Genomic DNA, 57,671 nt, shown 5'->3' with positions numbered 1-57,671 from the left:
ACGCGGCAGGAACGTGCGCGACAGCCGTAGATAATTCTTGATTCGCGTGGGATCGAACATGATTGCCCGCGTGAGAGCGGTTCGTGCCGTCTTGCGATCTCCGGCGCGTAGCGCGTTGATCCCGATGTAGCCGAGCAGGCTGCGCGGCGCGCGGGCGCGACCTGCGATCTGCATCGCCGCGGAGACGCCGTAGCGCTCGCGTACGAGCCGCTTGAATTCCTCGACTGCGGCTGGATCGACTCCGGGAGTTTTGATTCGTTTCGGAAATTCCGCGAACCGCCACGCTCCCAGCGCTTTTTGAACGTAGCGAAACGGTCCGTGTTCGCGAAGTCTGAGAAACAGGTAGAGATCCTCGAACGACGGCTTTCGCATCGATTCGGGATATCCGCCCGCCGCTTCGAACGCCCAGCGCGGAATTACCGCGCCGCTCGGCATGATTGGCCAGAGCTTGGTGAGGAGATCCTGCAATGTCGGATCGCCGCCCTTGCCCGCGAGTGAGCTGCCGAGCGGCCGGCCCAAGCTGTCGATCAACTCGAGATCGCACCACGCCATCGCGCACTCGCGATGCGCGTCCAGCTCGGGCACCATCACGGCCAGCAGCTCGGGCTTCCACAGATCGTCGGAGTCAAGGAACGCGAGCAGGTCCCCCGTCGCGACCCTGACTCCCGCGTTGCGGGCGACGGCGGGGCCCGCGTTGGCGCGCGCGAGGATAGTTATTCTGTCCGAGTACCGACTGAGTATTTCGCGGCTCGCGTCGGTCGAGCCGTCGTCGACTGCGATTAACTCGAAGTCGCGATACGTCTGCGCGAGGATGCTCTCGACCGCGGCCGCGAGCGTCGCCTGCGAGTTGTAAACCGGGATGATTACCGAAACGCGCGGCACTTATATTACTTTGCGATGGAGCGCTCCGAGGAAATCTCAGAGCGTCGGATCGCGTACTAGGATCCCCTTGTCGTAGAGCTCGCGAATTTTTTCATCCGGCATCTTGAGCAGCTCGCGCAGCAGGCGCTCGTTGTCCTGGCCGAGCCGCGAGGCCTTCACGTCGGTGCGATCCGGCCACTTCGAGAACTTTACCGGAAAGCCCGGGATCGCGACCTTGCCGAGGATCGGATCATCGACCCATCGGACCGTCTTGCGCTCATTGTGATGAGGATGCTTGATCGCCTCGTTTACCGACAGCACGGGAGCGCACGGCACGCGTTCGCGATCGAGCGCCGCCAGAGCATCGTCGCGCGTCGGGAACTTCTTCAACCAATTCTCGATAACGTCGCGCAGCTCTTCTTTGTTATCGCGGCGGCCGCGAGCACTCCTGAAGCGCGGATCGGTCGCCAGCTCCGGCATTTCCATCGCGCGCACTAGCTGTTGCCACTGATGGGGCGGCACGGTCAGAAAAATGTATTGCCCGTCGCGATAGTGAAACGCGCCGGTCGGTCCGCCGTCCGGATGCAGCGAGCCGCTGCGCGTTGGCTTAAATTTGTCGCCGCGCAACGATACGACGGGCACGGTCTTTTCGTGCATGTGGAAGTAAGTATCGAGCAACGACGCGTCGAGGTATTGCCCCTCGCCCGTGCGCTCGCGATGGAGCAGCGCGAATCCGATCGCCATCGCGGATGCCACACCCGTCGAGACGTCGCCGATCGCCATCGTCGTCATCGCCGGCGCGCCTTTCTCGTCGCCGATACCATCGGTGACGCCCGCGTATGACTGCCCGATGAAGTCGTACCCCGGCTTGTATGAGAGCGGCCCCGTCTGCCCGGCCATCGAGATCGAGCACATGATGATTTTCGGATTGACCTTTTTAATCTCGTCGTAAGAGAAGCCCAGCCGATCGATTACGTGCGGCGCGAAGTTCTCGACCACGACGTCGATGCTCGGCAGCATCGCCATGATGATTTCCTTGGCGCCCGGCTTTTTCAGATCGATCGCGAAGCTCGCCTTCGAATGATTGTGCTGAAGGTAGTAAGTGCTGTAGCTCGACTCCTTCATCTCGGGCGCCTGCGACTTGAGCCCGTCGCCGCGCACGCGATCCCCGCCCGGCGCCATCTCAACCTTGATCACTTCCGCACCCATCTCGGCCAGCAGCCGCGTGCAGGTCGGCCCTGCGACGAACTGAGAAAAGTCGAGTACCCGGTAACCTTCGAGCATCCGTGGATTCGGCATAGACCTCACCTTCCCGGTCGATAGATCTAATCCTATCGCAGCGAATCATCAAAGGCGTGCGCGGCAGCCGATGTCAAAAAAGAAAGGGCGCCGATCGTTATGATCAGCGCCCGCTATCTGGTCGTGATGGTTCTATATGATCTGACCGGCGCGAGCGTCGGTGTACTTGCCGTTATCGACCACCAACTCGCCGTTGACGATCACCTTGTCGATGCCGCGCGCGTGGCGGATGTAGCGATTGCCCCCGCCGGGGAAGTCGTGCACGAAGACCTCTTCGCCGCGCGCGATCGTTGTGGGATCGAACAGCGTGAGATCGGCCGCCGCGCCGACCGCGATCCGGCCGCGATTGCGGATTCCCCACGCATCTGCCGGTTCCGCGGTGATGCGATGGATTGCGCGCTCGAGCTTGAGCTTGCCGAACTCGCGCACGAAACGCGCGAGCAGATCGCTGGTGTCGCCCGCGCCGCAGAACTGCGCGACGTGCGCGCCTGCGTCCGAAGCGCCGATATGAATCGACGGATGGTCGAGGATCTGCGCGACGATGTTGGCGTCGGCGTGGATGAAATCGTTGAGCTGGAACTCGGTCTGCAGATCGTCGGCGACGGCGATGTCGAGCATCACGTCGGAGATCGGCTGGCCGCGCTCCTTCGCGATTTCGCTCAGGCGGCGGCCCTTCAGCTCCTCGTTGGCCTTCGAATAGACCTCGCCCACGACCGAGGCGTGGAGCATCGGCGCGATACCGCGCTCAGCCTGCGTGACCAGCTTCTGACGCGATGCGGGATCGGCGAACGCCGCGACACGCTCGGCCACCGGAAGCTGCATGATCGCATTCCACGACGGCAGGCCGTAAAGCAGAAATGAGGTTTCTGACAACCGGATATTGATATTGAAACTGCGCGTCATCGACTGGCCGAAGACCTTCGCGCCGCGGGCACGCTCCTCGTCGAGCTTTTCGAGGTAGCGCTTGTACTGCTCGGGCGCGGCCGGACTGTAAACGATCGGCGCCACGGTGCAGAACACGCCGCTGGCGAGACTCAGCTCGGCGAGCTCCTCGATATTCTTGATGTGCTGCACGGGGTCGATGAAGTACGGCACGGTCTGCAAAGTGCCGCGTCCGCTCTTGGCCATCGCCTTGCAAAGCGCGATTTTCTCACGCATGTCGGCGAGGCGGCTGGGCACGGGCCGATTGTTCTCGTCGATATCGACATACGAAGTCGACATTCCGATCGCGCCATCGCTCATCGCGCCTTCGAGCAGGTCGCACATCTGCTTGATCTCGTCATCGGTCGCGATGCGCTCCTGGCTCTCGGCGCCCATGACGTAGTAGCGCAGCGCGGAATGTCCGACGAGCGCGCCGACGTTGATTCCAAGGCCGGGCTTGATGAAATCAAGATACTGCCCAAAGCTCTCCCACTTGAACGGCACGCCCGCGTCGAAGGTCGGCTCCTTGATGTCCTCGATCTTGCCGAACATCTTGATGAGCTTGCGGCTCGCGCCCGCGCGGACCGGAGCGAGGCTCAGCGAGCAGTTGCCGACCACGACACTAGTCACGCCATGCTCGAGGCTCGGCGTCGCCAGGCGGTCCCAGCACAATTGCGGATCGAAGTGAGTATGCACGTCGATGAAGCCAGGGCTCAGCACATGGCCGCCAGCATCGATTTCTTTCTCGGCCGAGCCGTCGAACTTTCCGACCGCGGCAATTTTGCCGTTGTCGACGGCGACATCGCCCTTGAAGGCCGCCGCGCCGGTTCCATCAACGATAGTTGCATTCCGAATTGCAAACTTTGCCTGACTCATGATCGATTCCCCTGGTAATTGACTAATGCCGCGATACTCACTTGCTGAAGCGCTTCTTCAGCCAGTCGACGATAAGAGTGTTCACTTCGTTTGGAAATTCCTGCTGCACCCAATGGCCTGCGCGCTCGATATTGCGCATTTCGAGGTCGGAGCACAGCGCCGGCATTCCAGCTGCCATCTGCGGGCGCAGCGCAACGTCCCACGCGGCGGTAATCATGAGACAGGGCAGTTCCAGCTTCTTCGTCCCTACCTCGGGATGCTCGCGAGAGTTGCGATCTATATTTCGATACCAGTTGATACCGCCGCGAAATCCGGTTTTCTCGTACACCTTTACGTAATGATCGAGTTCCTCAGCAGTGACTATCAGCGGGGTCTCGGGCTGTAGATCCTCGATGCGGCGAAACGGATTCATGTCGAGCTCGCCGCTCGCATTCATGCGCCTGGTGGCTTCGGCGATATCGGCAGGCGCGCGCATCAGGCGATCGAAGATCAGCCGCGCCTTCGGATCCATCACGCTTTCGGCGCGTCCGGGCTCCTGGAACCAGAGAATATAGAATCGTTCCTCTTTATTGTTGACGAGCGCGCGCATGAACGACGTCTGCGGCATCGCCATGTAGGGAGTGCATACTCCTATCACGCCGGCGGTGCGCTCGGGATACAGCACCGGCATCGCCCATGCGACGAAGCCGCCCCAATCGTGGCCGACGAAAATGGCGCGATCGATCTTGAGCGAATCGAGCAGGCCGACGAGATCGCCGGTAAGCTCCGTGAGGCCATAGTCAGTAACGGCGGCAGGCGCGCTCGAATCGCCGTAGCCGCGCTGATCCGGAGCGATCGCGCGAAAGCCCGCGGCCGCGACCGCAGGCAACTGATGCCGCCACGAATAAGCGAGCTCGGGAAAGCCGTGGCAAAAGATCACAGCGGGACCCTCGCCCTGCTCGTGGACGACCAAATTGATCGCGCCCTGGTTGGCGCGCGGCGCGAGCGCGACTGAGCGGCCCTGCGGCCACGTCGAACTAGCCATTCGATCCTCCTAATGCTTCTGCTTCGCGGCCTGCTCGGCAAAATGCTTCTGCACGGTCTCGGACGCGGCCTTCAGCGCCTTGCCCATCAGCTCTGCGCCGTGCGCGCGCGTCCAGGTCAGGGATGCATCGCGCGCGACATTCGAGCCGTTGAAGCGCGGCAGCACGTGACGCGCGAACATCTCGTAGGATTTCTTGGTCGCTTCGAAGTTCGCCCAGTTATGCGCGAGCATCAGGATACAGCCGAAGCCACCTGACTGCTTTTCCAGCTTTTCGATCATTTCAGCCGCATCGTCGGGAGTGCCGATCACGGCGCGGCCCGATTCGACCATCGCTTCGGCGGGATCCTTCGCGCCGAGATCGTCGCCGGTCGCAGTCGGATTGATCGCGGAGAAATAGTCAATCCACTTGGTGAGGCCGAATTTGACGTCGCGCATCGCCTGCTCGCGTGTCTCCGCGATATGCATCGGCGCGACGAGACGGAGCACCGAGCGATCCATCTCGCGGCCATGCTCACGCGCGACTTCGGTTGCGATCTGCCAGTTGGTGCCGAGCACGTCGTAGCCCGCCTGCTGCGAGGCCGCGACGCACAGCATCCCGACGTTGTAACGTCCCGCGAGCTTGCCGCCCGACGGAGTGAACGTGCTGGCGACTGCAAACTCGGGGCGCGGCCGCGTGTATGGGAGCAACTGACATCGCGCTTCCTTGAGCGTGTACCATTCCGTCTGCTCGGTCACGATTTCGCCCGCGACCAGGCGCAGGATCACGTCGAGCGACTCCGCCATGCGATCGCGCTGCTTCGATACGGGGATTCCAAGCATCTCGGCGTCCGAGGGCAGCAGCCCGGGGCCAACGCCGAACATCGCGCGCCCGCGCGTCATGTGATCGAGTTGCACGATGCGATTCGCCACTGTCAGTGGATGATGATACGGCAGCGAGATAACTCCGGTGCCGAGGCGAATCCGCTGTGTGCGCTCAGCAGCGGCCGCGATCATCAGCTCAGGCGACGCGATAATTTCGTAACCGGCCGAATGATGCTCGCCGATCCAGGCCTCGTCGAAGCCGACGCGATCGAGATGCTCGATCAGCTCGATATCGCGACGCAGTGCGAGCGTCGGGTCTTCGTCCACCGGATGAAACGGGGCGAGAAAGATTCCTGCGTGCAGGCGGTTGGGCCGGATTACATCATTCATGAAGCGTTGGTTCCTTTTTGTGATGGACCGTGGATTTCAGCGGATGGATACGGCGGCACGTCCTCGGGATCGATCGGCGGCCGCGGCGGACGCTGCATGATCTCGTTGACGGCGGCGAGAAATTCACTGTCGGTCATGAGCGACGCGGCTGGGCGGTTGAGATTAATCACGTTGAAGAGCGCTTCGGCAATGACCGGAACGCTGCCGCCTTCGCGCATGATTCGTTCCCACGCCTGGCCCATGCCCTCGTTGGTGCTTCCCTGACCTAGAGCCTGCTTGTCGCGCGCGACCGAAAGATCCCACGGCTGTTTCACGAACTCGGCCTGTCGCTTGAAGAAGGTGCTTGGAAATGCCGGGTCGCGCGGATCCATCTCGCTCACGAGCTTGCCTAAAATCTGCGCGCACACCGACGCGCTCGTCATGCCCTGCGCGTAGACGGGATTGAACGCGCACACGGCATCGGCGACGCAGATGAATCCGGCGGGGCCGCTCCAGTTCTCGTAGTGACGCCACGAGTTCTGCATTCCGCGGCGATGGAAGATCGGCGAAATCGGTTTTGAGATCGCGAGCGCCTCGGCGACGATCGGCGAGCGCAGCTTGCCGCAAAGCGACGCGAACGATTCATGATCGGCAGGCAGCGGACGATCGCCCCACGACGCGAGCGTCAGCAGGAAACGATCGCCCTCGATCGGCAGCACCAGGGCGAAGTAGTAATCCTCATCGCGCTTCGGCTTCATCGAGGGATTAAGAAAGATGCCTTTCCACCACCATCCCGCGGGACGCTGATCGGCCGGCGGCGCCTGGTACCAGCAGGTGCTGTACCCCGCCTGACCATCGACGACTTCGAGCTCCGGCTCGGCGTAGCCGTGGCGCGCCAGCCATTCCGGCGCGCGCGAGCTGCGCCCGCTGCAATCGACGATCAGGTCGGCATCGATTCGGCCGAACGACTCATCCTTGAGTGACCGGATGTCAACGCCGGTGACGCGCGGCGTATCGCCATGCTCGAGCACGAGGCCGGTGACCTGGGTCTCCTCGACCATCTTGATTCGAGGGTTGGCCTTGATGCGATCGCGAATCACCGACTCGATGAGGAGGCGGCTCGCGAACAGCATCGGATGACCGGTGTCGCGGCGCTTCGCCCATCCTTCGGGGTTGAGCGTCGCCAGCTCGAGGCCGGCGTCGAGGTCATGGCCGCCGCGCTTGTGCAGGTCGTCTTCGAGACCCGGAAACAGCACGCTCAGTTCGCGGCGCCCGCGATCGAGCAGGCCGTGAGGATGGCGGCTCTGCGGCACGCCCTTGCGATGGGCGGCGCCTTCGGGCAACTCGTCGCGTTCGATCAAGGTTACGCGCTCGAAGTGATCGGACAGCACGCGGGCGGCGCACATCCCGCCGATACCGCTGCCAATCACGACGGCATGGTTTGCTTTCATCTTCTATTACTTCTCCGCAAATTGGTGAAATCGAGACTCTGCATATAGTGAAGCGCCAACGCGAAGCCGACGCCACTCAAGCTTCGTGGATTCAGCCAAGCGATGTTGCGTTTGCGCCTTTCAGATTCCGTACACCGCCGCGACGTTCTGACCGGCAAGCTTGGCCGCGGCCGAGGGCGGCATCGCCGCCATCAATTCGGTGAGCTCCTTCATGTAATGACCGCCGTGGTCCTGGTGCGGGAAATCGCTCGCCCAGAAAAATCGATCTTCGCCGATGAACCTGCTGAGGCCGGCGATCGCGCGCTCGTCGGGATCGGCCGAGAGCCAGCACTGGCTGCGTATATAATGACTCGGCTCATGCTTCAGCGGAGCGCGATTGATCGGCACCTCGTAGAGCGCATCCATGCGATCGACCCAGTAGCCGATCCAGCCGGCGCCCGATTCGAGCACTACCGTCTTCAGCTTTGGAAATCTGTCGAAGACGCCGAACGAGAAGAGCGTCGTGAAGGCGACCTGCGCCGAATGACACGCAGTTACTTGGCGATACCAGATTGACGCGCCGAGGCCCTCGAAGCGCCGCGACGCTAGCGAGGCCGGTTCGAAGGTCGGATGGATGCCGTAGGCAACGTCGAGTTCCTGGAACCTGGCAAACAGCGGATCGTAATCGGGATGCCCGTGCGCCTTGCGCAGATGGTTGAACGGCGCAACGAAGGCGCCGCGGCATCCGTCTTTCACCGCGCGCTCCAGCTCCGCGACCGCGGCCGGAACGTCGAGCAGCGACAGATGCGCGACAGGAACAAGGCGGCCGTCCGAGTCGCGGCAGAAGTCCGCGATCCAGCGGTTATAGGCGCGGCAGTATGCGGCGGAGAGCTCGGGGTCTTCGACCTCGGCTTCCCACAGAAGACCGATGGTCGGATAAAGAATCGCTTTGTCGATACCTTCGCGATCGAGCAGCGCAACGCGCTCCTTCATGTCCATCGCGCCGAACGGAGCGGTGTTGCGATAGGTGCGCTCGCGCGACGGTTTCAACTCGTCTGCGTTGCGCCCCATCGCACCCAGGGTGTGAAGAACACCGTGCCGCATCAGCGCGGCGGGCTTGCCGTCGTACTCGAGAAACTCGAGCCCCGCCTCGTCGCGTCGGATACAAATCGCACGCGCGCGGAATTTCTCTTCCAGATAATTCTGCCAAAGATCCTCGGGTTCGAGAATATGGCCATCGGCGTCGATGATCAATTTTCCGTTGGGCATTGAAAGAGTCCTTAGAGCTTGTAACAGCGCAACACGTTCTCACCGACGACGCCGCGGCGCGCCTCCGGCGACATCGGCGCGACCATGCGTTCGAGCGCTTCGAGGTATTTGCCGCCGTGGTCGGGATGCGGGAAGTCGCTCGCCCAGAAGAAGCGATCGCGCCCGACGTAATCGATCACGTAGGCGGTCGCCTGCTCGTCGGGATCGCCGGAGACCCAGACCTGCTCGCGCACGTACTCGCTGGGCTTGCGCCTCAGCGGCACCGTGCCGCCCATCCAGGTCTCGTAGCCCTCATCCATCCGATCCATCCAAAAGCCGAGCCACGACGATCCCGATTCGAGGACGACGACGCGCAGCTTGGGGAATTTGTCGAACACGCCGAACTGGAAAAACGTCGAGAGCGGCTGCTGCAGGATCTGCGAGGCAATCACGCCCAGCAGCGGCATCCGCTCCATATGATGAAAGCGCGCGCGATTGAGGCCCTTGGGCTCAAAGGTCGGATGAATCGCGAGCGGGATATCGCATTCCTGGGCCGCGGCAAAAACCGGATCGTGATCGGGATGGCCGTGCGGCTTGCGCGTGATCGTAAACGGCGCGACGAACGCCCCTTTGCATCCATCCTTGGCGGCGCGGCGGAGCTCGGCAGCGGCAGCCTCGGGATCGCCGAGCGAGAGATGCGCAATCGGCACGATGCGATCGGCATACGGCCGGCAGAAGTCGGCGATCCAGCGGTTGTACGCGCGGCAATACGCCTGCGACAGTTCGACATCGTCAACCTCGGACTCCCACAGGATGCCGAGCGTCGGATAGAGCACCGCCTTGGCGAGCTTCTCCTGATCGAGCAGCTTCACGCGCTCGGCCGCGTCCATCGAGCCGAACGGCGCGCAATTGACGTAGGTGCGCTCCGCCGTGGGCCGCAGTTCATCCTGCGCGCGGCCCATCCCGCCGAGCGCACTGAGAAAACCCGGCTGCGCCTGCTCCGACAACCTGCCGTCATATTGGAGGCATTCGAGGCCGGCGTCGTTCTTTACGATCTTGATCGCGCGCGGCTGGTACTTGGGCTCGAGGTACTTCTCCCACAGATCGGGCGGCTCGAGGATGTGACCATCGGCATCGACAACGATTTCTGCGGCTGACATCTTGGCTCTCCCGTTCAATGTTGGCGGAACGCGCGTCGGGTAAACGATCGTTTACTTGTGCGGAAGTTTAGTAAATGACCGTTTACTTGTCAACTGGAACGCGCCATTATCTGGACTATTGATCAGGAAATCAGAAAAGCGATCGGTGCGGCGTAGCGCGAACGGCGCGCCCCGCGATGCGCTCGAATCGACGCGCGAGCGTATCCTCGTTTCTGCTGCGCGGCTCTTCGCCGAGCACGGCTTCGAAGGCGCATCGATGCCGGCGATCGCGAAAGCCGCGGGCATCACCGCGGGCGCGATCTACAAGCACTTCGAGAGCAAGGGCGAGTTGCTGCTCGAAGTGGTCAAGCGCTCGTTCGAGTCGTCGCCCCTTTTTGTTCAGCACTCGGACACGCCCAACGATGCGACCGCGCTGCCGCGGCTCGCGTCGCTGTACACTGAGCCCGGCCTCAAGTTGGTGCGCCAGCTTTCGATCGAGGTTCACTCCGCGGCTGCACGCGATGCGCAGGTGCGGCACGTGCTCTCGCATTCCAACGAACTCGCGATGCAGGCAATCGGCGAGAGGATCGCGGAGGCGCAACGCGAGGGCAAACTCGATCCGAAACTCAACGCGGATTTCGCTTCGCGCCTCTTCTGCATCATCATAATGGGGCTGACGCACATGGACACGCTGCTGCCGCATCTGGTCGGTGACGAAGCGTGGCGCGACTTCGTGCGCGATCGCGTCGCGGCGTTGATCGGGATGCGCCCCGCCAGCTAGGCCGCCGGATGCTGCATGAAGGTCAGCTCGATCGCCGCGGCCGGCTGCGTCTCGCGACTCTCGCCTGACTTGAAGAACGCGCCCGCCAGCACGAGAGGCGCCTCGCTGCGGAACCATGCCGCGCATCGATACGACTCGCCGCGGAAGCACGGCTTGCGATACACGATTCGCGCGCGTGCCGAATATAGCCGCTTCAGATCGTGACCGGCGGCGCTCAGCGAATCGCAGATGAACTCTTCCATCGCGCGCATATACGCCATCCCGTTCACGTGGCGATTCGGATCGGTCTGGCCGTAGTGCCACACATGATCGTGAGGATCTTCGAAATCAGCTTTGCGCCGGGCATCGAGCAGATCCTCGATGCGCGGTACATCAATCAATTGCGACGGCTGCCCACCGAGTCCCAGCTCCGCGGGCAACTCGGTAACGCGGCGCTTTGCGGAATCGGAATCGTAGCGGGTGAACACGTTGAGCATCCGCGCCCGCGCGAGCGGCGTGCCCTTGGCGTCGAGCACCTCGTGACGGCCCTCGCGCACGATATTGCGCACCGCGCCTGATTCATCGAGCGAGCGCCCGAGGTACGACTCGCCGCGCACCACGATTTTCTGTTGCGGATCGCAAGCGGCGTCGGTCGTCTCGAGCTCGACATAAACCAACGGCGTAAAGATTCCCGCCATGTCCGTGAAATCGTGCATCCCGGCGAGAATCTTGTGCCACGGCATGAAGTGCGAGCGGCCGGTGTAATCCGAAACCGACGACAATCGAATCGAGCGGTTCTCGGTGAGCGAGGGAAACGAGACAGGTTCGCGCAGCCGCGTGCGCACGATACGATCGGCGCGATTGGGGTTTCGTCTGGCCATGGCGACAATTAATACTCAGCTTCGATTCGACTCAACCTCGTGAGGGCATAGCGATGAGCACCAGGGAGGATACGATCGCAATCATCGGCGCGGGCGAAATGGGCGCGGCCGTAGGCAGCAGGATGCGACAGGCCGGCGCGCGCGTCATCACAACGCTCGGTGGACGCGGCGCCGCCAGCGCCGCGCGGGTCGCCAAGTCACAACTCGAAGTCATCGAGGACGACGATCGCATCGCGCGCGAGGCGGGCTTCATCCTGTCGATCGTGCCGCCCGGCGTCGCGTATTCGGTGGCCGAGCGCTTCCGCGCACCGATTGAACGCACGAATGAGAAACCGATCTTCGTCGACTGCAACGCAGTATCGCCTGCGACGGTTCGCCGAATCGCCGAAGCGCTCGCCGCCAGCCGATGCTCCTTCATCGACGCCGGAATAATCGGCGGCCCGCCGCGCGGCAGCTACAATCCGCGCTTCTACGCGTCAGGACCTCAGGCGGAGGCGATGACGACGCTGCGCAACTTCGGCCTCGATATCGAAGTCCTCGACGAAAAGATCGGCACCGCATCGGGCTTGAAAATGTCATATGCCGGATTGACGAAGGGTTTTATCGCAATCGGCGCCGCGATGCTCGCAACCGCCTCGCGCAACGGCCTCGGCCCCGCGCTCAAAGCCGAGCTCGAACGCTCGCAACCCCAAACCCTCGAGATGCTCCGAAGCCGCGTTCCCGCAATGTTCCCAAAAGCCTACCGCTGGGTCGCCGAGATGGAAGAGATCGCAACCTTCCTCGGCGCCGTGGATCGAGGTGCACCGATCTTCGAAGGCGCCGCGCGGCTCTACGAAAAAATCGCCACCGATTTCGAAGCTGACAAAGAGTCGAGCCCCGCACTTGAAACGATCAAGTCCTTCTTCAACAGCTAAGTCGCGGATTTCACATCTCCGTTCCGGCGCAATTGCCGCGCTGTGTCATCTCGACAGTTGTGAAGAAATCGGTGACATCAAGAGCGCAAGATGCGGAGTCGAGGAACCTCGACTCCGCAGCGATTCCGATGACACCAATTTCTCGCAATCTTTGACGCGTTGCGCCCCAGTGTGGAATTGTTCACCAAGCGGAAGCGCGTCGAGCCGCGATCAAAAGGAGTCATCGATGTACACCGAACTCAGCTACGACCTTCACGAGCACGTGGGCGTGATCACGATTCGGCGGCCTGAGGCGCGCAACGCTCTTACCTTCACGACCTACAAGGAACTCGAGGATGCGGTCCGCACCTCGACGGCGCGATGTCTCATTATCACGGGAGCCGATCCGGCCTTCTGCTCAGGCGACGATGTGAAGCAGATCATGGCCAACGCATCAAATCGCCCGGCGCTGACCAACATGGCGCCGCGCCTGACTCCCGCGGCGGATGCGCTCCTGCATAGCGATATTCCGATCATCGCGGCTGTCAACGGCCCCGCGATCGGATGGGGCATGGAGCTGTCGCTGATGGCTGATATCCGTGTCGCGTCGGAGAAGGCGCGCTTCGGTGAGCTGTTCATCAAGCGCGGCCTGTGCTGCGACGTGCCGGGAATCGGCCGCCTCGCGCAGCTCGTGGGCCGCGAGACCGCGGCGGAGCTGCTCTTCACGGGCGATATCATCGACGCGGCGCGGGCGCATCAGATTCGCCTCGTGTCGCGCGTCGTGCCGCACGATCAGCTGCTCCCCACCGCGATGGAACTGGCACGCAAGATCGCCTCGAACCCGCCGCTTGCCGTGCGGCAGCTCAAGAACGGCCTGCGCCGCGCGCTCGATCCCGATTGGAAGGAGCTCGGCGCGTGGGTCAGCACCACGCTGTCGGAGCTCTTCAAGACCGAGGACCACAAGGAAGGCGTGAAGTCGTTCCTCGAAAAACGCGAGCCGCATTTCGTCGGCCGCTGATCAGTAGATCCACGGGATCAAGTGATACCGCGTATGCGCGCAGTACTCCGCGTAGCCGGCGAGGTTCGTGCGCAAGTAGCTTTCTTCGTCGATCAGCCGCCAGACGATGACGGCAAAGATCGGCGCGCAGAAAAGAAGCCCGAACGTTGATCCCAGCGCGAGCGGCATCCCCAGCAGCATCAGAAGCGCGCCGGCGTACATCGGATGGCGCACGAGCCGATACGGCCCGGTCGAGATGACCGCCTGGTCCTTTCCAACCTCGATAATCGCCGAGGTGAAGCTGTTCTCGCGAAACACCAGGAACACGATGTAGAGACCTGCAACTACGAGTATGTCGCCGGCCACAATCGCCGTCGGAGGAACGCGCGACCATCCGAAGCGATGATCCAATCCCGGCACGACCAGCAGCGCGATGAAGCAAAGGCTCGCGAGCACCTGGATGATTTTCTGCGTCGTTTCCTGCTCGGCGACAGGACCCGCCTTGATGCGCCGCTCGATCAGGGCCGGATCGTGCTCGAGGAAATACAAAGTAATCATGGTGACCGGGACGAAGAACGCGGCGAGGAAGATCCAGCCTTGCCAGTAGCGGAGCGACCACGCCGACACGAATAGCGCAACCGCCATCACCACCAGCAGCTGTACGAGTCCGATGAATGCCCTTCTCTTAAGCAAGGCGGTGGAATCCACGATCCCGAACCTCGAACACATAATACAGAATGTTCACAGAATTGTGAAACTAGCGGGATCCCCCCAATGGCGCGGTTGACGCCACGGTCAATCGAACTATTGTGAGCTTGGTGCGCTAACGCTGACGTTGCACGGAGCGGTATTATGACCACTGCGACGACAATCGACGAGGCCAATAGCTGGCGGCTCAGGACTCCCGGTCACGCGGGATGGAAGCGCACCGCGCGCCCCGATGATCCAAATCGCTACCTGATGATCTCGTGCGACTGTCACGCCAACGAGCCGGCCAATCTCTGGGTCGAGCGCATCGAGGCGAAGTACAAGAGCCGCCTGCCGCGAATCGAAGTCGATGAGCACGGCGTGAAATGGGCGGTGAGCGACGGGCTCCGCCGTGTACGCCTGCAGGAGAGTATCTTCGAAGGCGAAGACCTCGTTCGCAACAAGGCCGGTGCCGATATCAACGAACGCCTCGCAGATCGCCGCCGCGACGGCGTCGATGCCGAGATCATCTTCCCCAACAAAGGCCTCTTCATGTGGGCTACAACCGACGCCGGTTTCGCACAGGCGCAATGCCGCGTCTGGAACGACTGGGCCTGGGAAACTTACGGCGCATATAACGATCGAATGTCGCCGATGGCGTCGCTCGCGACCGCCGATATCGACGGCTCGATCAAAGAGATCGAGCGCGTCGCCAAGCTCGGCTTTCGCGGACTGACTATGCCGTGCAAGCCGGTCTTCAACTCACAGGACGCGCGCGACCCCAACTACAACATGCGCGTTTACGATCCGATATGGGCGCTGATCGAGGAAACCGCAATGCCGATCACATTCCACGTCGGCACCGGCAAGGATCCGCGCGGCGCGAGCAAGGAAGGCGGCGCAGTCACCAACTATGTCGCGCATGCGCTGGTGCAGGCGATCGAGCCGCTCGCGGCGCTCTGCTCATCGGGAGTATTTGAGCGTTTCCCGAAACTCAAGTTCGCGGCGATCGAATCGGGAATCGGATGGGTGCCGTGGGCGCTCGACGCGATGGACGAGGCATACCTGAAGCATCACATGTGGGCATATCCGAAGCTCAAAGCGCTGCCGAGTGAGTATTTTCGCGCGCACGGCGCGGTCGCGTTTCAGGAGGATCGCACGGGCCTCGCGCTGGCGCTGCAATTCGATCTCGTCGATAACTTCCTGTGGTCGAATGACTACCCGCATCACGAAGGGAGCTGGCCTCATTCGGCGGAAGCGATCGAGCGCCAGATGGGCGCATTCAGCGACGAACAGCGCGCGAAAATCCTCGGCCTCAACGCGATAAAGATGTTCAACTTCGACGTGGACCGTCTGCTGAAGTACCGCAGCGAAGCACACAACTGAGTAATCATCGATGCGACTGGCTAACACTGAATTGATCGTCGCCGCGGCTAATTCCGACGGAGAGTTCCGGCTCGCAGCGCGGCTTTGGAATGGCAGCGTGCGATTTAATCTGGGTAACAATTCTCTGCTGATGAGAATTGACGAGGGACATATTGAGAGTATCGATCAGCTGGAGGGCTCAAAGATCGCCTCGGCCGACGTCACCATCTCCGCGCCCGATTCAGACTGGGCCGAGATGCTGAAGCGGGTGCCGAAACCATTCTTCCAGGATCTGATGGCGGCCGTGTCGCGCGAAAGTTTCAAAATCGACGGCGACCTCGTCGGCTTCTACCCGTACTATCGCGCGACCTGCCGGCTGATCGAGATCATGCGCAACATCAACGCGGCCTGACGGAGATTTCGATGGCGCGATACGACTCAGCAAGCGGACGCTACGTTTACCTCGCGATCGATGGCATCGAATATCGCGTTTACTTCGAGGAGGCGGGCGCGGGAATTCCGATCGTGCTCCAGCACACCGCGGGCGCCGACGGCCGCCAGTGGCGGCATTTCCTCGAGGATCGCGACTTTCAACATGACTTCCGCATGATCGCGTATGATCTGCCCTATCACGGCAAATCGGTGCCGCCAGAGGGAATCGAATGGTGGCGCAATGAGTATCGGCTGACGAAAGGTTTCCTGCTGAAGTTCGTGGTCGCGCTCGCGCACGAGCTCGAACTCGATCATCCGGTTTACATGGGCAGCTCGATCGGCGGCCACCTCGCGACCGACCTTGCGATGCATTGCCCGAATGAGTTTCGCGCGATTATCGGCCTCGAAGCCGCAATAGCCACTCCCGGCGGCTACGACGATCAATGGGCGCATCCGCGCGTCAGCAATGAGTACAAGGCGAGTGTAATGTACGGGCTGATGTCGCCGACCTCGCCGGAGAAATACCGCCGCGAGACCGCGTGGGTATATAGCCAGGGCGCGCCGCCCGTTTTCAAGGGTGACCTCTACTATTACTCAGTCGATCACAACCTCACTGAGACTGCGGAGATGATCGATACCTCGCGCACGCCGCTGCATTTGCTGACCGGCGAATACGACTGGGCAAGCACTCCGGCAATGTCGGAAGAACTCGCCGCGCGAATCAAAGGCGTGAAATATCGAACGATGAAAGGCCTCGGCCATTTCCCAATGAGCGAAGACCCAGCCAACTTCAAAAACTACATCCGCCCAGTGCTCGACGAGATCCGCAAGTCGTCACGGCGCTGAAGAGCATGGGGGCATTCGTGCTTCCGGCGCTCGTCCCAAGCCGAGTCGCGCTCATTGCGCGGTTTGTATAATTTTTGCTGAATGGCATCGCGAATCTTGTGGGCCTTAATCGGCGCGATCGTTACGATCCTCGCGCTGTGCATCGGCACTTATTTGTTCATCAGCGGCGGCGGGGTGCCAATGCAAACGACGGCGACGCCATTGCCGCTCGAGAAAACGATCGCCCGAATGGCATTGCGCGCGAGTTTCAGTCGCGATGCTGACAAGAAGAATCCGCTGCCGCTGAATGACGACAACCTGCTCAGCGGCGCAAAGGCCTACAACGAAAACTGTGCAGGATGCCACGGCTCGCCCGGCCATCCCTCGACGGCATTTGCAAAGGCGATGTTTCCCCCGCCACCCCAGCTGTTTGAAGCGAAGCAAATGGTGACCGATGATCCGGAGGGAGTTATCTTCTGGAAAATCACCAATGGTATCCGCCTGTCAGGAATGCCTGGCTTCGTCGATATGCTCACCGATGACCAGCGATGGCAATTGTCGATGCTGCTCTCTCACGCCGACAAGCTGTCGTCATCAGTGAGTTCGGCGCTTGCTCCGACCCGATAAAGTTCCCGGCTGATCGAGATGCTGAGCCGCTACGATCTTCTGCGCGCTGCCGCATCCGCCGCGGCGAGGACGCGATGCGCCTGCGTCAGATGCGGCTTGTCGAGCATCTTGCCGTCGAGCGAAACGGTGCCCACTCCCGCGGCGAATACTTCGATGACGCGCTTTGCATATGCGACATCTTCGGCCGACGGCGTGAACGCCTCGTTGATGATCTCGACCTGGTCGGGATGAATCGCGATTTTGCCAGTGAATCCAGCGCGCCGAGCCGCGCGCGCGTTGCGTCCCAATCCGTCGCGGTCGCGAAAATCCGTGTACACCGTGTCGATCGGCTCAACGCCTGCGGCCGTCGCCGCGAGCAGACACAGCGAGCGCGCGAGCTGGTAGGTGAAATCGAGATTGCCGGCGTCATCGAGATTCGATGAAGCTCCCACCGCGGCGGGCAGATCCTCGGCGCCCCAGGTCATGCCATAGAGTCGCGGCGTTGCGCCCGTGAAAGTGCCGAGCGTGAACATCGCGGTGGGAGTCTCGGTCGCAACCGCGAAGATTTTGATGCTGCCCACTTCGACGCCTTCGCGAGTTTCGAGCGCCGTCAAATAATGATCGAGCAGGATCGCGTCGGCGCCGGAGTTGGTTTTCGGCACGACGATCCCGTCGGGAGCGCCCACGACGATCGCGGCAAGATCGGGCAGCGCGTCGGGGGTTGACATCGGATTGATACGCACCCATCGCTGCTGCGAGGCCGCTTTCGCGCGCGACGATTTCAGATACTCGGCGACCATGCCGCGCGCGAGCGGCAGCCGCTCCTTCGCGACCGCATCTTCGAGATCAAGGATCAGCGCATCCGCCGAACCGCCCGCGACCTTGGCCAGTTTTTTTTCGCTGTCTCCCGGCACGAAAAGCATCGAGCGCAGGTTCATCACTTCGGCCTCTTGCGCATCAGCGCCGAGCGTTTGCATCGCGCGACTTCCTCGCCGCGCTGGTTGATACACCTATGCTCGAACAGCACGATCCCCGCATCACCCCGCGATTTGCTCTCACGCTTTTCGAGCACGATGCTCTCCGAGCGCAGCGTGTCGCCGTAAAACACCGGCTTCGGAAATACCACGTCGGTCATCCCGAGATTGGCCACCGTCGTGCCCAGCGTGGTGTCTCCCACCGATACGCCGATCATCAGGCCCAGCGTGAAAATGCTGTTGACGAGCGGGCGCCCGAACTCGGTCGTCTTGGCAAACTCGGCATCGAGATGCAGCGGCTGTGGATTATGCGTCAGCGCAGTGAACAGCACGTTATCCATCTCGGTTATCGTTCGCGTGATCGCATGCGCGAAGCGTTGTCCAATTTCGAACTCTTCGAAATAAAGCCCGGCCACGGCAAGACCTCCTTGCGAATACACCGCAGGCTTAGCGCCGATTCGATGCGCGCGGCAAGCCCGCAAACCGCTGCGCGCGTCTAACACCCTTTGCTCGTTTTGATCTAAGGTCGGCTTACCCCTTCGAGCGGATCAGGAGAAGATCTATGCACACTGGCTATGGACTGCTCTTTCAGAATCCCGGCAATCAATTTCGCGATCACGATGCGTGGCGTCACGAAGTGCGGCTCGCCGAAATGGCCGAGCCGATGGGCTTCGAATCGATCTGGTGCGTCGAGCATCACTTCGACGACTACACGATGTGTCCCGATGTGCTGCAGTTCCTCACCTACATGGCGGGCAAGACCAGGACCGCGCGGCTCGGCTCCGCGGTCGTGGTGTTGCCGTGGCACGATCCGATTCGCGTCGCCGAGCAGGTCTCGGTGCTCGACAATCTTTCCGAAGGCCGCATGATCCTGGGCCTCGGTCGCGGTCTCGCGCGAATCGAGTACGACGGCTTTCGCGTCGATCAAAATGAAGCGCGCGGCCTCTTCGTCGAATACGCCGAGCTGCTCATCGACGCGCTCGAAAAGGGCTACATGGAAGGCGGCCGCTTCACCAAGCAGCCACGCCGCGAGATCCGCCCCTACCCGTTCAAGTCGTTCAAGGGCCGCACGTATGCTGCCGCAGTCTCGCCCGAGTCGATGCCGATCATGGCGAAGCTCGGCATCGGCCTGATGGTCATCCCGCAAAAGCCCTGGGATGCCGTCAAGGAAGACTTCCGCGTCTATCACGCCGCCTGGAAAGAGCATCACGGCTCGACGCCCGCGCCGAAGCCGATCAGCGGTGGCTTTGTCTTCGTCGATGAGAACAAGGATCGCGCCGAGGAGCAGGCGCATAAATGGCTATCTGCTAACTACGTGTCGGTCATCAAACACTATGAGATGACTTCGGAGAAATTCGGCACGCATCGCGGCTACGAGTCGTATGCGGCTATCAACAAGTTCATCGGCAAGCACGGAATCGAGGGCGCCGCCGCCGGCTTCGTCAACCTGATGCCGTGGGGCACGCCCGACATGGTGCTCGAAAAGCTCGCGATGATCCGCGACACGATCGATGCGAACGCGTTTCTCCTGAACTTCAGCTACGGCGGCATGCCCTACGATGAAGCCGAGCGCAACACGAAATGCTTCGTGAAGCACGTGCTGCCCGAAGTTAAGAAGTGGCAGACCGAGCCGCTGTGCGAGTGTGCCGAGTTGCCGCTGCCTGCGGCGGCGCGCTGATCGGCAGGCGGCGCATGAAGCGAAATTATTGGGAGATCGTCCAGGCGATGCCCGCCGCGGAGCTGACCAGGCTCATGCGGCGCTTCGAGGATTTGGGGCTCTACGGCGTCTGGGTTCCGCAGCTTCACGCGCCGCCGTTCCCGACCATGGCGGCGATCGCGATGGCGACGACGCGGATGCAAATCGGCTCGGGAATCGCCTTCGCCTTCACCCGCAGTCCGCTCGAGACCGCGCTCAACGCGTTAGATATCGATCGCCTGAGTGGCGGGCGCACCGTGCTCGGCCTCGGCACCAGCGTGCGCACATTCAACGAGCGCGCTCACGGCGCGACCTACGGCAAGCCGGTCGCGCACCTGCGCGAGGTCGTCGAGGCGGTGCGCGCGATCATCGAGCGCGGCGCGACTGGCCAACTCGGCGAGCTGAGCGGTGAGTATCACAAGCTCGATCTGCGCGGCCTGACCACTCGCAAACCGGTGCGCGCCTCGATTCCGATTTGGGTTCCCGCGCTTTTCAAGAACACGATCGTGATGGGCGCGAAGACGGCCGACGGCGTGATGGGACATCCGATCTGGTCGCTCAAGGCGATCACCGAGAGCTCGAAAATTGTCGATGAGACGCTGGCGGCAGCGGGACGGCCGCGCGCACAGTTTCACGTGAACATCTGGAACTACGCGGCGGTCTCCAACGATCGCAAGCAGGCGATCGACGACATGCGCGGCACCGTCGCGAACTATTCGAGTATTCCGCAGTACGAGAAATTCTACGAGGCGCATGGCTTCGGCGACGCGGCGCGCGCCGTGATCGCGGCGGCCTCGCGCGGCGATACCGCCGCGATGCTCAAGGCGGTCCCCGACGAGATGGTCACGACGTTCGCGATCGCGGGCACGCCGGATGAGGCGGGCGAGCGCGTCGAAAAAATCTGGCCGCATGCCGATTCGATGACGATCTCGCCGCCACAGTATTTCGTCCCGCCCGATCGCCTGAACGGCTATCGCGACGCGATCATCAACACGTTCTACAAGGCTTGAGTTTGGGGCGACTGCGATGCTGAGGTCAGTGAAGTTCGGTTACATGCTCGATTTCCGCAACCCGCCCGAGCTCTCGAAGATCGGCGACGCGGAATTCTACGCCGCGATGATGGCGCAGGTCGACTACGCCGATCAGAACGGCCTCGATTCAGTCTGGCTGACCGAGCATCACTTCACCGACGACGGTTATCTTGCCGCCGTGACGCCCGCGCTCGCTGCGATCGCGGCTCGCACAAAGCGCGTGACGATCGGCACCTACGTGCTGCTCGTGCCGTTCTACCATCCGCTGCGCCTCGCCGAAGACTCCGCTTTGATCGATGTGATCTCGAACGGCCGCTTGCGGCTGGGACTCGGCCTTGCGTATCGCGACGAGGAGTTCAACGGCTTTCAGATCTCGCGCAAGGAGCGCCTCGGCCGCACACTCGAGACGATCGAAATCCTAAAGCGCGCGTGGACCGGCGAGCGCTTCAGCTTCGCGGGCAAGTATTTCAAGTTCGACGATGTGCGAATCCTGCCGAAGCCCGTAAGCCTGCCGCATCCGGAACTGCTGTGGGGCGGGATGGCTCCTGAAGCCATCAGGCGCGGAGCGAAGCTCGGACTCTCGTTCGCGTGCAACCTTGGCAAGCGCGAGGTCGCGATGTATCGCGACGCGCTGGTCGCCAACGGCCGCAATCCCGACGACTTCAACGTCGTCAGCAATCGCATCGTCTATATCGCCGACAGCGCGGAGCAGGCCTGGAAGGACATCGAGCCTGCCGCGATGTACCAGTCGCGCCTCTACGCCAAGTGGCTCTCCGCCGTCGGCACCGCCGCCCCGAATCCTCCCGACGCCACGATCCTGCGCCGCAACAGCGTGATCGGCACGCCGGCGGAAGTCGCGGACCGCCTCGCCGAGGCGATCGAATCAACGCCGATGACCGAGCTCTGCGTTGCGATGCAGTTGCCAGGACTCGAGCCGCGCAAAGCAATGCGCTCGCTCGAGCGCTTCGCCACCGAAGTCCTGCCCAAGCTGCGCAAGTAACTGCTCATCCAGTTCCCGCCGCAATTACACCAGCGCGATGCGTATGCAATCGCCGATAGTCTATTGTATATCGATAGCATACAATAAGGCGGCCAAGGGGCGACCGAATTGAAAGATAAAGATGGTAGAACCACGACCAGGGCAGTGACCAGCGACCCTTGATCTGGCGCAGCGAACGCCACTCGCGCGCTGCGGGGCCGGGGTGGCGAAATGGCATACGCAGAGGACTTAAAATTCTCAGGGGGGCAACCTCCGTGCTGGTTCGCGTCCCGCCCCCGGCACCGCGATCTTCTGACGGACAGCCTAGACCTTGAACGCGAGTAGTTGACCTTTTGAGGATCCAACTAGCGTGTAACCGGCATCGAAAAACAGACGTAGCAGGCGGGTAGCTGAGGACCGGCCCGTTGTTGATACCTTTGGCCGGTTTTGATGCTTATCGGAGCGCTTGCCTACATACATACGTTCATGTATGTATTTGCCCCACGACTGATCGCGCAGCTCCGCAACGACCTCTGATGGGCTGGCACACCCGCTTGTGGAATCGGACTCAAGCACATGGAGCCCAACGATGCAGGTGAACGAACTGTGAGCAGCGCGGGAGGACGCACGGCAGGCTGTCCTCGGCGCACGCAGGCGGATCGCAGCGCCGCGACCCGTGCCGCGCTGGCTGACGCGGCGATCGACTTGCTGATAGAGCACGGGTGGGCGGCGGTCTCAGCTGTGGAGGTGTGCAAGCGGGTTAAGGTCACACGGGGTGCCTTTCACCACCATTACCCGAACCTGCCGAGTCTTCTTGCAGATGCCCTCCGGCGCCTCTACGCCGAGATGCGCAGAAAGGACGGTCCCCCGGTTTCAGACCTGACCACGATGATCGATGCCACTTGGTCTGCTATCGGCAACGCCCGCTTCAAGGCAGTCCTCGAAGCTTGGCTGGCCATGGCCAATGACCCGAGCCTGCGCGCCGAGATCGGACCCGTAGTCGGTGAGTTCTCCGCGCTGGTAAGGCCGGATTCGATCCTCACCGCCGACGAGCACCGCGCATTCTACCTGATGGCACGAGAGACGATGTTCGGCTTGGCGCTCGGACGGGCGACCAATCGCGGCAGGCCGGTCGCGCACGAAAAGGCCGTGCTGGCCCGCCTCCGTGCCGACGCATTGCTTATTCAGCGGGCGATCAAACTGAGGCAACATTGAAGCCGGACTCTCCCATCGCTCTGTGCTGGAAGGAGGGAAGATGAGCCTTCCCGAAGGCGCTCCCCGATTGAAACCCGAAGTGCGCGGCTGGCTCCGACACCTTTGGCGCAAGGCGATGACGCCCGACGATTGGTCGCGCACTGGCAAACCGAGCCCATGGTGGGACGACAGAAGCCTGGCGCCAATGTTGTCGTTCGCGCGCTTCGATCTGTCGGAGTCGTCGTACGGCCTGCTGCTCCTGGCGCGCAAGACGCCGGCTTGGCGCGAGGTTTACACCAAGATTCTCGACGAATTGATCCGCCGGCACACCACTTTCTGGGCTGCCGTCGATTGGCTCACCAAGATCGGCCCCGATCCGGACCGCACGAGCTATCCGAAAGCATATCGGGCACTCATCCCGAAGGACCTCTGGGGCAAGTACGACGTGCCCGGCTGGACCGCCAACGGCATCGAGCCGTGGGGACTGCAGCCGGATCCGATCGGCTCAACGGGCAATCTGTTCTTCCGCGGCTTCTTCACGCTGATGCTGGCGATCCATCGCGCAGTGTCCGGCGAATCTACGTGGGACAAACCTTTCGAGGTCACTGGTCTCGACGACCGGACCTTTGCCTGGACTCATCGCGGGATCGCCGAGTACCTGAGCAATCAGTGGGCGGGAGTTCCCCACGGCCCGCATTGCGAAAACACCAAGAGCTGGCCGTTCTGCCTGTCGGCGGCTGGACTCGGCTTGCAACTGACCGATCTGACGGTCGGGACTAAAACGCATTGGGTCTACGATCGCTGGGTCGAAGAGGCGTTCAAGAAGAAGTACATGGGCTTCGACCAGCGCGGCCGACTCAAGTGGGTGGCGTTTTACTACGATCCTCTCCTCGACCGTATCCACGGCAATAGCCGGGTGTCAGGTCTCTTTCCTTCAATTTATGTAGTTCCGCAGAACCGGGAACTCGGAGAGCAGCTCTACCGCGCTGCCGTCGCGTCGATCGGATGGGACAAGCGATGGATGCCCGTTTTGTACAGGGGACCTGACCCGCGCGGGCTCACGATTGGCTTCCTGATGGCGCGCGAGTTTGGCGATCACACTACCGCGCGCCGGCTCGGCCGCAAGCTCGAAAGCATGGAGAACGGGCGTTTGTTCGACTCCGACGATGGCGCTGAAGCGGACGAGTACGGCTACTTCTTCAAGTACGGCGAACGCTATCCCCGCGGCCAGGAGAGCGCGCTCTATATGCTGAAGCATCTGCTTGACGGCGAGGGCGAATGGGGACGCGCGTTCAGCGAGGTGGACAGCGAGAAGTTCTCCGCGCCGACCGTAGCGAATGCTGAGTACCCGAAGTTGGGATTCTCCGTCGCCTGGAATGACACCGCTCGCGGGTTGCTTCAACTCGAGAGTTTTGCGGCGACGTCGAGCGCGCGCGGCGACGCAACCCGCTTTTGCGTTCGCAACCTTCCGGACGCTCGCAGCGTCCAGGTTCGCCGCGACGATGAAATCTACAAATCCTGGCGCGCGACCGATTCCAGCTCGATCGAGATCGAGACAGAGGTCGGCGACCATCGCTACGAGATCCTGACGGGCTATCGCGGAGCGCAGCCGGCCAAGGCCCCGAAAGCCGGATCGAGCGAGGCGAGTCCTGCCTCGAATGGCGGCGCGGTCGTCAGACCCCGAACCACCGTGACGGACATCGTGACCGCCGTCTCGACCGTCTCCGGCACGTGTCCCTGCTGTGCAGCCGCCGGATGAGTGTTCGAGGAGGGACCAAAGTGAATCGCAACGCCATATGGTGCGATCTCGCCGACCGCCTGATTGCGGCACTGAAACCGATAGGCGCCCCGATAGGAATCGCTTTCGTGCCGCAAGGCGCTGCAAGCGACGCACCGCAGTTCGACGCAAAGTATCCTGCCCCGAACGAGTCCGGTCGCACAGGTGCGGTGCCGGCAGGATGCGTCTTCTGGATGAAAGCAGTCGACCGGATGTTTTCGACCATCGCTGCTGACCACGCCAACTGCAGCGTCGGTTCCTACACGCATGGGTTCATCACCCTAGACGAAGCCGCCCCGCGCGACGACGTTGTGGCCGCGCTCGAATCGGGTTGGGTAAACGAAGCCGCTATGTCCTCGCTGCCGCATGTGCTCGACCGGCCGGCGCAGGTTGTCTACGGACCGCTCGGCAAGTTCGAGACGGATCCAGACGTCGTACTCCTGCGCGTCAACGCGCTTGCGCTGATGACGCTTAAGGATGCGTTCCCAAAGCTTCGCATCGAGGGGAAGCCACAGTGCCACATCATTGCCATCGCTCGGGAGAACCGAGAGATCGCAGCGAGTGTCGGCTGCGCGTTGAGCCGCGCGCGCACAGGGATGCGTTCTGAGGAGTTGACCTGCGCGCTGCCCGGGTCGCGGCTCGCCGAAATCATCCCCGCCATAGAAGCAGCCGCGGACCTTGACCGCTCGATGGCTAGCTACGCGGGCACCGACACGCAGCGCTTCAGCGCAAAGTCGTGAAAGGCACCGAGACGCTAGGTGGCTAGTCTTTCCGGACCGCGACGCACTCGATTTCAATATCAAACGGGCCCGTCCATACCGGCACACAGAAGAAAATGCGGGCTGGCGGATTCTTGGGAAAGTAGCGCTTGTAAATTTCGTTGAATTCCTTGAAGCGCTCCGCGCTCACACAGATTACGTTGACCTTCAGGACGTGCTCGAGGTCGGATCCCGCCGCCTCAAGTGCCGTCTTCAACTCTTCCAGGCAGCGTTCGGCCTGCTGTTCAAAAGGCGCATGGAGGAGAAGTTCTCCGGTCTTGGGATCAAAAGGTGGCAGACCCGAGACGAAGATCATGTCGCCGGCGCGAGTGCAGACCGAGACCGGCACACCCCATTTCTCGAAATTGCTGTCATACGGTTCGACGCGGATAATGCTCGTCAGCGGAGATGCGGTTCGACACTGCAGCTTTGGAACAGGTTGGAATAAGGCGCTGGGCAGGACCGCGTTGGTCTATTTCGTATAGCGGTCATCATAGTTGATAGGCCGGCCATCGAGGAGAAATCATCAACCGCCGGCCGAATTCTTGATCGGTTCAAGGCTCACTTCGGGCAGGACAACGTCTTCATGGTGGGATGAGCGATGACCGCGTCGCGTATCGCGGTGTACGGCAATCCCCCAAGCATCGCCATCTGCACGGCTGCCATAACGTCCCCAGCGCCGGTGCCAAACATTGTGAATCCGAGGATGCGGTCGCTTTCCGCTTCGATCAACACCTTCATAAATCCGCGCGTTTCAGAAATCGTCATCGCGCGAAGGACGGCAGCCACGGGCAACTTGGCAACGCGATAAGCGATGCCGCGCCGTTTGGCCTCCGTTTCGTTGAGCCCGATACGGGCCAATTCCGGGTCGGTGAACATGCAGAACGGAACCTGTCGGCCGGTCGTCACACGATTGCCGCCGGCGATGTTGTCACTCACAACCCTGAAATCATCGGTTGAGATATGCGTGAACTGTGGGCTTCCAGCGCAATCTCCAATGGCCCAAAACACCCTCGGCGGTCGTCTGCAACCGCTCGTTCACCTTCACGTAGCCGCGGTCTGTAGTCTCCACGCCCGCCTTTTCGAGTCCGATGCCGCTCGTATTGGGCGTACGTCCTGCGGCTACCAGCAGGTGGGTGCCTTTCAGAGAAAGGTCGGCTCCGTTGCGCGAGCCGAGGAGTCTGATCCAATCGCCGGAGTTGCCCTCGACGCGGGATATTTTTGCATTCGTGACGACGGTGATGCCTTCATCCCGGCACAATTCTTCCACTGCCTGCGAGGCATCTTCGTCTTCGTTGTGCGCGAGGCGGCCATTGCGGTCGATCAGCGTGACCTCGGCACCGAAACGGCGGAAGGCCTGGGCAAGTTCGAGTCCGACATAACCAGCGCCCAGAACCAAGAGGTGTTTCGGGATGTGATCAAGTTCAAGTGCCTCGATGTGGCTCAGCGGCTTCGCCTCGGCCAATCCCGGAATTGGCTCAATCGTGGCGCGCGAGCCGGTATTGATGGCTACAATTTTACCCCGGAACGTGCGTGTCCCGCCGTCGTTCAAGGCAACTTCGATGGTTTTCGGGCCGATGAAGCATCCTGTGCCCATCACCAGTTCCGCGCCACTCTTGGTTAAGTAGTGGTCGCGAAAAACGTCGACAACGTGCGTCACCATCTTGCGCTTGCGCTCACGCACGGCTGCCATGTTGATGCGAACATTCTCTTTGCTGATGCCGAATTCGTTGCTGCGATAAAAGAACGAGGCAACCTTGGCGCTGTGGATGATGTTCTTGCTGGGCAGGCACGCGATGTTCGGGCACGAACCGGTCAACGTATTTGCGCTCGATCGCAATCACGCGTTGTCCCTTTTGTGCGAATGTCCCGGCAAGAATTTTGCCGCCAGTGCCGCTGCCCAGCACGAAGAGATCGCATTCTTCCATGGCTTTCTTCCCTTTGTGAGTTTTTCGCCTCTTCCGCAGATTTGACGATTCCGCGCGTTGGGGAGTGGGCGGGCGCGGCGCGGGCCGGCAACGAGCTAGGCGACGCGGGGGGGCTGGGTGTTGGTAAGCACCGGGCCCGCGGGCGCGTGCCGGCGACCTCAGAGCTTGAGCAAAATACAGGTCGGGACCTCAGTCGATGTTCCTCGTCGCGCAGCTTGTAGGCAAGGCGCTGAATGACGCGAAGCTAGTTGTTGAGTCCTTCGACGAAGCCCAAGGAGACCTTGCTCTCGGGGCGACAGTAAGCGGCAGCCAACTTTCGCTCCCCGCGCTCGGCAATTAGTGGAATTTCAATTTGAAGATTGTGCCGGCGACTGCACCGGCGCCGCGAGCATCTCGCAGGTCTTTTTTTCTATGAGCTCCGCCGCTAGCGCGTGACCTTCGCGATTCCAGTGGCCGCTGCCGAATGCCGTGTTGGCGAAGCCGTGAAGATAGACGTGATGCTCGTCGGCATATTTCTGGAACGGCTGGGCAAGGCTCAGCACTTGGAACCCGTGATCGCGAGCGAATGACGCGAGCTGCTCTTCGAAATAGAATTCGTCGGTAATGCCGAGTTGACGCATCCGGGCCGCGCGCACCGCCGGATCAGGATTCACCTGCATCGGGTTCTCGATGATCACCATCAGGAAGCGAGCATCATGCGCGCGTACTTCCTGGTTCATCGTGTCGAGCGCGTAGTAAGTCGCGTCGAGCGCATCTTTCAGTTGAGGTGATGTCGCGGGTTTGTCGAGCGGCGGCCCGGCCGGCTGCGACGCCGTGTCATCACTATTGCGATCGCCAAGTTGATGGAGCCCGCGTATCGCCTGCTCCATCAGTTGCACAACGCGCAGATGGTCGCGCAGGAAAGTTCCGAACGAATGCACCCGCGCGACAGCCTTCCTGTAGTGGCGCAGCTCGTGAAACGAGTAGTCGAGCGTCCAGGCGCCGTTCTTTTTCACGAAAAACGGCCGCTGAAGATTGGCTCCCAGCGGAGCGGAATTGTCGAAGACATCGTTGCCGACGAAGAACGCCAGCATCACCATGTCCGGCGAGTATTGCCAAACCCGCTCGCGCATCTGGAGCAGCTCCTGCGTCGTGCCGTATCCGGCGACGCCGAAGTTCAGCACCTCGACGCGCGATGCGTGAAGCGCATCGCAATGACTCAGTCCGTTCTGGATCAGCGAGCAGAAGTTCTGCTCGATCGGAACCTGCTTGGCCTCGGTGAAAGAATCGCCCAGCACCGCGATTCGAAACGTGCCCGGAGGTTTGCTCGTCGCAACGTCTTCATCGTGACGCCCGGCGGCGTTGACCTGGAAATACGCGCTCCCTTCGTCCTTGAACCATCCATGCGAATTCGGCCGCAGTACCCATCCGAGCTGGGCGTCTGGCAGGTAGAAGGTTGGATCGGAATAGCCGACGGCGCGGAGCGCAAGCTCGGCAATCGCCGCCGCAAAGAGAATCCCGACAAGAATCGTTATCAGGGCGTAAGTGACGGACCGGGCTCGGGGCATGCGCTATCCTTGGCGCTACCTTTTATACGCCGCCGATTTGGGGCGCGCGACCTAACTGGCGCGCGCACGATCCTTCTAATACCATCGTGGCGGCGGCCCCAGCGCCGCGCTTCATCGATTCGTGACTACTCGAAGGATTCTGGGCATATCGGCCTATTATCACGACAGCGCCGCAGCTCTTGTCGTTGATGGCGAAATCGCCGCGGCGGCGCAGGAAGAGCGCTTCACGCGCAAGAAATTCGACGCCCGCTTTCCGCATCTGGCGGCCGCCTACTGCCTCAAGACTGCGAACATCGGCGTCAAAGATCTCACCGACGTCGTTTTTTACGATAAGCCGCTGCTCAAGTTCGATCGCCTGCTCGAAACCTACCTCGGCTACGCTCCCAAGGGTCTGCGATCGTTCGCCACCGCGATGCCGGTGTGGCTCAAGGAAAAGCTCTATCTTAAATCGCTCCTGCGCAAGGAGCTCGCCGCGCTCGGCCAGTGCAGCAAATCGGCGCTGCCGCCGCTTCGCTTCACCGAGCATCACCAGGCGCACGCCGCGTCGGCATTTTTTCCAAGCCCGTTCGAGCGCGCCGCGGTAGTTTGCCTCGACGGCGTCGGCGAATGGGCGACAACTACAGTATGGCTCGGCGAGGGCAATCGCCTCACTCCGCAATGGGAGGTCGATTTTCCGCATTCGCTCGGCCTGCTCTACTCGGCGTTTACCTACTACACCGGCTTCAAGGTGAACTCGGGCGAGTACAAGGTGATGGGACTCGCGCCGTATGGCGAGCCCAAGTACGTCGATGTCATGCTGCGCGAGCTCATCGATCTCAAGCCCGACGGCACCTTTCGCCTCAACATGCGCTACTTCGATTACGCGACCGGCCTCACGATGACTAACAGTCACTTCGACGAGCTGTTCGGCGGTCCGCCGCGCAAGCCTGAGAGTCCGCTCGGCCAGCGCGAGATGGATCTCGCGGCGTCGATTCAGAAAGTGACCGAGGAGGCGGTGCTGCGGCTCACTCGCACTGTGCATCGCGAGCTGGGCACCGATTATCTCTGCATGGCGGGCGGCGTCGCGCTCAATTGCGTCGCCAACGGCCGCATCCTGCGCGAAGGGCCGTATCGCGACCTCTGGATTCAGCCCGCGGCGGGAGATGCGGGCGGTGCACTCGGCGCCGCGCTCGCGGGATGGTACCAGTATCTCGAGCAGCCGCGCTCGGTTCGCGAAGACGATGCGATGCATGGGTCGTATCTCGGTCCTGCGTATAATGACGACGAGATCCGCGCTTCGCTCGACGCGCTCGGCGCGGTTTACGAGCGCCTCGACGATGCGGACCTCGTTCCGCGCGTGGCCGATCTGCTGGCCGCCGAGAGTGTCGTCGGATGGTCGCAGGGGCGCATGGAATTTGGTCCGCGCGCGCTCGGCGCACGCTCGATTCTCGGCGATCCGCGCAGCACCAGGATGCAGTCCGTCATGAATCTCAAGATCAAGTATCGCGAATCGTTCCGCCCGTTCGCGCCGGTGGTGCTTGCCGAAGAAGTATCCAACTATTTCGATCTCGATCGCCCGAGCCCTTACATGATGCTGGTGGCTCCCGTGAAAGAGAGGCTCAGGATTCCGATGACGCCCGAGCAGGAGCAGCTCTTCGGCATCGAGCGGCTCAACGTTCCGCGCTCGACGATTCCCGCGGTGACGCATCTCGACTACTCCGCCCGCGTGCAGACCGTGCATCGCGAGACTAATCCGCGCTTCCATGAATTACTGACGCGCTTCCGCGACAGGACCGGATGCGCCGTGCTGGTGAACACGTCGTTCAACGTGCGCGGAGAGCCGATCGTATGTGCGCCGGAAGATTCCTATCGATGCTTCATGCGCACCGAGATGGATTATCTCGTCATCGAAAATTTCCTGCTCGACAAGCGCAAGCAGCCGCATCGCGAGCAGGACCCCGGATGGCAGAAGGACTTCCCGCTTGATTGACGAGCAGAAGACCGCGACCGACTCCGAGCTGCGATCGTTCGGCCTCCTGACCGGCGCGCTCTTCGTCGCGATTTTCGGATTGGCCTTCCCCGCCCTGCGGCATCATCGATTTCCGGCGTGGCCGTGGGTGATCGCGATCGCGCTCGCGATTCCTGCACTCGTCTATCCGCGCTCGCTCTACTACGTGCACTGGATCTGGACCCGCATCGGCATCGTGCTCGGCTGGATCAACAGCCGCATCATCTTGACGCTTCTTTTCTTTGTCGTGATTCTGCCGATGGGGCTGCTGATGCGAGCGTTCGGCCGCGATCCGATCAGCCGCAAATTCGAGCCTGACGCGGAAACTTATCGCGTGCCAAGCCGCAAGCGGGCTCGCGAGACCATGGAGATGCCGTTCTGATGTTGGATCTGCTGCGCGATCTTTGGCGCTTCATGAAGGCAGAGAAGAAGTTCTGGCTGGCTCCCGCGATCGCGGTCCTGCTGATCGTGGGTGTGCTGGTAATTCTCGCCCAGTTCTCAGCCGTCGCCCCATTCATCTACACTCTCTTCTGAACGGCCAGTGCACGAAGGGAGACGTATCATGAGTAAACCCGAATCGGTTGGACTCTCGGCGGCGCGGCTCGACACGCTGAATCAGTTCATCAAGGCGCGTTACATCGATAGCGGCAAGATCCCCGGCGCGCTGATCCTCATTGCGCGGCGCGGCGAGATCGCGCATCTCGCCACGATCGGCGCAGCCGACGTCGAGCGCAAGAAGCCGCTTCGCGAGGACACCGTCTTTCGCGTTTACTCGATGAGCAAGCCGATCACGAGCGTCGCCTTCATGATGCTCGTTGAGCAGGGCCTCGTCGCGCTCGACGATCCCGTTCATCGCTTCATTCCGGAATGGAAGAATCTCGGCGTTTATGCCGGCGGCTTCATGGAGACTTTCCGCACGAGCCGCCCCGAGCGCCCAATGCAGATCATCGATCTGCTGCGCCATACCTCCGGCCTCACCTACGGATTTCAGCAGGTGTCCAACGTCGATGCGGCCTATCGCAAGCTTCACGTCGGCGAGCGCCCGAGCGAGGCGACGCTCGACGATATGATCCGCCAGCTTTCAGACTTGCCGCTCGAATTTTCGCCCGGTACCGCGTGGAACTACTCGCTCTCGACCGACGTGCTCGGATATCTGGTCGGCAAAATTTCAGGCGACAGCTTCGACGACTTCGTGCGCCAGCGGATCTTCAAACCGCTCAAGATGGTCGACAGCGGTTTCCACGTCCGAGGCGGGAGCGAGTCGCGCCTCGCGGCCTGCTACACCGCGACGGCTTCGGGAGGCATGATGCTCACCGACGATGCGGCCGCGAGCGCGTACCTCAAGCCGCCACGCCTTTTCTCGGGCGGCGGCGGGATGGTCTCGACGGCGGCTGACTACCTGCGCTTCTGCCTGATGCTGCGCAACGGCGGCACGCTCGATGGCGCGCAGATCCTTTCTCCCAAGACGATCCAGTTGATGACGCGAAATCATCTCCCCGACGGCAAGGATCTGCCCGCGCTCTCTCGCTCGCTCTTCAGCGAGGTAACTTACAACGGCGTGGGCTTCGGCCTCGGCTTCGCAATCACGCTCGACACGGTCAAAACGATGCTGCCGGGAACTGCAGGCGACTACTTCTGGGGCGGCGCCGCATCGACGTATTTTTGGATCGATCCGGCCGAAGATCTGATCACGATATTCATGACGCAATTGCTGCCGTCGGCCGCCTACCCAATCCGCCGCGAACTCCGCACCCTCGTGTACTCGGCATTCACGGAATCGGAACAGCATCGGAAGAAATAACCACAAAGGCACCCAGACACAAAGTCAGAGGCTTTTCTAATCAAACCTTTCCGACTTAGTGTCTTCGTGCCTTCGTGGTAATAGTTCTTTTCCTATTTCTCCCAGCCCGGAGGCTTCTCAGCCCAGCCTTTTTCGTATGGCGCCGACATCCTGCCGATTGCGCGTAGATGCTGGAACTTCCACTCGCCGTTGAGCTTCACGTAATCCTCTTCGTAGCGCGCCGCTAACCACACCGCGCGGTTACCTTTGCGGAACGTGAACGGGCCCATGAAGTACCATGCGCCCTTGGCGCGATCGCCGCTCACTTCGATGATCGGATTCATCACGTTGTGCTGCGAAAAGCTGATGCGCTCCTGGAAGCCCTTGAACAACGCGCGGATCGCGTCATGGCCCTTGTGCGCGCCGATGCCGTCGCCCTCCCAGATGCCGTCGGGCGCGAACAGCTTCGTGATCTCGCTGGTGTTGTGATCGTCGTCGCACACCGCACAGTAGCGGGCCTTCAGTTTTTTGATCGCCTCGATATCCTCGAGCATCGTGATGCGCTCTTCGAGTGTCATCGTCGCTACCTCCGAGTATTTGCGGTTAGCAGGGCCTCACCTTGAGAAATGCCGGATGGCGAAAGGATTCGCCGGGCCTCAATTTCAGCGTGATATCGCCAAACCGCATCTCGGCGCCGTCGCCGGTCTGGCCGAGATTGCCGGGGCGCGGCACGAACACGGCATCGTCGCCAAAGAAGCGCAGCGACAGCGTTCGGCGGCGGCGTCCCTCGTGCGTCGGCGCGCCGCCATGCAGCATCCCGGGATGGAAGAGCAGAACGTCCCCCGGATTCACCGCCCATGACAGGATGTCAAACTTGTCGCGATCCGCCTCGATATTGGGCAGCCGCGGCAGCGTACCGTAGATCGGCGCCGTGTCGTCGCCGGGCTCGAAGCGCGAGCCGTCGTAGAGGGTACCGCGATGAGACCCGCGCACGAACTCGAGCGAATCCTCCTTTACGATCGGCTCGAACGAAATCCACATCACGGCGAGCTGCTCGCCTTCGATCGGCAGGTAAGAGGCGTCCTGGTGCCACGGGGTGCGGCGGCTCTCGCCGCCTTCTTTAAGAAATACCTGTTCGTAGAAAAACCATACATTTGGCGATCCCCAGAGCTGAGCCACGACGTCGGCAGCACTCGACTCCGCCAGCATCCGGCGATAGCCGGTCAGCACCTGGCCGTTGAGCAGGTCCTGGTAGAAACGGTCGGGCGCCTCTTTGGTGCCCTGGAACTGCGACGAATGCGGACTTGGATTAGCGAGACTCCAGTTGTACGCCTCTTCAGCCATCGCCAGCGAAGCCCGGTCGAGCGCCTGCTCAATACGGACGGCGCCGTCGATTTTGAATCGTTCACGCAGCTCAACCATCTGCGAATTATCCATCAGTCACTCCAGGAAAATGCAGTCTCTTACTCAATTCGTCTCGCACACAATTATCGCGCGGTCAAATTCGAGAAATAACCGCGCCAAAGCGGAATAACAGTGAAACTCAGTCGGTCATTTTTACATGATGTAGGCTCGGTCTACCGACCGGCCTTACTTATTGGGCAAATCTTCTGGCACGACCCCTGCTGAATATGCCCGCCGATGGAGGTTCGATTGTCATGAACAAAATCAAGCGTTTGGTCGCTATTTCAGCAATTACCCTGGCCGCCACCGCACTTACGATGGGATGCGCGAGCAAGGAAGTTAGTAATACGAAGGAAACGGCTTACGTGCCGACCGCGCCTGCCGAGCAGGTAGTGGTGAACCCGCCACCCAAGGTCATCGTCAATCCGCCGCCGCAGGTCGTGGTGAGCCCGCCACCGCCGGCGGAGACGACCAGCAGCTCGACCTCGGTCGAGAAGCGCAGCGATTCTTCGAGCAGCGAATATTCGCCTACCAGCCAGAGCTCGGAATCGACTTCGAGTTACCACAGCGAGTCCACCACGGTCAGCCCACAATAACGGCGGCTCAGTCGAAAACCTCTCCTCCTGACGACTGAGTGTTCGCGGGGCGAAGAGAAGAGCACCGCTCTTCGCCCCGCAACGCCACAATCGAGACCACACTCCGAGTGGAGTCACGCGAGCCATGGCAAGATACGAAACCCTGGGCAGAAGCACAGCTATCACAGTAGCCGCGCTCGTCGCTGCGATCGGCGCCTACCTCGCGATACCGGCGGGACCAATCGAGGCGCAGCAGCAGATGCCTCCCGCGGCACAGGATTCGCCCGTCGTGAGCAGCTATCAGTCACATTCGTCAGAAGCGGAACACGCGCATTCGAACACGGTTCATCAATATGGCTCCGACGCGACGGAGGCCAACGACGCGATGCTGATCACGGCGGTAAAGGTCGCACTTAAGGATGACGGCGTGACGAACGGGCACGCCGTGGTAGTGGACTGCGACCACAGCGTCGTGACGATTACCGGCGCGGTTGGATCCGCGGCCGATGCACACCACGCGGCCCAGGTCGCGTCGTCGGTCGATGGTGTCGCGCGCGTCAACAACAAGTTGACCTGGTAAGAACTATTCTCCGGTAAAAACCGGCGCGCGCTTCTCGCCGAAGGCGGCGATCGCCTCGCGCGCATCGCGCGTCCGCGCCATCGCGCCGATCGAGCGCAGCTCCTTGTCGACCTGGCTCTCGAGGCTTTCAGTCCATCCCGAATGCAGAAGCTCTTTGGCAGCGCCGTAAGCGCGCGTGGGTCCCTGCGCGAGCGTGGCCGCGAACGTGTGCGCCTCGTTCTGAAGATCGGCGTCAGCGACGACGCGGTTGGCGATTCCCCACTCGAGGGCTTCGCGCGATGACAGACTGCGATTGGTAAAAACCAGTTCCATCGCGCGCCCGATCCCAATTCGGCGCGGCAGGAAGTAAGTCGTGCCGCCGTCGGGCGAGAGTCCGATCTTCGAATAGGCCATCACGAACTTTGCCGACTCGCCCGCGATCACGATGTCGCAGGCGCATGCGAGTCCCATCCCGGCGCCTGCGGCGGCGCCGTTGACCGCCGCGATAACCGGAAACTCCGCGCGTGCGAGGCGCGACAGCACGGCATGGAAAACCGAGACGCGGCTTTTGAGGCCGTCGTTGGGCGTGTAGAAGCCCTTGAGATCGGCGCCCGCGCAGAAGAAGCGGCCCGCGCCGGTCACGACCATCGCGCGCACGTTCGCGCGATCGTCTTCGGAGCGGACTACGGCATCCATCATTTCGGCGGCGACGGTGGGGCCGAGCGCATTGGCCGATTCAGGACGGTTGAGGGTGAGATGCGCAACCTTATCACGCACCTCGTAGAGAATTGTCGAGTATTGCGGCATTTGCGGAAGGCTCCTGTCTGGATTTCCTTTGCGTTCACTGGTTGTCAAGATGACGCCCCAAACATCAGAACTCCGAAAAATCTCGGCGGCCAGGTTTTCTGTCCCTCTCCTTATCCCAGGAGAGGGTAAAGGAGAGGGAACCAAGCGTCAGAATTTTTCCGTGAAGGGCCGGATGTCGAGTTCGTGGCTCCAGACGCTGCGATCCTGATGCGCGAGGTACCAGAATGCGTCCGCGATCGCGGCGGGGTTCAGCAGATTCTCCGCCTTCGCCTCGGGCCGGAACTTTCTCAGCAGCGGCATGTCGATGCCGCCATCGACGTTGACGTACGCGACGTGAATGCCCTGCGGATGCAGATCGCGCGACATTACTTGCGCGAGGCCGCGCACGGCGAACTTCGCGGGCGCGAATCCTGCCGAGTTGGGCCACGGCTTGATTCCCGCCGTTGCACCCGTGATCAGGATTGTGCCGCTGCCGCGCGTAAGCATCGCCGGCACCACCTGCCGCGACCACAGGAACGCGCCAAACGTATGCAGGCGCCAGGTTTCTTCGAAAACCTGCGGCGTCGTTTCCATCAGGCGGCCCATCGGCCGCCGCCCACCGTTGTAGATCAGAATCTCGATTGGCCCGAGCTCATTTGTGATTCGCTCGTACGCGGCCGCGATGTCTTTTTCGCTGGTCGCGTCGTGGCGAATCGCGAGCGCGGTGCCACCTGCGGCTTTGATTTCGCCCTCGACTCTGTCGGTCACTTCCGCGCTGCGCGCGAGCAGCGCGGTCTTGTAGCCCTTGCCGAAGCGGCGGCCGAGCGCGGCGCCGAGACCTTCACCGACGCCGACCACAACTGCGACGCGATCACTAATTGACTCGCTCATACAAACACCTCGAGCGGAAAACGATTTACAGCTTATTGCGTGACCGCCTCGATTCGCGCCGGAACATGCTTGTGGAACGGCGTGCCCGCGATCCAGTCGCAGCGATCGGTGGAGGTCAGCTCGTTGGGCGGCACGCCGTGCAGGAACTCCTGGCCTTCGCGATCCGGATACCAGAGGCCGGAGCCGTTCGGCAGTCCAACGTGGCCGCGCTGCATGCGATCCGTTACTTCGATGACGGCTTCCACACTCGCACGGCGAGTGGTGATTCGAACCTTGCCTCCCGTTTTGACGCCGAGCGATTCGGCATCGGCCGGATTCATGCGCAGCGCGCCGTTGCGGTCCTTCGGCCGCCATTCAGGATCACGGATCGCGGTATTGGCGGTCGTCGAGCGGCGCTCACCCGCAGTCAACACAAACGGGAACTGATCGTCGTGCGGCGCCTGCTCGCCCTGCAACTCATTGAGTTCGCCGATCAGCTCCGGGATCGCGAGGTTGATGCGGCCGTCGCTCGTCGCGATGCGCTTGAAAGTCTCTTCATACGGATCGATCGAGAAGTGCACGCCCTCGCGGCGCGTGAACACCGCCTCGAAGAGCGCTTCGCCAACGGTGAACGGATCGCCGTCGAAGCCGGCGCGCCTCAGCGATTCGGGATAGGTGCGGGCGCAGGTATGCGCGAGGCCCCATATGATCGCCGCGGTTTCGTTGCCCGCGCCGAGCGTCGGGCCGAGCGCCTCGTAGAGCACTACAGGCACAATCGCGGCGAGATCGGGGCGCGTCGAGGTCACGCGCATGAATTCCATCGCAAATGCGGCGCGGCTGTTTTTTGCGGCCTCACGCAGCGCAGCCATGTCCTTGTCCTCATCCTTCAAAGCGCCGATCGCGTGGACCAAGCGCCGATGGATCTCCGGCTCTGCGAGCGGTCCTGCGAGCGGCTCGATGACGGGAGCGCGCAGGCAGAAGTAGTTGGCCGGGAATTCGAAATTGAAAAACGTCGCTTCCCATTTTTCGAACTGCGAGATCGCCGGCAGCACGTAATCGGCAAGGCGCGCCGTCTCGGTCATCGCCACGTCGATCGCGACGACGAAATCGAGCGCATCGATCGCCTCGCGCATCCGCGGACTGTCCGCCAGCGAGTGCGCCGGATTCGCGCTCTCCACCAGCATCGCGCGGAAGCGCTTCGGATGGTCCGTCAGTATTTCGTCGGGAATCGCATTGCACGGCACGAGGCCAGTGATGATGCGATGCCCTCCGACCGGCGTAGTGGCCGATCGCTTGCTGTGGCTGAAAAGCCGGCCGAAGCTCGTGTGCAGGTTCATCGCGCCCGGCTTGCCCATGTTGCCGGTCAGCACGAACATCAGCTTCTCGAGGTACGAGTTGAGCGTGCTGTGCAGGTTCTGCTCGATGCCGAGGTCTTCGATGATCGACATGCTCGCGGCGCGCGCGATCCGCCGCGCCACATCTCGAATCTGCGACTCTTCTAATCCGGCGCGCGACGCGTATTCGGCAACCGGCGCGGCCCGGAGCGCGTCGAACAGCGCGCCTTCGTTGGACGTGCGCTCGCGCAGGAACGCGTGATCGATCAGGTCCTCCTGCACGATAGCGCCGAGAATCGCCGCGAGGCAGAACGCGTCGGTCCCGGGACGCACCTGCAGATGGTAATCAGCAATTTCGGCAGTCTCGGTGCGGCGCGGATCGATCACGACGAGCGCGCGATTCGGATCGCTCGCGATCTCGCGCAGCACGACGCGGGCGCGCTGGAGCCCATGCGATTGCCACGGATTCTTGCCGACGAAAATCGCGACCTCGGCGCGCTCGAAATCCGGCGAGGTGTGGCCGCCATAGAGTTGGCCATCGACCCAGAACTCGCCCGTCTTCTCCTGCGCGAGTGCGTTGGACGAATAGACGGAGCCGAGCGCGCGCCGCGTGGCAGTGCTGTACGCGCCGCCAAGATGATTTCCTTGCCCACCGCCGCCGTAATAAAAAATCGACTCGCCACCGAAGTTGTCGCGAATCTCGACGAAGCGCGCCGCGACCTCACGAATTGCGGTGTCCCAGTCGATCTCCTCGAAGCCGCCGTCGGGCTTGCGCCGCAGTGGCTTCGTCAGGCGGTCGCGGCCATTCTGGTAGTAGTCGAGGCGCTGCGCCTTTTCGCATGCATAGCCTTCGGACGCGACGTGAGCGCGATTGCCGCGCACGCGCGCGATGTGGCGTCCCTCGACCTTGACCTCGATGCCGCAGTTAATCGTGCACAGGATGCATGCCGTCTGGCGCCATTCGTCGCTCATCTGCTTCTCCGGCGAACTGGGTGGGTGTTGACTGAGTTCTATTTTGGAACTTATTATCGAGTCAAGGGCCGAATCGAAAAATGCGCTGGAATGAGATCAACAAGATGACCTGCTCGGTCGCGCGCTCGCTGAGCGTCGTCGGCGATCGCTGGACGATGCTTATCCTGCGCGATGCGTTCCTCGGCGTGCGCCGCTTCGAGGATTTTCAAAGCGACCTCGGCATGACGCGGCATCGCCTGGCCGACCGCCTGCGCAAGCTCGTATCCGACGGGATAATGAAGCGCGTCGAGTATGCGCAGCGGCCGAAGCGTTTTGAGTATCGCCTCACCGCGAAGGGCGTGGATCTGTATCCGGTGGTAGTAGCGCTTCTCCGATGGGGCGATCGCTGGATGGCGGGTGCGGACGGCGCGCCGGTCGAGCTCGTGCATCGCAAGTGTGGCGAGCACATCCTGCCGGCGTTCACCTGTCCGCATTGCAACGAGGAACTGAACGCGCGCGAAATGACGGCGCGGCCCGGGCCGGGGTTGCGCAAGAAGAAAGCGCAAGCGCCCGGTCGAATGGGTAAGTAGTGAACGCGGGTTTGGAGTCTGTCTGTTATGATTCGTCAGTTTCAGTTTGAAGCGGAAGTATATGAATCTCTGAGTTGCGTGCCGATGCAGGCGCGGCGCAAGCTCGACGCGGTGGGAGTGAAGATTCATCTTGCGCAGTGGCAGCAGCTCACGATGGGCGAGAAGCTCATGATCTGCCACGCGCCGGCGGAGCTCGAAGACGAACGAGTGGCGCTGCGGCTCTTTATCGAAGAAGTTACGCTCGCGCGCAGTGGCTCGTGTCCCAAGGAATTGCCGGAAGAAGCGCGCGGGAGTGCGCGGCCGCCGCTATCGCCGCCCCATCACCTCGTCGCCAACGCACGTGAACTGGGCGTCGATCTTACGCAAGCGGCGTGGAACTCGCTCGACGATGACGAACGATACGCGCTCATCAAGCTCGGCGGCGAAGCCAAGGTCAGCCACAATCTGAAAGCCGCGCTCGGCGAATTCCTGGCGCTGCACGCGCCGTCGGCGAATCCCGCCACCTGAGTTTCTGTTGAAAGACTCGAACGATGGATTCCGTTGCGCTCACCCTGCCGCGGCGATTCGAGCTATACTCCGCTCAACTCGCCGCGCGGCTCGAGGCCGCATAAGGAGCGACAGTCATGGCGGAAAATGCCAAAGAAGCAGGATCGCGCCGCGTCACACCCACCAAGTTTGCGCATGCCGTGCTCCGCACGCGGCAGCTCAGAGAGATGGTCGATTGGTACAAGACCGTGCTCCAGGCCGAGACCGTTCACGAGAACAATTTCGTAAGCTTCATGACCTACGACGACGAGCATCACCGGATCGCGATCGCGTCGACGCCCAACGTTGTCGAGCGGCCCGCCGGCGCCGTCGGCCTCGATCATCTCGCCTACACCTACGCGAGCATCGGCGATCTCGTGTTCAGCTACGAGCGCCTGAAGGCGGCGGGAATCCTGCCGGTCGTCGCGGTCAATCACGGCCCCACGACTTCGCTCTACTATCGCGATCCCGACGGCAACAAGCTCGAGATGCAGGTCGATAACTTCGCGACCACCGAGGAGCTGAAGGGTTTCTTCAAAAGCGGCGCGTTCGCAAAGAATCCGATCGGCGTGAGCTTCGATCCCGACGAGTTGGCGCGCAAGTTCCACGCGGGCGTGCCCGACGCGGAGCTGAAGCACTACGACGCCGAGCGCGGATTCGATCGCGACATGATGCGCCAGCTCGGCCAATAGCGTCAGCCGATCAGCGTCCGGCCGCCATCGACGGTAAGCGTGATGCCGGTGGTGAAGCCGTTCTTCATCAGGAACAGAACGGCCTCCGCGATATCTTCGCCGCGTCCGATACGCTTCACCGGCAGGCGCTTGGCTTCAGCCTCCTTGATCATCGTCGCGCGTTCGCCGAGTGCCGAGTCGATTAGCGGCGTATCGATCAGCCCCGGCTGAATTGTGTTAACACGGATCGGCGAAAGCTCGACCGCCAGTGAGCGGCCGAAGGCCTCGATCGCACCGCACGATGCCGATCCCACCGAGCCGCCCGCGAGCGGCCGCCACGCCGAAGTTCCAGAAGTGAAGGTGATTGAGCCGTCGGACGGCATCTTTGCCGACGCATACCTGGCGGCGTAGAGCGAACCCCAGAACCGCGTATCCATCGAGGGATGCAGGGCGGAGACTTCGCTCTTCAGCCATGCGCCAAACGTCACCGTCGCGGCGGATACATAAAGATGATCGACGTGGCCGAGTTCCTCGAACAGCTTTCGCGTGCCGGCCTCATCGTTCGAGTCCAGCGAGACTGCGCGCACGCCGTGACCGATCTCGGCTTCGGCGGCTTTCAGCTTGTCGAGCGATCGTCCGGTGATAACGACACGCGCACCCTCGTTAGCCGCGGCTTTCGCCGTCGCGAGGCCGATTCCCGAGCTGCCGCCGATCACCACGACTGTTTTGTTGGCGAGTGTCATGACACCTCTGTCGCTGCGCGACATCGAAAACGCGAGCGTCCAGTCATCCTTATCACTATGAACTCAGCGGCGCTTGCGCGATGATTGTGATGCGATCGAAGCGAATCGGAAGGAGCCAATCCACATGCAGATGGGAATGATCGGTCTTGGCCGAATGGGAGCAAACATGGTCCGACGCCTGATGCGCGGCGGACATCAGTGCGTCGTCTTCGACGTCAGCGCCAACGCGGTGAAGGAGCTGGTTTCCGAGGGCGCGATCGGCGCCACCACGCTCGATGACTTCGCCGCCAAGCTCACCAAGCCGCGGGTCTCGTGGATGATGGTCCCGGCGGCGGTGGTCGAGAAAACGCTGGCCGACCTTTCGGGCCGCTTCGAAAAGGGCGACATCATCGTGGACGGTGGCAACTCGTATTACATCGACGATATCCGGCGCGCGAAGATGCTCTCGCAGAAGGGGATTCACTACGTCGACTCGGGAACCTCGGGCGGCGTTTGGGGTCTCGAGCGCGGCTTCTGCCAGATGATCGGCGGCGAAAAGGAAGTTGTGCAGCATCTCGATCCGCTGTTCGCGACTCTCGCTCCGCCAGTCGATTCCGCGCCGCGCACTCCGGGCTGGGAGAAGATCAAAGGCAGCACGGCAGAGCACGGCTATCTTCATTGCGGGGCGAACGGCGGCGGCCATTTCGTGAAGATGGTCCACAACGGCATCGAGTACGGCCTGATGGCGGCGTACGCCGAGGGCATGAACATCCTGGCGCACGCCAACGCCGGCAAGAAGCAGCAGGTGGTCGATGCGGAAACGACGCCGCTGCGCGATCCCGAGCACTATCAGTACGATTTCAATCTCGGCGAGATCGCCGAGGTATGGCGGCGCGGCAGCGTGATCGCATCGTGGCTGCTCGATCTTACTTCGAGCGCGCTGGCGGAGGATCCGGAGCTCAACAAGTTCGCGGGCCGCGTATCGGATTCCGGCGAAGGCCGATGGACGGTAGACGCTGCGATCGACGAAGGCGTGCCAGCCCATGTACTCAGCTCAGCGCTCTACTCGCGCTTCAGCTCGCGCGGCGCAGCCGACTACGCCGACAAGCTGCTATCAGCAATGCGCTACGAATTCGGCGGCCACCTCGAGAAGAAGAAGTAAACGACTTTACGATCGAAGTAGCGCGCGCCACGCGATCGTCGCGGCGCGCGCTTTTCTTTTTCGATTCATTCGATCTCCTCGCGCAGTCGTTCGAACCAGATGAGCTTGTCTTTAAAGCCGGGGAAGCTGGCGTTGAGGCCGCTGGGATTTGGCAGCACGAAGACGCGCGCGTTCGCGATCTGCTCGGGCTTCGCGCCCGCGCCGGGGCTCGCGGTCTTGCCGAAGTAGTGCTGGTAGATGCTGAGGCCCACGAACGCGACGATTCGCGGCTTCGCGCGCTTGATCACGCGCGTCAGGCGCACTTTGCCGCGATCCATTTCCTCGCGCGTCAGCTCCGCCGCCGAGCGCGTCGCGCGCTGGCACAGATTCGTGAGTGCGAGACCGAATTCGGCGAGCCGATCATCCTGATGCGCCGTCAGTTCGACGGGCACGAGCTTCGACGCGAACATTAATTTCCAGAACGGATTTCCCGGGCTCGCGAAATGATGTCCCTCCTCGGCCGATCTGATCGACGGATTGATACCAACGAACAAAACCGCCGGCTCGGGTACCATGATGTCACGCAGCAGTCGCATCGAGCATCTGATTATCGTGGCGCAGCGCGCCGCACAATTCCGATGCGCGATCGCAGTCGCCTCGTATTTCGTGATGCGCTACAAAGCGATCAGAATCGAAGGAGCATGTATGGCCAGCGCGATTCATCAGCCGACTTCTGAGCGACTTCCCTACGTCGAGGGCGAGCTCAACTTCATCGATCCTGCCGGTCCCAAGCCGGCCAACTACATGTATCAGCCGCCCGAAGGCGTGCCGCTCAGCACCGGCAGTTACCTGAAATTCACGGTGCCGATATACGACGTGCGGCCGATGCTTAGCGAACTGTCGCTCGATCGCGAAGGCTTCGAGATCGTCGGCCAGGAATCGAAGGTCGCGTGCTTCTATGACGAGGACGAAGTAAAGCGGGTCTATTATCCCGAGGTCGAGCGGCTGGTTCGCGAGCATACCGGCGCCGTCAAGGTCCACGTCTTCGATCACAACGTGCGATGCCGTCCGATGGCGAAAGCGCGGGAGAACGGCGCGCGCGAGCCGGTGAAGTTCGCGCACAACGACTACACGCTGAAGTCCGGACCGCAGCGCGTGCGCGATCTGCTGCCCAACGAAGCCGAGGCGCTGCTCAAGAATCGCTTCGCCGTCATCAACGTATGGCGCCCGATTAGCGGGCCGGTCGAGGAATCGCCGCTCGCGGTATGCGACGGACGCAGCATGTCAGCGGACGATTTCGTGCTTCAGGATCTGCTTTATCGCGATCGCACCGGCGAGGTTTACGCCGTCGCGCACAATCCGAAGCAGCGATGGTGTTACTTCCCGCATCAGCGCAAGGAAGAGGTGCTGCTCCTGAAGTGCTACGACTCCGACGCGAACCGACTGCGCTTCACCGCGCACTCGGCGTTCGAGGATCCGACGAGTCCGCGCGACGCGGCGCCACGCGAGAGTATCGAAGTGCGGACCCTGGTGTTCTTTGCCCCGGAGCGCTGATCTATCGGCTCGGTGCGGTTAGGCATCCGCCGAGGAAGAGGGAAACCACAGTGCGCGCTGCGACTGCCGGCGAGCTGTATTCGCGGCTGTAGCGATTGACGCCGCGGATCATGCCGAGCAGAGCCTCTGCGGCCAGGCGCACGTCGAGGCCGCCGCGCACGACGCCCTCTGCCGCAGCGGCTTTGAGCAATTCGACGATCATCGTCGAGAGCTTGGCTCGCTCGGAGCGATATTGACGCTCGAGCTTGCGAGGCACGGTGCGGGGATCGCGCAGGAACTCGAAAAATTGCCGTCTGCCCCAGAAAAATTTTACTGTATGGCTCACGATTGTCGCGATCCGCTCAGCGATCGATTCGTTCTTGTCGAGCGCCGCGCGAATCTCGCTCTGAAGCTGGATGAATCCGTCGATCACGACCGTAGCGTAGAGTTCTTCCTTCGAACCGAACTGGCGATACACGCTGCCCTTGCCCACGCCGGCATCAGCCGCGACCGCATCGATCGTGACGAGATCGAAGGCGGTTGCGGCAAAGAGCCGCGCCGCGCTCTCCAGGATGCGCTCGCGCAAAAAAGGCGTGGTCGGCCGTCCGCGGAAACCCGTTGAAACAGCATCCTTTTTTTTCAAAACTCTTCCGCTCACGGCTGGTCCCGGGAAACTCACGCGCTCCTGGATCGTATGAAGATAGGTGGAGCGCAGCGTTTTCGAGATTCCCTGCTTTGCTCAGGATAGTGAATTATGGACTCCAAAGTCCATAATAACCATAATGGGACTGTAAGTGATCCTGCAAAGCTGCCTATTCTTGATCGATGAACTTTCTGACCCTCGCGCGCCGCGGCAGTTTCTTGCATTCAACTGGGAGGGCATCCTGATTTGGACAGTCCAACCCGGCCCGACGGAGGTACAGACGTGAGCGAGCAGATCGCCGATCGCGACGAGACGATGGCGGCGCCGCCGCGGCCGATGCGTTTTACCGATCAAGGCGGCGCCGAGGTCCGCCCGGCCGGACTTTTGCAAAACCGCTTCGTCTGGGCCGCCGCCGTCTGCGTACTCGGGATCATCCTCTACGTTTGGTACTCGGGAGTTCGCGCCCGCGAGGCTGCAGCGAAGGCCGCCGCCGCGGCTGCGCATCGTAGCGTTCCGGTCTCCGCAACCGCCGCGAAGCAGGGCGATCTCAACCTCTACGTCAGCGCCATTGGAACCGTGACCGCATTCAACACGGTGACGGTGAAGAGCCGCGTCGACGGGCAGATAGTGAAGATCCTTTTCAAAGAGGGTCAGATGGTGCATCAGGGCGACGTGCTCATCCAGATTGACCCGCGTCCATATCAGGTCCAACTGACGGAGGCCGAAGGTCAGATGGCGCGCGACAAGGCGAACCTGGTCAATGCACAAGTTCTACTCGATCGCGACCAGCAACTGTTCGCCCAGAACATCATCGCCAAGCAGGATCTCGACAACCAGCGGGCATCGGTCGGAACTTACGCGGGAACCGTGAAGAACGATCAGGGACTGATAGATTCGGCCAAACTGAATCTGACCTATTCGACGATCACTTCGCCGATCAACGGGCGCATTGGATTGCGCCTCGTCGATATCGGCAACATCGTCCATGCGACCGATACGACTGGGCTCGTCGTGATCACGCAGCTTCAGCCGATCGCCGTCGATTTCAGCATCCCCGAGGACGACCTGCCGCGCGTGACCAACGCGATGAAGAATCTTGCAGAGGCCAGCGGGTCCGCGGTCATGGTCTCTACCGGAGGCGAGTTACCGGGAGCATCGGCAGCCGCCGCGACTCACAATGGCCTCCCAGTAGAAGCATATGATCGCGATTTCAAGACCAAGCTCGCAATGGGATTTTTGCTTACGACCGATAACCAGATCGATCAGACGACCGGAACAATCAAGCTCAAGGCGCAGTTTCCCAACAACGACAGCACCCTATTCCCGAACCAGTTCGTAAACGTGCGCTTGCTCGTGGATACCCAGCGCGAGGCCACGCTGATTCCAACGGCTGCAATTCAGCGCAGCTCGCAGGGCTCATTCGTCTACGTCGTGCAGCAGGATCAGACGGTCGCGATGCGTCCGGTGAAAGTCGCCAACACCCAGGGCGAGATAACCTCGGTCGCGTCGGGAGTGCAGCCGGGTGAGCTCGTGGTCGTGGACGGCACCGACAAGCTGCGCACCGGCTCACGCGTCGCAGTGCAGCTCGCGGCGAATCCGACAACGCCCGGGGCCACTCAGTGAACCCATCGCGGCTCTTCATTCTGCGGCCAGTCGCGACCTCGCTCTTGATGGTCGCAATTCTGCTCGCAGGGATGGTTGCATACCTGGAGCTGCCGGTCTCGGCGCTGCCCGAGGTCGACTATCCGACGATCCAGGTGCTGACCTTCTATCCCGGAGCGAGTCCGGACGTGATGGCGTCTTCGGTGACCGCGCCGCTCGAGCGTCAGTTCGGCGAGGTGCCGGGCCTCAACCAGATGACGTCGAACAGCTCGTTCGGCAGCTCGGTAATCACGCTGCAGTTCGTGCTCGATCTGAATATCGACGTCGCCGAGCAGGAAGTTCAGGCGGCAATCAATGCTGCGGCAACTTATCTGCCGGTGAATCTTCCCAACCCGCCGATCTACAGCAAGATAAATCCGGCTGATGCGCCAATTCTCACGCTCGCGCTGACTTCGAAGGAGTTGCCGCTCTCGCAGGTCGAAGACCTTGCCGATACGCGCCTCGCCGAGAAGATCTCGCAAGTGTCGGGCGTCGGCATGGTCAGTATCAGCGGCGGCCAAAAGCCCGCGGTGCGTATTCAGGCGAATCCGACGCAGCTCGCGTCGTATGGGATGACGCTCGAGGATTTGCGCACCGCGATTGCGAGCGCCAACGTCGATCAAGCCAAGGGCAACTTTGACGGTTCCCATCAGGCCTACACGATCGGCGACAACGATCAGCTTCTCACCAGCAAGGACTACCAGCCGCTGATCATCGCGTATCGCAACGGCGCGCCGATCAAACTGTCAGACGTTGCCAAGGTCGTTGACGACGCCGAGAACGTCAAGGAAGCGGCGTGGATGAATACCACGCCCGCCGTCATCCTGAACATTCAGCGCCAGCCCGGCGCCAACATTATCGCGGTCGTCGATAAGGTGCGGGCGCTGATGCCGCGCCTGCAAGCCTCGCTGCCCGCATCGGTGCAAGTCGCCGTGCTCACCGATCGCACGACGACGATCCGTGCCTCGGTCGCCGACGTGCAGTTCGAGTTGATACTGACCATCGCACTGGTCGTGATGGTCATCTTCCTGTTCCTGCGCAGCCTGTCCGCGACGATCATCCCGAGTATCGCGGTTCCGCTGTCGCTCATCGGAACCTTCGGCGTGATGTACTTGCTCGGCTACAGCCTCAACAACCTGACCCTGATGGCGCTGACGATCTCGACCGGCTTCGTCGTCGATGACGCCATCGTCATGATCGAGAACATCTCGCGCTTTATCGAGGAAGGCGATTCGCCGCTCGAGGCCGCACTCAAGGGCTCGGAGCAGATCGGCTTCACGATCGTGTCGCTGACCGTGTCGCTGATCGCGGTTTTGATTCCGCTGCTGTTTATGGGCGATATTGTGGGCCGGCTCTTCCGCGAGTTTGCCGTCACGCTCGCGGTTACGATCCTGGTCTCCGCCGTTGTGTCATTGACGCTCACGCCGATGATGAGCTCGAAGCTGCTGCGGCATACGCCTGAAGCGCAGCAAACCTGGTTCTATCGAAAATCGGAGAAACTCTTCAACGACACAATCGCATTCTACGGCCGCACCTTGCAGTGGGTATTGCGCCATCAGCCGGAAACGCTGCTGGTCGCGGTCGCAACGCTCGTACTGACTATTCTGCTTTATATAATCGTTCCCAAGGGCTTCTTCCCAATTCAGGATACCGGCGTTATCCAGGGAGTATCGGAAGCTCCGCAAAATGTCTCATTTCCGGCGATCGAGCAGCGCCAGCAGCAGCTGGCGCAGATCATCCTCGAGGATCCCGCGGTCGAAAGTCTGTCGTCGTTTGTCGGGATCGACGGCACCAACACCACCGTCAACAGCGGGCGGTTCCTGATCAACCTGAAGCCGCTTGAAGAGCGCAAAGTCAGTATCAGCGAAGTCATCCGCCGCCTCCAGCCCAAGCTGGCCAAGGTTGACGGAATCACGCTGTTTATGCAGCCCGTGCAGGATCTGACCGTCGAAGACCGCGTCAGCCGCACGGAGTTTCAGTACAGTCTCGAAGATCCGAATCCGACCGAGCTGGCGGAATGGGTAGGGCGCTTCGTCGATAAGCTCAAAACTCTGCCGCAGCTCGTCGATGTCGCGACCGATCAGCAGAACGACGGCTTGCAAGCGCACTTGGTAATCGATCGAAGCACTGCGTCACGGCTCGGAATCACCTCTCAGATGATCGACGATACTCTCTACGACGCATTCGGCCAGCGTCAAATATCAACTATCTATACTCAGTTGAACCAGTATCACGTGGTGCTCGAGGTCGATCCCGAGTTCCAGCGCAACCCCAAGGCGCTCGACCAGATTTATGTACGCTCCACAACCGGAGGCCAGGTGCCGCTGAGCGCATTCACCACGCTCGAAAAAAGCACGCTGCCCCTGGTGGTGAATCACCAGGGACAATTCCCCACCGTCACGGTTTCGTTCAATCTCGCGCCCGGATACTCACTTGGCGACGCCGTCGACGCTATACAGTCCGCGAAACAGGAAATCGGGATGCCCCAGAGCATCTCAGCTGGATTCCAAGGCACCGCCGAGGCCTTCCGCGCGTCGCTGCGCAACGAGCCGCTCCTGATTCTCGCGGCGCTGGTCACCGTGTATATCGTGCTCGGCGTTTTGTACGAAAGCTACATTCACCCGATCACGATTCTCTCCACGCTGCCGTCAGCCGGCGTCGGCGCGATCCTGGCCCTGATGATCTGCGGCAGCGAGCTCAATATCATCGCTCTGATCGGCATCATTTTGCTGATCGGTATCGTCAAGAAGAACGCCATCATGATGATCGACTTCGCGCTCGAAGCGCAGCGCGAAGGGGGCAAGAATTCCGTCGACGCGATATACGAGGCGTGCCTGCTGCGTTTCAGACCGATCATGATGACCACGATGGCGGCGCTGCTCGGCGGTCTGCCGCTGGCATTGGGCACCGGTACCGGTTCCGAATTGCGACGTCCACTTGGTATTGCGATCGTGGGCGGATTGATCGTCAGCCAGGTGCTGACTCTTTACACCACGCCGGTGATCTTCCTGGCCTTCGATCGTCTTGCAGAGCGGATCGCCAACCGCGGCACGGCGAGGGTTAAATCGCCGGAGCAGGCCTCGCCTCCAGCTTCGGGGGCGCCGGCGCACGCGCGTTAGTCATGAACATCTCGAGCGTCTGCATCCGGAGGCCCGTCGCGACGACGCTGCTCACGATCGCAATCGCGCTCGCCGGTATCGTCGCCTTCCGCTTGTTGCCGGTCTCCCCGCTGCCGCAGGTCGAATTTCCTACTATCCAGGTCCAGGCGTCGCTGCCTGGCGCGAGTCCCGAAACGATGGCTTCGGCGGTGGCGACGCCGCTCGAGCGCCAGTTCGGACGTATCGCGGGTCTCACCCAACTCACTTCGACCAGCTCTCTCGGAAATTGCAGCGTGGTTCTGCAATTCGATCTGAATCGCAACATCGATGCGGCTTCGCGCGATGTGCAGGCGGCAATCAACGCTGCGCGCAGCCAGTTGCCAACTGATTTGCCGGGCAACCCGACCTATAGAAAAGTCAATCCCGCGGATGCGCCAATACTCATTTTCGCATTTAACTCGGATACCGTTCCGCGCGGACAAATATACGACGCGGCATCGTCGATCCTCGCGCAAAAGCTTTCCCAGATCGAAGGCGTCGGGCAGGTCACCGTCGGCGGCAGCGCCCTGCCTGGAGTTCGGGTTGAGCTCAACCCGACACAGCTCAACAATCTCGGCATCAGTCTTGAGAATGTCAGGGCGACTTTGGCCGCCGCCAACTCAAATAGTCCGAAGGGCGAAATCTCCGACCAGAACACTGCCTATGCACTTTCGGACACCGATCAACTGCTCAAGGCTTCTGACTATGCGCCGCTCATCATCCGCTACGTCAACGGCGCCGCGGTGCGGCTTTCGGACGTGGGACAGGTGCGCGATTCCGTCGAAGATATCCGCAACCTCGGGGTCTCCGACAACAAGCCGTCGGTATTGCTGATTGTATTCCGCCAGCCCGGCGCGAATATTATCGACACCGTCGATCGCGTTCTGGCGGCAATGCCGCAGCTCAAGGCGTCGATCTCGCCGGCCATCGATACTCAGGTGGTCCTCGATCGCACCACGACGATTCGCGCATCGGTCAAGGATGTCGAAATAACCCTGCTCATCTCGATCGCACTGGTAATCATGGTGGTGTTCGTGTTCCTGCGAAACCTGCGCGCGACGATGATTCCCGGGATCGTCGTGCCGATTTCGCTGGTCGGCACCTTCGGCGTGATGTACGTGTGCGGCTACAGTCTCGATAACCTGTCGCTGATGGCATTGACTATTTCGACCGGCTTCGTGGTCGATGATGCGATCGTCGTTATTGAGAATATCGCGCGCTTTCGTGAAGAGGGCATGTCGCCATACGAGGCGGCCGTGACGGGCGCCAGCGGTATAGGCTTCACCGTTGTTTCGATCAGTGTCTCGCTGATCGCAGTGTTCCTTCCGATTTTAATGATGGGCGGGATCGTCGGCCGCCTGTTTCGCGAATTTGCAGTAACGCTCTCGGTCGCAGTCATGGTCTCGATGATTATCTCGCTGACGACTACGCCGATGATGTGCGCGCATCTGCTGAAGCCGGCCAACGAAGAGAAACACGGAGCCTGGTACAAGAAAAGTGAGCGTGCCTTCATCTGGCTGCATACTCACTATGAGACGAGCCTGTCATGGGTGCTGAAGCATCCGCAATTGATGCTCGGGGCGACGCTCGCGACCATCGGGTTGAGTTGCTATCTGTTCGTGATTATCCCCAAGGGGTTCTTCCCGCAGCAGGACACGGGCCGTCTGATGGGCGCGATCCAGGCCGACCAGGATACGTCGTTTCAGTCGATGAGCCAGAAGCTGCAGCAGTTCGTCGCGATCATCAAAAAGGATCCGGCCGTAGAGCACGTTATCGGTTTCACTGGCGGCAATGGCGGTTCAGGCACCAATACCGCGCGCATGTTTATCGCATTGAAACCCCTCTCGCAGCGCGGGATTACCGCCGACCAGGTAATTGGACGCATTCGCAAACATGCGTCGAATATTCCGGGCGCGAGTCTATACCTGCAGGCGGTGCAGGACGTTCAAATCGGCGGCCGCATGGCGAACGCTCAGTATCAATATACATTGCAGAGCGACGACCTGGCGGAGCTTAATAAATGGGCGCCGCTCCTGCTGCGCAAGCTGCGCTCGCTGCCGATCCTGGTTGACGTGAGCAGCGACCAGCAGAACAGCGGCCTTGGCGCGTCGCTGGTGGTAGACCGCGATACTGCGTCGAAGCTCGGGCTCACTCAGAAGGTAATTGACGATACTTTGTACGACGCCTTCGGGCAGCGGCAGGTATCGACGATGTATACTCAGTTGAACCAGTATCACGTGGTGATGGAAGCTGCGCCGCAGTTCTGGCAGAACCCTGACTCCCTCGACCATATCTACGTCAATTCGAGCAATGGCCAACAGGTCAAGCTAAGTACCTTTACTCACTATGCACCCGATACGACCGCACTGCAGGTGAATCACCAGGGACAGTTCCCGTCGGTGACGATTTCTTTCAACCTCGGGCCGGGAGTCGCACTGAGCCAGGCGGTCGACGCGATCGATGTCGCGGAAAAACAGATCAACATGCCGGCTGATATTCGCGGAAACTTCCAGGGCACGGCGCAGGCCTTCCAGCAATCGCTGCAGGGCGAATGGCTACTAATCGTCGCTGCGCTCGGCGCCGTCTATATCGTGCTCGGGATTTTGTACGAAAGTTATATCCATCCGATCACGATTCTGTCGACGCTGCCCTCGGCCGGTGTCGGCGCGCTGCTCGCTCTCATGCTGTGCCGAATCGAGCTTAGTGTCATCGCTCTCATCGGGATAATTTTGCTGATCGGTATCGTGAAGAAAAACGCCATCATGATGATTGACTTCGCGCTGGAAGCGGAGCGCAAGGAGGGCAAGGATTCGGTCGATGCGATCTATGAGGCATGTCTGCTGCGCTTCCGGCCGATCATGATGACCACGATGGCGGCGCTTTTGGGCGGTCTGCCCCTCGCACTCGGTACAGGGACCGGCTCCGAGCTGCGCCGTCCGCTCGGTATCGCGATTGTCGGCGGCCTCATCGTGAGCCAGATGCTAACCCTCTTCACGACGCCGGTTATCTACTTATACCTCGATCGCTTACGCCTATGGTTCGCCAGCGCATGGCGCCGCACTCCGCGCCATGCAGCGCCGACTCCGGCCAGCGCGAAGTAAATTCCGGGTTCCGACGCGACGGAAACCAAAATCGCGCCCGCTACGTCTGCTATATTGGTTTATCCGCGCCTTCGTTTCGGGCAGGAAAATGAAAAACAAAGTCTATGTTCGGCTAGTAGCGCTCGCCTCGGTGTTGAGCTGGCTAGTAATGCTAGTCGTGTTGGCCGGGAGCGCAGCCGCGCAATCGCAGAACGTTCAGCCCGGTTACCTCGCGCCCCCTCCTCCAAGTCCGCAACAAGGTGGCGCCGGCCAGACACTCGATCTGCCACGCATCGCTCCGCAATCTTCGTCGACTGCCGAGCTCGAATTGCCGCAGCGACAGCCGCAGGTGAACTCGTCACTCGAGGCGCCGATCCAGCGTCAGCCGCAGACCAGCGTCGGCAGAATCTCTGTGACTGCTACCGACGATACGGGAAGATGGGTGCAGAACCTGCGCACCCAGGATCTGCGCGTCTACGAGGACGGAATCGAGCGGCCAGTGCTGGGCCTGCAGCGCGACACCGATACTCCAATCACTATTGGCATCGTGGTCGATACGAGCGGCAGCATGGCTTGGAAGCTGGCGGCAGCCAAGGCGGCGCTGGAACACTTCGTCGGTACGCTGAATCCGCGCGATCAGGCGTTCCTCGTGGCGTTTTCCAATCAGTCGTTCCTGCTTCAGGATTTCACCGACAGTCCCACAAGCCTCGATCGCGCCATCAATATGCTGCACGCAAATGGGCAAACGGCTCTGTATGACGCTGTGATCCTGGGGCTGCAGAAGGTGGAGATGGGGCGCTGGCCGAAAAAGGCGCTCCTGGTGATGACCGACGGGATGGACAACGAGAGCTCGCATACGCTCGATGACGCGATTCAGGCGGCGCGCCGCGCGGGCGTTCTGATTTATACCGTCGGCCTCGGAACGTCAGACGATCCGACGAGATCTGGCACATACGGCGGGAGTTCGACAGTCCAGATCTTTCCAGGTTTCCGGCTCGGAATCGGTGGGGGCGGCGGTTTTCGCCATCATCAGATGGGCATGGGCGATGAAGAGCGGGTCGACGCGCAGACGCTCAAACGCCTGAGCGACGAGACAGGTGCGACGACATTCATCATGAATCCTCGGGTCACCGACATGTCTGCCCTCGATGCACACTTCCAGGCAATTTCCGCCGAGCTGCGCGAGCAATACACGGTGCGCTACGCATCATCCGGGGGGATGCGGCCGCATCAGATCCGCGTCGAAGGCCGCCCCGGAATCGAAGTGCGCGCCCCCAAATGGGCCGGCGCCTCGGCCTCCGACTACGGCGGCTAACTTGGGGTTATAGGACGCTCGACCCGCCGCAAAGTCCTCGCGGCGGATTACCCGATCCAGCATCGGACAGCCCGAGCGCAGCCGCTCCTCGGCCGGCGCCCTCAGCCGTTGCCGCAGTTTCAGGTTGCGATCTTCTGCGGGCATGTACTGCAAACTGCGTCGTGTGATTCCGATCAACCCGCAGGCGCGACGCTGCGACAAATGATGCGTAGCTCATTACTTCGTTTCGACAGGTACTGATTTCTAGTCGCGATACCGCCGCGGTTAAGACCACTCCTACCTAGTTTATAACTGACAGGAACGTAGCACATTATGTTGTCGGCGTGACTCCATGTTTAACCAGTGGATTGACGCCGCCAAGTAGGCCTCGTAGTCCTTGCGATTGTCGCACGCCATATATATCCGGCCCGAGCTGAAAAATTTTTTGCGATCGTCGAATGACGCGATCGACTCGCCGTCCTCTTCTCCGATGGTGCGGATATTGATGCCTTGCGTGAAGCAAACCCGACAGTTACCATCGCATATCTCGCAGATAGCGCGCCGCAGGTCGGCGAGCCGAGAAAAATCGTTGTCCAGGAACATAGATTGCGCGGCCAGAGTGAGCCGCGCCTACCTCGCTGATAGTCCGTTTCTGCCGTACGGCATCTTCTTTGGAAGGAACGACACAAAACTTGCACGCCAGTCTGTATCCTCTGCTTTGGAACGACTGAGTGAGGATAGTCAGGATAGATCAAGTAGTCCTGGAGGAGCGTCGTGATACCAAATTCACCGGTTCCTCCTGCCAAGGCGCTTGGAAACTGGATCAGCAGTGCATCGGCCACTGGCCGCGAGCGCTCGAAGATCGCAGAACCGTTAACGTGATCGTCGAGACTCAAATCGCTTGATTGCACTGCTCCGGGCCAGCCCCGCGGCGCCGTTCGACGCAGTTGCCTTGCACTCGTTGAAGAGCAGAGATGCGCATGCACGCGATGGTTCGGGAGTTTGCCATCCATCTGAACGAGGAGAGCTTCATCGCAGCAGTCTTCGAGTTCTAACGGTCGATGCGATATTGCGACGACCAACACTGGACATGAATAGGTTCATTAAAAGCGGATTCACGGGGGGTATAACGCCTCTGAATCCGAAACTGATGATGAAATGGATCAATTGAGTATGGTGTCGAGAGCGTTGACGGTTTTGTTCGTACTCTGCGTGTGTATTGCCGGGTGCACGTCCGTTGGATCGATGGGGATCTTGACGAAGGGAGGCGCTGACCCAGTTGCGCTTCTCAAGAAGGGACACAAGATCACAGACCTCGGGCCGGCCGAGGGCCAGGCCTGCCGCTACTTCGCGCTGGCTGTTATTCCATGGGGCAATTCAGACGTGCAGGAGGCTGTAGATCGGGCGCTCCAAAGCTCAGGCGGCGACGCCCTCGTCAACGTGTCAACCGCCAGCAGCCTTTATGGTTTTGTTCCTGTCTATAACGTCTTCAGCTTCACCTGCACTACGGTCAAGGGAACAGCGGTCAAGATCGAGTGACGCGGAATTTCTCCTTCGCGGAGATTGCGCAGAACACAAACCCGCGCAGGCTCGACCGAGACCAGAACCATCGTGCGAAAGATTTGGTGACCGGGATCATGCGCGCTGGCAGATTGGAGGGAAGTTCACTCGAAGTTCTCGGCCCGCCCGAGTGGCCACATGCATGGGTCGTTGAACGCATGAGATTTTGAGTTTGTTAACCACTAGCTCATTCTTCGCCGCGGCCTGTTTTCATATTCCGCCTCCACGCCTGGCATCGGCTTCTCGCACTCAGCCTTTGTTTCGTAGGTCTTTCCCTGTGCCCCCAACTCTCCAAGTTAACGATGCAGTTCGGACAATCCTTGGCGACGGTCTTTCCGTTTCCCTAAAAGATCGCCCATCCAAGGACAGAGGGCTTGATGTCATGGCCGTTGTCCAAGGCTTCCTCGGGTTCGCAGTACCCTCGAATCGAACTCTCGAGTCCCTTATTGCCCGGATTCGCCATGATATCCGATCCAATGTTTTCAGCCATTGCCCGCTCGCAATCCGCCCTGTCTCCTCGTACGATCCCTGCCAACGATCCGGCATACGAAACGAAGTGATAGGACCAGTAGAAGGCCGGTTTAGGTCCTAGAAAGGCCAGTGTTGCGGCAAAGACGAATCCAAGCATCGTGAGGGCAACGATCTCGTACTCGTATGCATAGCGTCGCGCGGCTTCGTGCTGGTTGATCATTGTCGCTTCCAGTCGCCAAAGCGCTTTCGTATCTGGATAGCGATGAACGTGGGCGATAGCGATCTTAACGAAAACGCCCGTCGGAGGCTGCCACTCTGCTCCTCTGCTATCTCACCGATTTCGGCGGCTGTGCTTTCATTTGTGTCATCTATCTTGTTCTGGTGGTCACCCGAGTCTCGCTAAAGTTGACGCTGAAATTTGCGTCCTATAACGGCGGAGGGGGGAGGGAGTCGAACCCTCCACCGGAAAAAATCCAAGCATTTCCAAGGCCTGCGACCCTCAAAACAGGCAAAAAAGAGAGGTTGAGTGTTGGCACTTTGTTGGCACTCACCCGATGGGCCGTTTCGCGATCTCGCGCTCGGTTTGAGCCGCGCCGGGAGGGCTGCTCAATGCGACGAATCGTGCCTTCACACTCACGCCGGGCACGGCTGCGAGCATGAAGGTCACGCCTGCGGATGTCCGCACAGCACGTCTTACGATTTCGATTGGACGCTCAGCGGCGAAGTCGCGGAGCGTTGGTCAGAGACCGCGCTCACGAGTCTCCTGCAATTCATTGGGCGCCTCGATTGCGATCAACTTCCCCCGACGAAATCGAGTCGCGCCTCGAGTGGTGGTGGCGTGGCGAGAATCATCGGTTGCGTCGAACGATGGAGAGCGTTCATCGCCGCTTCTGTGAGCGCGGGCGCGGAGTCCTGGTCAACCGAGTAACCGGCGAGAAACGCAGCGCTCGGTGCAAATCGTGGCGTGAGTGCGAGCACTGCGCGTGGGTGTATGGGCGGACCGTTCAGAAGTTGATTTCGCAAGTGAAGGGACTGCGAGCGCTGATCGTGTTCACGATGCCGCCGGAACTCGGCGACTGGTCGAACCGCGATCACATCAGAGCGCAGGCGCGAGCGATG

General features: G+C 61.1%; 55 protein-coding genes and 1 tRNA gene (1 of these 56 running past the window's edge). 31 read left to right on the top strand and 25 right to left on the bottom strand.

Annotated elements, in window-relative coordinates:
* The 8 genes from VMA09_22470 to VMA09_22435 all read right to left on the bottom strand — a co-directional run.
* A protein-coding gene (locus VMA09_22470) for a glycosyltransferase family A protein (protein HUA36389.1) crosses the window boundary here: on the bottom strand, positions 1–882 show its 5' portion. It extends 60 nt beyond the left edge of the window; only the first 882 of its 942 coding nucleotides appear in the window; the start codon lies at positions 880–882; its stop codon lies off the left edge, out of view.
* A gap of 36 nt (positions 883–918) precedes the next feature.
* Positions 919–2,160, bottom strand: coding sequence for a CaiB/BaiF CoA-transferase family protein (locus VMA09_22465; protein ID HUA36388.1), 1,242 nt, complete (start codon positions 2,158–2,160; stop codon positions 919–921).
* Positions 2,161–2,292: 132 nt separating this feature from the next.
* Positions 2,293–3,957 (bottom strand): amidohydrolase family protein, encoded by a 1,665-nt coding sequence (locus VMA09_22460; GenBank protein ID HUA36387.1) that lies wholly within the window; start codon positions 3,955–3,957, stop codon positions 2,293–2,295.
* 37 nt (positions 3,958–3,994) lie between these two features.
* Positions 3,995–4,981 (bottom strand): alpha/beta hydrolase, encoded by a 987-nt coding sequence (locus VMA09_22455; protein ID HUA36386.1) that lies wholly within the window; start codon positions 4,979–4,981, stop codon positions 3,995–3,997.
* Positions 4,982–4,990: 9 nt separating this feature from the next.
* Positions 4,991–6,172 (bottom strand): LLM class flavin-dependent oxidoreductase, encoded by a 1,182-nt coding sequence (locus VMA09_22450; GenBank protein HUA36385.1) that lies wholly within the window; start codon positions 6,170–6,172, stop codon positions 4,991–4,993.
* Positions 6,169–7,602 (bottom strand): FAD-dependent oxidoreductase, encoded by a 1,434-nt coding sequence (locus VMA09_22445; GenBank protein ID HUA36384.1) that lies wholly within the window; start codon positions 7,600–7,602, stop codon positions 6,169–6,171. Before VMA09_22445 ends, VMA09_22450 begins: the two co-directional genes overlap by 4 nt.
* A 120-nt stretch (positions 7,603–7,722) precedes the next feature.
* A complete protein-coding gene (locus VMA09_22440; GenBank protein ID HUA36383.1) occupies positions 7,723–8,850 on the bottom strand; it encodes an amidohydrolase family protein in 1,128 nt (375 codons plus the stop codon).
* A gap of 11 nt (positions 8,851–8,861) precedes the next feature.
* Positions 8,862–9,989 (bottom strand): amidohydrolase family protein, encoded by a 1,128-nt coding sequence (locus VMA09_22435; protein HUA36382.1) that lies wholly within the window; start codon positions 9,987–9,989, stop codon positions 8,862–8,864.
* 145 nt (positions 9,990–10,134) lie between these two features.
* Here VMA09_22435 and VMA09_22430 point away from each other — a divergent pair, with 145 nt between their 5' ends.
* Positions 10,135–10,749, top strand: a complete 615-nt coding sequence (locus tag VMA09_22430; GenBank protein HUA36381.1) for a helix-turn-helix domain-containing protein — start codon at positions 10,135–10,137, stop codon at positions 10,747–10,749.
* Here VMA09_22430 and VMA09_22425 read toward each other — a convergent pair.
* Positions 10,746–11,609 (bottom strand): hypothetical protein, encoded by an 864-nt coding sequence (locus VMA09_22425; GenBank protein ID HUA36380.1) that lies wholly within the window; start codon positions 11,607–11,609, stop codon positions 10,746–10,748. The two genes, VMA09_22430 and VMA09_22425, sit on opposite strands and share 4 nt — an antisense overlap.
* A gap of 53 nt (positions 11,610–11,662) precedes the next feature.
* Between VMA09_22425 and VMA09_22420 the strand changes: the two genes are divergently transcribed.
* On the top strand, positions 11,663–12,523 hold the full coding sequence (locus VMA09_22420; protein HUA36379.1) for a DUF1932 domain-containing protein: 861 nt from the start codon (positions 11,663–11,665) through the stop codon (positions 12,521–12,523).
* 226 nt (positions 12,524–12,749) lie between these two features.
* Positions 12,750–13,520 carry an enoyl-CoA hydratase-related protein gene (locus VMA09_22415; GenBank protein ID HUA36378.1) on the top strand — a complete coding sequence of 257 codons (771 nt, stop codon included), beginning with the start codon at positions 12,750–12,752 and terminating at the stop codon, positions 13,518–13,520.
* Here the strand turns inward: VMA09_22415 and VMA09_22410 are convergent, their stop codons facing one another.
* Positions 13,521–14,207, bottom strand: coding sequence for an isoprenylcysteine carboxylmethyltransferase family protein (locus VMA09_22410; GenBank protein HUA36377.1), 687 nt, complete (start codon positions 14,205–14,207; stop codon positions 13,521–13,523). It abuts the gene before it with no gap.
* Positions 14,208–14,351: 144 nt separating this feature from the next.
* Here VMA09_22410 and VMA09_22405 point away from each other — a divergent pair, with 144 nt between their 5' ends.
* From VMA09_22405 to VMA09_22390, 4 genes are all read left to right on the top strand, one after another.
* Positions 14,352–15,572, top strand: coding sequence for an amidohydrolase family protein (locus tag VMA09_22405; GenBank protein HUA36376.1), 1,221 nt, complete (start codon positions 14,352–14,354; stop codon positions 15,570–15,572).
* Between the two features lie 10 nt (positions 15,573–15,582).
* Complete coding sequence (locus VMA09_22400) at positions 15,583–15,963, top strand: SCP2 sterol-binding domain-containing protein (protein ID HUA36375.1); 381 nt, start codon at positions 15,583–15,585, stop codon at positions 15,961–15,963.
* Positions 15,964–15,974: 11 nt separating this feature from the next.
* Entirely contained in the window at positions 15,975–16,829 is an 855-nt protein-coding gene (locus VMA09_22395) for an alpha/beta hydrolase (protein HUA36374.1), read from the top strand.
* A 153-nt stretch (positions 16,830–16,982) separates the two neighbouring features.
* Positions 16,983–17,435: a c-type cytochrome gene (locus VMA09_22390; GenBank protein ID HUA36373.1), complete on the top strand. Its 453-nt coding sequence runs from the start codon at positions 16,983–16,985 to the stop codon at positions 17,433–17,435.
* Positions 17,436–17,464: 29 nt separating this feature from the next.
* On the opposite strand, the gene VMA09_22385 is transcribed toward VMA09_22390, so the two are convergent.
* Both VMA09_22385 and VMA09_22380 read right to left on the bottom strand, forming a co-directional pair.
* The gene (locus VMA09_22385; protein ID HUA36372.1) at positions 17,465–18,391 is read right to left on the bottom strand and encodes a CoA ester lyase; all 927 of its coding nucleotides are present in this window, start codon (positions 18,389–18,391) and stop codon (positions 17,465–17,467) included.
* A complete protein-coding gene (locus VMA09_22380; protein HUA36371.1) occupies positions 18,352–18,804 on the bottom strand; it encodes a MaoC family dehydratase in 453 nt (150 codons plus the stop codon). Before VMA09_22380 ends, VMA09_22385 begins: the two co-directional genes overlap by 40 nt.
* 146 nt (positions 18,805–18,950) lie before the next feature.
* Between VMA09_22380 and VMA09_22375 the strand changes: the two genes are divergently transcribed.
* From VMA09_22375 to VMA09_22345, 7 genes are all read left to right on the top strand, one after another.
* The gene (locus VMA09_22375; GenBank protein ID HUA36370.1) at positions 18,951–20,066 is read left to right on the top strand and encodes an LLM class flavin-dependent oxidoreductase; all 1,116 of its coding nucleotides are present in this window, start codon (positions 18,951–18,953) and stop codon (positions 20,064–20,066) included.
* A 14-nt stretch (positions 20,067–20,080) separates the two neighbouring features.
* Positions 20,081–21,094 (top strand): LLM class flavin-dependent oxidoreductase, encoded by a 1,014-nt coding sequence (locus VMA09_22370; GenBank protein ID HUA36369.1) that lies wholly within the window; start codon positions 20,081–20,083, stop codon positions 21,092–21,094.
* A 16-nt stretch (positions 21,095–21,110) separates the two neighbouring features.
* Positions 21,111–22,115 (top strand): LLM class flavin-dependent oxidoreductase, encoded by a 1,005-nt coding sequence (locus VMA09_22365; protein HUA36368.1) that lies wholly within the window; start codon positions 21,111–21,113, stop codon positions 22,113–22,115.
* A gap of 196 nt (positions 22,116–22,311) precedes the next feature.
* Positions 22,312–22,396, top strand: a tRNA-Leu gene (locus VMA09_22360).
* Positions 22,397–22,670: 274 nt separating this feature from the next.
* The gene (locus tag VMA09_22355; GenBank protein HUA36367.1) at positions 22,671–23,309 is read left to right on the top strand and encodes a TetR/AcrR family transcriptional regulator; all 639 of its coding nucleotides are present in this window, start codon (positions 22,671–22,673) and stop codon (positions 23,307–23,309) included.
* Between the two features lie 40 nt (positions 23,310–23,349).
* Complete coding sequence (locus VMA09_22350; protein HUA36366.1) at positions 23,350–25,047, top strand: hypothetical protein; 1,698 nt, start codon at positions 23,350–23,352, stop codon at positions 25,045–25,047.
* A gap of 20 nt (positions 25,048–25,067) precedes the next feature.
* Positions 25,068–25,805 carry a DUF169 domain-containing protein gene (locus VMA09_22345; GenBank protein ID HUA36365.1) on the top strand — a complete coding sequence of 246 codons (738 nt, stop codon included), beginning with the start codon at positions 25,068–25,070 and terminating at the stop codon, positions 25,803–25,805.
* A 22-nt stretch (positions 25,806–25,827) separates the two neighbouring features.
* Here the strand turns inward: VMA09_22345 and VMA09_22340 are convergent, their stop codons facing one another.
* From VMA09_22340 to VMA09_22330, 3 genes are all read right to left on the bottom strand, one after another.
* On the bottom strand, positions 25,828–26,172 hold the full coding sequence (locus tag VMA09_22340; protein HUA36364.1) for a RidA family protein: 345 nt from the start codon (positions 26,170–26,172) through the stop codon (positions 25,828–25,830).
* Positions 26,173–26,384: 212 nt separating this feature from the next.
* Complete coding sequence (locus tag VMA09_22335; protein HUA36363.1) at positions 26,385–26,762, bottom strand: hypothetical protein; 378 nt, start codon at positions 26,760–26,762, stop codon at positions 26,385–26,387.
* A gap of 10 nt (positions 26,763–26,772) precedes the next feature.
* Complete coding sequence (locus tag VMA09_22330; GenBank protein HUA36362.1) at positions 26,773–27,642, bottom strand: FAD-dependent oxidoreductase; 870 nt, start codon at positions 27,640–27,642, stop codon at positions 26,773–26,775.
* On the opposite strand from VMA09_22330, the gene VMA09_22325 reads away from it, so the two are divergent.
* The gene (locus VMA09_22325; protein HUA36361.1) at positions 27,620–27,796 is read left to right on the top strand and encodes a hypothetical protein; all 177 of its coding nucleotides are present in this window, start codon (positions 27,620–27,622) and stop codon (positions 27,794–27,796) included. The genes VMA09_22330 and VMA09_22325 overlap by 23 nt on opposite strands.
* Before the next feature lie 302 nt (positions 27,797–28,098).
* Here the strand turns inward: VMA09_22325 and VMA09_22320 are convergent, their stop codons facing one another.
* Positions 28,099–29,298, bottom strand: coding sequence for an SGNH/GDSL hydrolase family protein (locus VMA09_22320; GenBank protein HUA36360.1), 1,200 nt, complete (start codon positions 29,296–29,298; stop codon positions 28,099–28,101).
* Between the two features lie 121 nt (positions 29,299–29,419).
* On the opposite strand from VMA09_22320, the gene VMA09_22315 reads away from it, so the two are divergent.
* From VMA09_22315 to VMA09_22300, 4 genes are read left to right on the top strand one after another with little or no spacing between them, the layout of a single operon-like run.
* Positions 29,420–31,267 (top strand): carbamoyltransferase, encoded by a 1,848-nt coding sequence (locus tag VMA09_22315; protein HUA36359.1) that lies wholly within the window; start codon positions 29,420–29,422, stop codon positions 31,265–31,267.
* Complete coding sequence (locus VMA09_22310; GenBank protein HUA36358.1) at positions 31,260–31,667, top strand: SxtJ family membrane protein; 408 nt, start codon at positions 31,260–31,262, stop codon at positions 31,665–31,667. Before VMA09_22315 ends, VMA09_22310 begins: the two co-directional genes overlap by 8 nt.
* Entirely contained in the window at positions 31,667–31,819 is a 153-nt protein-coding gene (locus tag VMA09_22305; protein HUA36357.1) for a DUF5989 family protein, read from the top strand. The genes VMA09_22310 and VMA09_22305 overlap by 1 nt, the downstream gene beginning before the upstream one ends.
* A gap of 28 nt (positions 31,820–31,847) precedes the next feature.
* Positions 31,848–33,086, top strand: coding sequence for a serine hydrolase domain-containing protein (locus VMA09_22300; GenBank protein ID HUA36356.1), 1,239 nt, complete (start codon positions 31,848–31,850; stop codon positions 33,084–33,086).
* Between the two features lie 92 nt (positions 33,087–33,178).
* Here VMA09_22300 and VMA09_22295 read toward each other — a convergent pair whose 3' ends face one another.
* Positions 33,179–33,643: a nuclear transport factor 2 family protein gene (locus VMA09_22295; GenBank protein HUA36355.1), complete on the bottom strand. Its 465-nt coding sequence runs from the start codon at positions 33,641–33,643 to the stop codon at positions 33,179–33,181.
* 25 nt (positions 33,644–33,668) lie between these two features.
* A complete protein-coding gene (locus VMA09_22290) occupies positions 33,669–34,502 on the bottom strand; it encodes a phytanoyl-CoA dioxygenase family protein (GenBank protein HUA36354.1) in 834 nt (277 codons plus the stop codon).
* A 221-nt stretch (positions 34,503–34,723) separates the two neighbouring features.
* Between VMA09_22290 and VMA09_22285 the strand changes: the two genes are divergently transcribed.
* Positions 34,724–35,065 (top strand): hypothetical protein, encoded by a 342-nt coding sequence (locus VMA09_22285; protein ID HUA36353.1) that lies wholly within the window; start codon positions 34,724–34,726, stop codon positions 35,063–35,065.
* A 124-nt stretch (positions 35,066–35,189) separates the two neighbouring features.
* Positions 35,190–35,624 carry a BON domain-containing protein gene (locus VMA09_22280; protein HUA36352.1) on the top strand — a complete coding sequence of 145 codons (435 nt, stop codon included), beginning with the start codon at positions 35,190–35,192 and terminating at the stop codon, positions 35,622–35,624.
* A 3-nt stretch (positions 35,625–35,627) separates the two neighbouring features.
* On the opposite strand, the gene VMA09_22275 is transcribed toward VMA09_22280, so the two are convergent.
* From VMA09_22275 to VMA09_22265, 3 genes are all read right to left on the bottom strand, one after another.
* Positions 35,628–36,410, bottom strand: a complete 783-nt coding sequence (locus VMA09_22275; GenBank protein ID HUA36351.1) for an enoyl-CoA hydratase-related protein — start codon at positions 36,408–36,410, stop codon at positions 35,628–35,630.
* A gap of 147 nt (positions 36,411–36,557) precedes the next feature.
* On the bottom strand, positions 36,558–37,280 hold the full coding sequence (locus tag VMA09_22270; protein HUA36350.1) for an SDR family NAD(P)-dependent oxidoreductase: 723 nt from the start codon (positions 37,278–37,280) through the stop codon (positions 36,558–36,560).
* A 32-nt stretch (positions 37,281–37,312) separates the two neighbouring features.
* On the bottom strand, positions 37,313–39,565 hold the full coding sequence (locus tag VMA09_22265) for a molybdopterin-dependent oxidoreductase (protein ID HUA36349.1): 2,253 nt from the start codon (positions 39,563–39,565) through the stop codon (positions 37,313–37,315).
* An 80-nt stretch (positions 39,566–39,645) separates the two neighbouring features.
* Here VMA09_22265 and VMA09_22260 point away from each other — a divergent pair, with 80 nt between their 5' ends.
* The 3 genes from VMA09_22260 to VMA09_22250 all read left to right on the top strand — a co-directional run bounded on the left by VMA09_22260 (position 39,646) and on the right by VMA09_22250 (position 41,351).
* A complete protein-coding gene (locus VMA09_22260) occupies positions 39,646–40,134 on the top strand; it encodes a helix-turn-helix domain-containing protein (protein HUA36348.1) in 489 nt (162 codons plus the stop codon).
* A 27-nt stretch (positions 40,135–40,161) separates the two neighbouring features.
* On the top strand, positions 40,162–40,641 hold the full coding sequence (locus VMA09_22255) for a nitrate reductase associated protein (protein HUA36347.1): 480 nt from the start codon (positions 40,162–40,164) through the stop codon (positions 40,639–40,641).
* A 116-nt stretch (positions 40,642–40,757) separates the two neighbouring features.
* Positions 40,758–41,351: a VOC family protein gene (locus VMA09_22250; protein HUA36346.1), complete on the top strand. Its 594-nt coding sequence runs from the start codon at positions 40,758–40,760 to the stop codon at positions 41,349–41,351.
* Between the two features lie 2 nt (positions 41,352–41,353).
* Here VMA09_22250 and VMA09_22245 read toward each other — a convergent pair whose 3' ends face one another.
* Positions 41,354–42,073: an SDR family oxidoreductase gene (locus tag VMA09_22245; GenBank protein HUA36345.1), complete on the bottom strand. Its 720-nt coding sequence runs from the start codon at positions 42,071–42,073 to the stop codon at positions 41,354–41,356.
* 124 nt (positions 42,074–42,197) lie between these two features.
* On the opposite strand from VMA09_22245, the gene gnd reads away from it, so the two are divergent.
* On the top strand, positions 42,198–43,214 hold the full coding sequence (gnd, locus tag VMA09_22240; protein HUA36344.1) for a decarboxylating 6-phosphogluconate dehydrogenase: 1,017 nt from the start codon (positions 42,198–42,200) through the stop codon (positions 43,212–43,214).
* 65 nt (positions 43,215–43,279) lie between these two features.
* On the opposite strand, the gene VMA09_22235 is transcribed toward gnd, so the two are convergent.
* Positions 43,280–43,789, bottom strand: coding sequence for a mismatch-specific DNA-glycosylase (locus VMA09_22235; GenBank protein ID HUA36343.1), 510 nt, complete (start codon positions 43,787–43,789; stop codon positions 43,280–43,282).
* Here VMA09_22235 and VMA09_22230 point away from each other — a divergent pair.
* Positions 43,770–44,747, top strand: a complete 978-nt coding sequence (locus tag VMA09_22230) for a CmcJ/NvfI family oxidoreductase (GenBank protein ID HUA36342.1) — start codon at positions 43,770–43,772, stop codon at positions 44,745–44,747. The two genes, VMA09_22235 and VMA09_22230, sit on opposite strands and share 20 nt — an antisense overlap.
* A gap of 1 nt (position 44,748) precedes the next feature.
* Here VMA09_22230 and VMA09_22225 read toward each other — a convergent pair whose 3' ends face one another.
* Positions 44,749–45,312: a TetR/AcrR family transcriptional regulator gene (locus VMA09_22225; GenBank protein ID HUA36341.1), complete on the bottom strand. Its 564-nt coding sequence runs from the start codon at positions 45,310–45,312 to the stop codon at positions 44,749–44,751.
* 339 nt (positions 45,313–45,651) lie between these two features.
* Between VMA09_22225 and VMA09_22220 the strand changes: the two genes are divergently transcribed.
* From VMA09_22220 to VMA09_22200, 5 genes are all read left to right on the top strand, one after another.
* The gene (locus VMA09_22220) at positions 45,652–46,992 is read left to right on the top strand and encodes an efflux RND transporter periplasmic adaptor subunit (protein ID HUA36340.1); all 1,341 of its coding nucleotides are present in this window, start codon (positions 45,652–45,654) and stop codon (positions 46,990–46,992) included.
* Entirely contained in the window at positions 46,989–50,129 is a 3,141-nt protein-coding gene (locus VMA09_22215; protein HUA36339.1) for an MdtB/MuxB family multidrug efflux RND transporter permease subunit, read from the top strand. The genes VMA09_22220 and VMA09_22215 overlap by 4 nt, the downstream gene beginning before the upstream one ends.
* Positions 50,130–50,131: 2 nt before the next feature.
* The gene (locus VMA09_22210) at positions 50,132–53,248 is read left to right on the top strand and encodes a multidrug efflux RND transporter permease subunit (protein ID HUA36338.1); all 3,117 of its coding nucleotides are present in this window, start codon (positions 50,132–50,134) and stop codon (positions 53,246–53,248) included.
* An 88-nt stretch (positions 53,249–53,336) separates the two neighbouring features.
* Positions 53,337–54,542 (top strand): VWA domain-containing protein, encoded by a 1,206-nt coding sequence (locus tag VMA09_22205; protein HUA36337.1) that lies wholly within the window; start codon positions 53,337–53,339, stop codon positions 54,540–54,542.
* A gap of 1,233 nt (positions 54,543–55,775) precedes the next feature.
* On the top strand, positions 55,776–56,060 hold the full coding sequence (locus tag VMA09_22200; GenBank protein ID HUA36336.1) for a hypothetical protein: 285 nt from the start codon (positions 55,776–55,778) through the stop codon (positions 56,058–56,060).
* 364 nt (positions 56,061–56,424) lie between these two features.
* On the opposite strand, the gene VMA09_22195 is transcribed toward VMA09_22200, so the two are convergent.
* On the bottom strand, positions 56,425–56,772 hold the full coding sequence (locus VMA09_22195) for a hypothetical protein (protein ID HUA36335.1): 348 nt from the start codon (positions 56,770–56,772) through the stop codon (positions 56,425–56,427).
* Positions 56,773–57,671 lie beyond the last annotated feature (899 nt).

The organism is Candidatus Binataceae bacterium, from assembly GCA_035508495.1.
In the GTDB taxonomy this organism is placed as follows: domain Bacteria; phylum Desulfobacterota; class Binatia; order Binatales; family Binataceae; genus JASHPB01.
The sequence above is the reverse complement of the archived record's forward strand: the minus strand, read 5'-3'. Positions and strand labels throughout refer to the sequence as shown.

Excerpts from the sequence above, each read along its gene's own strand:
- VMA09_22280 (HUA36352.1), top strand. The coding sequence starts at position 35,190 with ATGGCAAGATACGAAACCCTGGGCAGAAGCACAGCTATCACAGTAGCC.
- VMA09_22325 (HUA36361.1), top strand. The coding sequence starts at position 27,620 with ATGTTCGGGCACGAACCGGTCAACGTATTTGCGCTCGATCGCAATCAC.
- VMA09_22270 (HUA36350.1), bottom strand. The coding sequence starts at position 37,280 with ATGAGCGAGTCAATTAGTGATCGCGTCGCAGTTGTGGTCGGCGTCGGT.
- VMA09_22300 (HUA36356.1), top strand. The coding sequence starts at position 31,848 with ATGAGTAAACCCGAATCGGTTGGACTCTCGGCGGCGCGGCTCGACACG.
- VMA09_22365 (HUA36368.1), top strand. The coding sequence starts at position 21,111 with ATGCTGAGGTCAGTGAAGTTCGGTTACATGCTCGATTTCCGCAACCCG.
- gnd (HUA36344.1), top strand. The coding sequence starts at position 42,198 with ATGCAGATGGGAATGATCGGTCTTGGCCGAATGGGAGCAAACATGGTC.
- VMA09_22295 (HUA36355.1), bottom strand. The coding sequence starts at position 33,643 with ATGACACTCGAAGAGCGCATCACGATGCTCGAGGATATCGAGGCGATC.
- VMA09_22245 (HUA36345.1), bottom strand. The coding sequence starts at position 42,073 with ATGACACTCGCCAACAAAACAGTCGTGGTGATCGGCGGCAGCTCGGGA.
- VMA09_22455 (HUA36386.1), bottom strand. The coding sequence starts at position 4,981 with ATGGCTAGTTCGACGTGGCCGCAGGGCCGCTCAGTCGCGCTCGCGCCG.
- VMA09_22355 (HUA36367.1), top strand. The coding sequence starts at position 22,671 with ATGGAGCCCAACGATGCAGGTGAACGAACTGTGAGCAGCGCGGGAGGA.
- VMA09_22235 (HUA36343.1), bottom strand. The coding sequence starts at position 43,789 with ATGCGACTGCTGCGTGACATCATGGTACCCGAGCCGGCGGTTTTGTTC.
- VMA09_22275 (HUA36351.1), bottom strand. The coding sequence starts at position 36,410 with ATGCCGCAATACTCGACAATTCTCTACGAGGTGCGTGATAAGGTTGCG.
- VMA09_22230 (HUA36342.1), top strand. The coding sequence starts at position 43,770 with ATGTCACGCAGCAGTCGCATCGAGCATCTGATTATCGTGGCGCAGCGC.
- VMA09_22465 (HUA36388.1), bottom strand. The coding sequence starts at position 2,160 with ATGCCGAATCCACGGATGCTCGAAGGTTACCGGGTACTCGACTTTTCT.
- VMA09_22405 (HUA36376.1), top strand. The coding sequence starts at position 14,352 with ATGACCACTGCGACGACAATCGACGAGGCCAATAGCTGGCGGCTCAGG.
- VMA09_22320 (HUA36360.1), bottom strand. The coding sequence starts at position 29,298 with ATGCCCCGAGCCCGGTCCGTCACTTACGCCCTGATAACGATTCTTGTC.
- VMA09_22290 (HUA36354.1), bottom strand. The coding sequence starts at position 34,502 with ATGGATAATTCGCAGATGGTTGAGCTGCGTGAACGATTCAAAATCGAC.
- VMA09_22210 (HUA36338.1), top strand. The coding sequence starts at position 50,132 with ATGAACATCTCGAGCGTCTGCATCCGGAGGCCCGTCGCGACGACGCTG.
- VMA09_22285 (HUA36353.1), top strand. The coding sequence starts at position 34,724 with ATGAACAAAATCAAGCGTTTGGTCGCTATTTCAGCAATTACCCTGGCC.
- VMA09_22250 (HUA36346.1), top strand. The coding sequence starts at position 40,758 with ATGGCGGAAAATGCCAAAGAAGCAGGATCGCGCCGCGTCACACCCACC.
- VMA09_22265 (HUA36349.1), bottom strand. The coding sequence starts at position 39,565 with ATGAGCGACGAATGGCGCCAGACGGCATGCATCCTGTGCACGATTAAC.
- VMA09_22395 (HUA36374.1), top strand. The coding sequence starts at position 15,975 with ATGGCGCGATACGACTCAGCAAGCGGACGCTACGTTTACCTCGCGATC.
- VMA09_22400 (HUA36375.1), top strand. The coding sequence starts at position 15,583 with ATGCGACTGGCTAACACTGAATTGATCGTCGCCGCGGCTAATTCCGAC.
- VMA09_22205 (HUA36337.1), top strand. The coding sequence starts at position 53,337 with ATGAAAAACAAAGTCTATGTTCGGCTAGTAGCGCTCGCCTCGGTGTTG.
- VMA09_22195 (HUA36335.1), bottom strand. The coding sequence starts at position 56,772 with ATGATCAACCAGCACGAAGCCGCGCGACGCTATGCATACGAGTACGAG.
- VMA09_22460 (HUA36387.1), bottom strand. The coding sequence starts at position 3,957 with ATGAGTCAGGCAAAGTTTGCAATTCGGAATGCAACTATCGTTGATGGA.
- VMA09_22370 (HUA36369.1), top strand. The coding sequence starts at position 20,081 with ATGAAGCGAAATTATTGGGAGATCGTCCAGGCGATGCCCGCCGCGGAG.
- VMA09_22375 (HUA36370.1), top strand. The coding sequence starts at position 18,951 with ATGCACACTGGCTATGGACTGCTCTTTCAGAATCCCGGCAATCAATTT.
- VMA09_22385 (HUA36372.1), bottom strand. The coding sequence starts at position 18,391 with ATGCAAACGCTCGGCGCTGATGCGCAAGAGGCCGAAGTGATGAACCTG.
- VMA09_22305 (HUA36357.1), top strand. The coding sequence starts at position 31,667 with ATGTTGGATCTGCTGCGCGATCTTTGGCGCTTCATGAAGGCAGAGAAG.
- VMA09_22350 (HUA36366.1), top strand. The coding sequence starts at position 23,350 with ATGAGCCTTCCCGAAGGCGCTCCCCGATTGAAACCCGAAGTGCGCGGC.
- VMA09_22415 (HUA36378.1), top strand. The coding sequence starts at position 12,750 with ATGTACACCGAACTCAGCTACGACCTTCACGAGCACGTGGGCGTGATC.
- VMA09_22425 (HUA36380.1), bottom strand. The coding sequence starts at position 11,609 with ATGGCCAGACGAAACCCCAATCGCGCCGATCGTATCGTGCGCACGCGG.
- VMA09_22445 (HUA36384.1), bottom strand. The coding sequence starts at position 7,602 with ATGAAAGCAAACCATGCCGTCGTGATTGGCAGCGGTATCGGCGGGATG.
- VMA09_22440 (HUA36383.1), bottom strand. The coding sequence starts at position 8,850 with ATGCCCAACGGAAAATTGATCATCGACGCCGATGGCCATATTCTCGAA.
- VMA09_22260 (HUA36348.1), top strand. The coding sequence starts at position 39,646 with ATGCGCTGGAATGAGATCAACAAGATGACCTGCTCGGTCGCGCGCTCG.
- VMA09_22435 (HUA36382.1), bottom strand. The coding sequence starts at position 9,989 with ATGTCAGCCGCAGAAATCGTTGTCGATGCCGATGGTCACATCCTCGAG.
- VMA09_22255 (HUA36347.1), top strand. The coding sequence starts at position 40,162 with ATGATTCGTCAGTTTCAGTTTGAAGCGGAAGTATATGAATCTCTGAGT.
- VMA09_22420 (HUA36379.1), top strand. The coding sequence starts at position 11,663 with ATGAGCACCAGGGAGGATACGATCGCAATCATCGGCGCGGGCGAAATG.
- VMA09_22450 (HUA36385.1), bottom strand. The coding sequence starts at position 6,172 with ATGAATGATGTAATCCGGCCCAACCGCCTGCACGCAGGAATCTTTCTC.